48 protein-coding genes, 2 tRNA genes and 1 riboswitch (2 of these 51 only partly in view) are annotated in these 57671 nt (G+C 64.9%); of the genes, 22 read left to right on the top strand and 28 right to left on the bottom strand.

The features are described from left to right. Both ACVW17_RS13615 and ACVW17_RS13610 read right to left on the bottom strand, forming a co-directional pair. Positions 1-946, bottom strand: partial view of a sensor histidine kinase gene (locus ACVW17_RS13615; RefSeq protein ID WP_456797207.1) — the start only. 1346 nt of this gene lie to the left of the window's left edge; the window shows 946 of its 2292 coding nt (coding positions 1-946); the start codon lies at positions 944-946; the stop codon falls past the left edge of the window. A gap of 37 nt (positions 947-983) precedes the next feature. Continuing rightward, positions 984-2315, bottom strand: coding sequence for an Eco57I restriction-modification methylase domain-containing protein (locus ACVW17_RS13610; RefSeq protein WP_456797206.1), 1332 nt, complete (start codon positions 2313-2315; stop codon positions 984-986). Between the two features lie 152 nt (positions 2316-2467). On the opposite strand from ACVW17_RS13610, the gene ACVW17_RS13605 reads away from it, so the two are divergent. From ACVW17_RS13605 to ACVW17_RS13595, 3 genes are all read left to right on the top strand, one after another. Then, positions 2468-3604, top strand: coding sequence for a DNA cytosine methyltransferase (locus ACVW17_RS13605; RefSeq protein WP_456797205.1), 1137 nt, complete (start codon positions 2468-2470; stop codon positions 3602-3604). Between the two features lie 15 nt (positions 3605-3619). Continuing rightward, entirely contained in the window at positions 3620-4198 is a 579-nt protein-coding gene (locus tag ACVW17_RS13600) for a very short patch repair endonuclease (protein WP_456797204.1), read from the top strand. Positions 4199-4398: 200 nt separating this feature from the next. Further along, a complete protein-coding gene (locus tag ACVW17_RS13595) occupies positions 4399-5148 on the top strand; it encodes a hypothetical protein (protein ID WP_456797203.1) in 750 nt (249 codons plus the stop codon). Positions 5149-5362: 214 nt separating this feature from the next. On the opposite strand, the gene ACVW17_RS13590 is transcribed toward ACVW17_RS13595, so the two are convergent. Then, positions 5363-5629, bottom strand: coding sequence for a helix-turn-helix domain-containing protein (locus tag ACVW17_RS13590; RefSeq protein ID WP_456797202.1), 267 nt, complete (start codon positions 5627-5629; stop codon positions 5363-5365). Between the two features lie 117 nt (positions 5630-5746). On the opposite strand from ACVW17_RS13590, the gene ACVW17_RS13585 reads away from it, so the two are divergent. Continuing rightward, positions 5747-5929, top strand: a complete 183-nt coding sequence (locus ACVW17_RS13585) for a hypothetical protein (RefSeq protein ID WP_456797201.1) — start codon at positions 5747-5749, stop codon at positions 5927-5929. Positions 5930-6226: 297 nt separating this feature from the next. Here the strand turns inward: ACVW17_RS13585 and ACVW17_RS13580 are convergent. The 3 genes from ACVW17_RS13580 to ACVW17_RS13570 form a co-directional block, all read right to left on the bottom strand. Beyond that, positions 6227-6303: transfer RNA gene (locus ACVW17_RS13580), tRNA-His, on the bottom strand. Between the two features lie 188 nt (positions 6304-6491). Beyond that, on the bottom strand, positions 6492-6926 hold the full coding sequence (locus ACVW17_RS13575; protein WP_456752361.1) for a phasin: 435 nt from the start codon (positions 6924-6926) through the stop codon (positions 6492-6494). Positions 6927-7214: 288 nt separating this feature from the next. Next, positions 7215-7613, bottom strand: coding sequence for a phasin family protein (locus tag ACVW17_RS13570; RefSeq protein WP_456752360.1), 399 nt, complete (start codon positions 7611-7613; stop codon positions 7215-7217). Positions 7614-7951: 338 nt separating this feature from the next. Here ACVW17_RS13570 and ACVW17_RS13565 point away from each other — a divergent pair, with 338 nt between their 5' ends. Then, positions 7952-11806 (top strand): PAS domain-containing protein, encoded by a 3855-nt coding sequence (locus ACVW17_RS13565; RefSeq protein ID WP_456752359.1) that lies wholly within the window; start codon positions 7952-7954, stop codon positions 11804-11806. Between the two features lie 340 nt (positions 11807-12146). Here the strand turns inward: ACVW17_RS13565 and ACVW17_RS13560 are convergent, their stop codons facing one another. Beyond that, the gene (locus ACVW17_RS13560; protein WP_456752358.1) at positions 12147-13211 is read right to left on the bottom strand and encodes a ketopantoate reductase family protein; all 1065 of its coding nucleotides are present in this window, start codon (positions 13209-13211) and stop codon (positions 12147-12149) included. A gap of 258 nt (positions 13212-13469) precedes the next feature. Between ACVW17_RS13560 and ACVW17_RS13555 the strand changes: the two genes are divergently transcribed. Both ACVW17_RS13555 and ACVW17_RS13550 read left to right on the top strand, forming a co-directional pair. After that, a complete protein-coding gene (locus tag ACVW17_RS13555) occupies positions 13470-14696 on the top strand; it encodes a TetR/AcrR family transcriptional regulator (RefSeq protein WP_456752357.1) in 1227 nt (408 codons plus the stop codon). A gap of 339 nt (positions 14697-15035) precedes the next feature. Further along, positions 15036-16274 carry a branched-chain amino acid ABC transporter substrate-binding protein gene (locus ACVW17_RS13550; RefSeq protein ID WP_456752356.1) on the top strand — a complete coding sequence of 413 codons (1239 nt, stop codon included), beginning with the start codon at positions 15036-15038 and terminating at the stop codon, positions 16272-16274. A 16-nt stretch (positions 16275-16290) separates the two neighbouring features. Here ACVW17_RS13550 and ACVW17_RS13545 read toward each other — a convergent pair whose 3' ends face one another. After that, complete coding sequence (locus tag ACVW17_RS13545; RefSeq protein WP_456752355.1) at positions 16291-16428, bottom strand: hypothetical protein; 138 nt, start codon at positions 16426-16428, stop codon at positions 16291-16293. Positions 16429-16460: 32 nt separating this feature from the next. Between ACVW17_RS13545 and ACVW17_RS13540 the strand changes: the two genes are divergently transcribed. From ACVW17_RS13540 to ACVW17_RS13525, 4 genes are read left to right on the top strand one after another with little or no spacing between them, the layout of a single operon-like run. Then, positions 16461-17408, top strand: a complete 948-nt coding sequence (locus ACVW17_RS13540; RefSeq protein ID WP_456752354.1) for a branched-chain amino acid ABC transporter permease — start codon at positions 16461-16463, stop codon at positions 17406-17408. Continuing rightward, a complete protein-coding gene (locus tag ACVW17_RS13535; protein WP_456752353.1) occupies positions 17405-18697 on the top strand; it encodes a branched-chain amino acid ABC transporter permease in 1293 nt (430 codons plus the stop codon). Before ACVW17_RS13540 ends, ACVW17_RS13535 begins: the two co-directional genes overlap by 4 nt. Then, entirely contained in the window at positions 18694-19443 is a 750-nt protein-coding gene (locus ACVW17_RS13530) for an ABC transporter ATP-binding protein (protein ID WP_456752352.1), read from the top strand. Before ACVW17_RS13535 ends, ACVW17_RS13530 begins: the two co-directional genes overlap by 4 nt. Continuing rightward, positions 19443-20138, top strand: a complete 696-nt coding sequence (locus ACVW17_RS13525; protein WP_456752351.1) for an ABC transporter ATP-binding protein — start codon at positions 19443-19445, stop codon at positions 20136-20138. The genes ACVW17_RS13530 and ACVW17_RS13525 overlap by 1 nt, the downstream gene beginning before the upstream one ends. A 129-nt stretch (positions 20139-20267) precedes the next feature. Here the strand turns inward: ACVW17_RS13525 and uca are convergent, their stop codons facing one another. From uca to ACVW17_RS13475, 10 genes are all read right to left on the bottom strand, one after another. Then, positions 20268-23810 carry an urea carboxylase gene (uca, locus tag ACVW17_RS13520; protein ID WP_456752350.1) on the bottom strand — a complete coding sequence of 1181 codons (3543 nt, stop codon included), beginning with the start codon at positions 23808-23810 and terminating at the stop codon, positions 20268-20270. Positions 23811-23813: 3 nt separating this feature from the next. After that, positions 23814-24449 carry an urea amidolyase associated protein UAAP2 gene (locus tag ACVW17_RS13515; RefSeq protein WP_456752349.1) on the bottom strand — a complete coding sequence of 212 codons (636 nt, stop codon included), beginning with the start codon at positions 24447-24449 and terminating at the stop codon, positions 23814-23816. Continuing rightward, positions 24446-25291, bottom strand: coding sequence for an urea amidolyase associated protein UAAP1 (locus ACVW17_RS13510; protein WP_456752348.1), 846 nt, complete (start codon positions 25289-25291; stop codon positions 24446-24448). The genes ACVW17_RS13515 and ACVW17_RS13510 overlap by 4 nt, the downstream gene beginning before the upstream one ends. After that, complete coding sequence (locus ACVW17_RS13505) at positions 25288-26121, bottom strand: ABC transporter ATP-binding protein (protein ID WP_456797200.1); 834 nt, start codon at positions 26119-26121, stop codon at positions 25288-25290. Before ACVW17_RS13505 ends, ACVW17_RS13510 begins: the two co-directional genes overlap by 4 nt. After that, positions 26118-26936: an ABC transporter permease gene (locus ACVW17_RS13500; protein ID WP_456752346.1), complete on the bottom strand. Its 819-nt coding sequence runs from the start codon at positions 26934-26936 to the stop codon at positions 26118-26120. The genes ACVW17_RS13505 and ACVW17_RS13500 overlap by 4 nt, the downstream gene beginning before the upstream one ends. A gap of 46 nt (positions 26937-26982) precedes the next feature. Then, positions 26983-28056: a putative urea ABC transporter substrate-binding protein gene (locus ACVW17_RS13495; RefSeq protein WP_456752345.1), complete on the bottom strand. Its 1074-nt coding sequence runs from the start codon at positions 28054-28056 to the stop codon at positions 26983-26985. Positions 28057-28134: 78 nt separating this feature from the next. Continuing rightward, a riboswitch (guanidine-I (ykkC/yxkD leader) is annotated at positions 28135-28245 on the bottom strand. Positions 28246-28566: 321 nt separating this feature from the next. Beyond that, a complete protein-coding gene (locus ACVW17_RS13490; RefSeq protein WP_456752344.1) occupies positions 28567-29283 on the bottom strand; it encodes a GntR family transcriptional regulator in 717 nt (238 codons plus the stop codon). Between the two features lie 79 nt (positions 29284-29362). After that, positions 29363-30154: a transporter substrate-binding domain-containing protein gene (locus ACVW17_RS13485; protein ID WP_456752343.1), complete on the bottom strand. Its 792-nt coding sequence runs from the start codon at positions 30152-30154 to the stop codon at positions 29363-29365. Positions 30155-30208: 54 nt separating this feature from the next. Then, positions 30209-30880 (bottom strand): amino acid ABC transporter permease, encoded by a 672-nt coding sequence (locus tag ACVW17_RS13480; protein ID WP_456752342.1) that lies wholly within the window; start codon positions 30878-30880, stop codon positions 30209-30211. Positions 30881-30911: 31 nt separating this feature from the next. Then, on the bottom strand, positions 30912-31694 hold the full coding sequence (locus ACVW17_RS13475) for an amino acid ABC transporter ATP-binding protein (RefSeq protein WP_456756417.1): 783 nt from the start codon (positions 31692-31694) through the stop codon (positions 30912-30914). Between the two features lie 174 nt (positions 31695-31868). Between ACVW17_RS13475 and ACVW17_RS13470 the strand changes: the two genes are divergently transcribed. Continuing rightward, a complete protein-coding gene (locus ACVW17_RS13470) occupies positions 31869-32861 on the top strand; it encodes a hydroxyacid dehydrogenase (protein WP_456752341.1) in 993 nt (330 codons plus the stop codon). Next, on the top strand, positions 32858-34120 hold the full coding sequence (locus ACVW17_RS13465) for a Zn-dependent hydrolase (RefSeq protein ID WP_456752340.1): 1263 nt from the start codon (positions 32858-32860) through the stop codon (positions 34118-34120). The genes ACVW17_RS13470 and ACVW17_RS13465 overlap by 4 nt, the downstream gene beginning before the upstream one ends. Positions 34121-34145: 25 nt before the next feature. Here the strand turns inward: ACVW17_RS13465 and ACVW17_RS13460 are convergent, their stop codons facing one another. Further along, a complete protein-coding gene (locus tag ACVW17_RS13460; protein WP_456752339.1) occupies positions 34146-34922 on the bottom strand; it encodes a LamB/YcsF family protein in 777 nt (258 codons plus the stop codon). Positions 34923-35087: 165 nt separating this feature from the next. On the opposite strand from ACVW17_RS13460, the gene ACVW17_RS13455 reads away from it, so the two are divergent. From ACVW17_RS13455 to ACVW17_RS13445, 3 genes are read left to right on the top strand one after another with little or no spacing between them, the layout of a single operon-like run. After that, positions 35088-35831 (top strand): 5-oxoprolinase subunit B family protein, encoded by a 744-nt coding sequence (locus ACVW17_RS13455; RefSeq protein ID WP_456752338.1) that lies wholly within the window; start codon positions 35088-35090, stop codon positions 35829-35831. Positions 35832-35839: 8 nt separating this feature from the next. Further along, a complete protein-coding gene (locus ACVW17_RS13450) occupies positions 35840-36865 on the top strand; it encodes a 5-oxoprolinase subunit C family protein (protein WP_456756416.1) in 1026 nt (341 codons plus the stop codon). A 35-nt stretch (positions 36866-36900) separates the two neighbouring features. Further along, positions 36901-37830, top strand: a complete 930-nt coding sequence (locus ACVW17_RS13445; RefSeq protein ID WP_456752337.1) for a dihydrodipicolinate synthase family protein — start codon at positions 36901-36903, stop codon at positions 37828-37830. A 14-nt stretch (positions 37831-37844) separates the two neighbouring features. Here the strand turns inward: ACVW17_RS13445 and ACVW17_RS13440 are convergent, their stop codons facing one another. From ACVW17_RS13440 to ACVW17_RS13420, 5 genes are all read right to left on the bottom strand, one after another. Next, positions 37845-38549 (bottom strand): hypothetical protein, encoded by a 705-nt coding sequence (locus ACVW17_RS13440; protein WP_456752336.1) that lies wholly within the window; start codon positions 38547-38549, stop codon positions 37845-37847. 79 nt (positions 38550-38628) lie between these two features. Continuing rightward, positions 38629-39207: an invasion associated locus B family protein gene (locus tag ACVW17_RS13435; RefSeq protein WP_456752335.1), complete on the bottom strand. Its 579-nt coding sequence runs from the start codon at positions 39205-39207 to the stop codon at positions 38629-38631. Continuing rightward, entirely contained in the window at positions 39204-43808 is a 4605-nt protein-coding gene (locus tag ACVW17_RS13430) for a beta strand repeat-containing protein (RefSeq protein WP_456752334.1), read from the bottom strand. The genes ACVW17_RS13435 and ACVW17_RS13430 overlap by 4 nt, the downstream gene beginning before the upstream one ends. Positions 43809-44147: 339 nt before the next feature. Further along, entirely contained in the window at positions 44148-45035 is an 888-nt protein-coding gene (locus ACVW17_RS13425; RefSeq protein WP_456752333.1) for a helix-turn-helix domain-containing protein, read from the bottom strand. Positions 45036-46491: 1456 nt separating this feature from the next. After that, positions 46492-48216 (bottom strand): peptidoglycan-binding protein, encoded by a 1725-nt coding sequence (locus ACVW17_RS13420; RefSeq protein WP_456797199.1) that lies wholly within the window; start codon positions 48214-48216, stop codon positions 46492-46494. Between the two features lie 352 nt (positions 48217-48568). Between ACVW17_RS13420 and ACVW17_RS13415 the strand changes: the two genes are divergently transcribed. Continuing rightward, positions 48569-48994: a hypothetical protein gene (locus tag ACVW17_RS13415; RefSeq protein ID WP_456752331.1), complete on the top strand. Its 426-nt coding sequence runs from the start codon at positions 48569-48571 to the stop codon at positions 48992-48994. Between the two features lie 331 nt (positions 48995-49325). Here ACVW17_RS13415 and ACVW17_RS13410 read toward each other — a convergent pair. Then, a tRNA-Val gene (locus ACVW17_RS13410) sits at positions 49326-49400 on the bottom strand. Positions 49401-49477: 77 nt separating this feature from the next. Further along, positions 49478-49837, bottom strand: coding sequence for a cell cycle two-component system response regulator CpdR (gene cpdR, locus ACVW17_RS13405; RefSeq protein WP_016843340.1), 360 nt, complete (start codon positions 49835-49837; stop codon positions 49478-49480). Positions 49838-50143: 306 nt separating this feature from the next. Between cpdR and ACVW17_RS13400 the strand changes: the two genes are divergently transcribed. The 3 genes from ACVW17_RS13400 (at position 50144) to ACVW17_RS13390 (ending at position 53462) form a co-directional block, all read left to right on the top strand. Further along, complete coding sequence (locus tag ACVW17_RS13400) at positions 50144-51031, top strand: N-formylglutamate amidohydrolase (RefSeq protein ID WP_456752330.1); 888 nt, start codon at positions 50144-50146, stop codon at positions 51029-51031. A gap of 695 nt (positions 51032-51726) precedes the next feature. Next, complete coding sequence (gene hisN / locus ACVW17_RS13395; RefSeq protein ID WP_456752329.1) at positions 51727-52506, top strand: histidinol-phosphatase; 780 nt, start codon at positions 51727-51729, stop codon at positions 52504-52506. A gap of 203 nt (positions 52507-52709) precedes the next feature. Then, positions 52710-53462 (top strand): hypothetical protein, encoded by a 753-nt coding sequence (locus tag ACVW17_RS13390; protein ID WP_456752328.1) that lies wholly within the window; start codon positions 52710-52712, stop codon positions 53460-53462. 5 nt (positions 53463-53467) lie between these two features. Here ACVW17_RS13390 and ACVW17_RS13385 read toward each other — a convergent pair whose 3' ends face one another. Continuing rightward, positions 53468-54361, bottom strand: a complete 894-nt coding sequence (locus ACVW17_RS13385; RefSeq protein ID WP_456752327.1) for a LysR family transcriptional regulator — start codon at positions 54359-54361, stop codon at positions 53468-53470. 110 nt (positions 54362-54471) lie between these two features. On the opposite strand from ACVW17_RS13385, the gene ACVW17_RS13380 reads away from it, so the two are divergent. Next, positions 54472-55224, top strand: a complete 753-nt coding sequence (locus ACVW17_RS13380) for a sulfite exporter TauE/SafE family protein (RefSeq protein WP_456752326.1) — start codon at positions 54472-54474, stop codon at positions 55222-55224. A 56-nt stretch (positions 55225-55280) separates the two neighbouring features. Here ACVW17_RS13380 and ACVW17_RS13375 read toward each other — a convergent pair whose 3' ends face one another. Continuing rightward, positions 55281-55916: a LysE family translocator gene (locus ACVW17_RS13375; protein WP_456752325.1), complete on the bottom strand. Its 636-nt coding sequence runs from the start codon at positions 55914-55916 to the stop codon at positions 55281-55283. Between the two features lie 235 nt (positions 55917-56151). Here ACVW17_RS13375 and ACVW17_RS13370 point away from each other — a divergent pair, with 235 nt between their 5' ends. Then, on the top strand, positions 56152-57671 hold the 5' portion of the coding sequence (locus tag ACVW17_RS13370) for an adenylate/guanylate cyclase domain-containing protein (RefSeq protein WP_456752324.1). 280 nt of this gene lie beyond the right edge of the window; only the first 1520 of its 1800 coding nucleotides appear in the window; the start codon lies at positions 56152-56154; its stop codon lies off the right edge, out of view.

Raw genomic sequence — 57671 nt, 5'->3', positions numbered from 1 at the left:
TTCGTGCCTGAAAGCCCACCGCTGCTGCATCCTTGTCGAGCTTGCGCTTGAGTTGAAACCCCTCGGCATGCGGCAATTCCTTGCGCATGGCCTTGGTCGGCAGCACTGCCAATTTCAAGGTCCGGTCTTCGGCATCGCAGTCGATTTCGATCACCCAGGCAGCGCTTTCGATGGAGCCCGGAATGTCCGGTTCTCTCTGCGAGAACTCGCCGGCAAACTCGATCTTGAAACCAGCTTCGCGCTGTGCATCGCGAACGTTGACGACCGGAAGGATAGTACGCCCTTCGACCAGTCCCTTCGGGAGGGGCGCCATCAGAGCCGCTGGCGGGGTGAGAGTGATGACCTCGCGGAAGAACGTATCGAGTGTCCTTGCGCTCCAGGCGCGACGCAGTTTTTTCAGGATCAGGCGCGTTCCGGCGGGTCTGCCTTTCAGTTCTTGTTGGGGCAGTACGTGAGTCGCGACCGACTTCGATTTGGCGACCTGCTGCAACGTTTCCAGCCTCTCGACACCGTCCCAATCGATCGTAGCTCGAACACCTTTTCCGGCAGGAAAGCCGGTTTCGGGATTGCGTTTCGCACCGTTCCACTTGCGGGATATGATTTCGAGATTCCGCGCAAGCTTGTGCGCTGCCAGGCGGCCGACGCCCTTTTCTCCCGTGAATCTGCGCTTGAACCAAGGAGACCGTCTGTCGCTCGTGTTTTTCGTTCGTCCGGCGATACGCAGGAAGCCTTTCTCGAAATCTTCGACATCCATGCCGATCCCATCGTCCTCGACGATGATGCTGCCCTTCTCCGGATTTTCCAGGTTGGTGCCAAGGATCGTGACCTTCGTCGCATCGGCGTCATACGAGTTCTTCACGAGCTCAACCACGGCCGTCGAGTCGCGCCCGACGAGCAATTCGCCCAACTCGCGAAACAGCTTGGTGTCTACCGTGAACTCTGCCATCGCAAGCCAAACGATTCCGCATCAAAACGATAAATGGCTAAGCCAATTCTATGCAGTCGAGAAAACGCTTGTAACACCTGAAATACCCGCCCTTCACCCTGGGGGCGATCTTCTCGAGAGCGCGAGCCAATCCACCATCTCGCAATTGTTCGTACAGCTCGTGCATCATTCGCTCTTCGTCCGCGAAGATTGCATAGACGCCGTGCGAGGGGATTGAACCGGAGCGATCGAGAGCGAGGCGTGGGATTTTCGCCAGCTCTGGTAGCAACAGTTTAGGCCGGTCCCAGCCGGAAGCAAGGACCTTGTCGATCGGGCTGTACCAAGCTGCTCCATTGATGACGATGGCCCGCCGCGTCAACTTCGCTCTGAAACGACCCAGTCGGGCCGACAGAAGAGGGTATTTTCTGAGGTCCAGCAGGTTTCCGCTGAAATCGTGCATCGCGATGATGCGCTTTCCCTTCCAGCTGATGTTTCCTTCTTGGATTTCGGATGCCTCCACCCACGGGCGCAGGAGTTCGGGCTCGACGTCGTTCTCGTCCGGTCCCAGAACGAACGCCGCCGTATGCCCCAGCGCAGGGCCGACTCGTACCATGAACCCCGCTTCGCGGATCGTGTTCGAGGTCGACCGTCGGGGCTGCCCGACGGGCTTGCAACGGGCAGCTATCAGGATGCTCGGATAAGCATCCACGTCCTTCACGAACGCCTTGGAGGAACACAGCCGATGCTCCGACGAGATGTGGAGCTGAGGCAGCCACTTTCGCCGGAAAGATTCGGCAAAAGCCATGAAGCGCCATCTATCGGAGCAAAGGAAGCCGCATTTTCCGTCGAGAGCGAGCCGGCTGAGTGCGATGTCCAGGAACGGAAGAAATAGATCTCCCCCCGTGAATTCCTTGGCGATGCTCGCGTCGTATTCGGCCTTGAGTCGCGGCGGAATCTTCGACCAGCGTACATACGGAGGATTGCCGACCGCGTGAGTGAAAGAGCCGCCCACGGGCGGCGCAAGAAGGAAATCACCGCAGGTCACCCATCTGCGGGCCAGTGCATTGGCGGTCGTGGAACGAATTTTCAGCTCGATGAGCGCCTGAGCAATCCTGGATCGGGCGCGTTTTGCCTCTCGTGGGTGCAGCTCGAAGGATGTGATACAGGACGCCAAGTTTCCGACTGTCGGTTCGAGCCCGAACTTTTCGCAAGAGGCTACCAACCGACGGGCGGCTTCCACCACGAAGGCGCCATCACCGGCAGCCGGCTCGAGCAGCCGCTTGTTGAACAGCTTGACCCGGGGTACCCAGCCGACTTCATCGAGAATCGATCCGACAACCTCCGGTTTGGTATAGATTCCGCATCTGTCGTGGAGTTTCTGAACCTCCACTTTCCTTGGGACCGCTGATCGTCGCCGGCCGGGACTGTCAGATAACTGTCGATGACTGGCCTCTTGCATGCGTTATCCGGGCGATTCCTCTGGACGGTCTTTCCTGCGGACGTAAATAGTGTATCGCTACAAGCTCTTAACAGGTTAACAAGATGCCGATTGCGGGACTTTTTTCGGGCATAGGGGGATTCGAGCTCGCTTTCTCTCAGGCTGGTTACCAGACGAAGCTGCTTGCGGAGATCGATCCCGCCGCCCAATTGGTGCTCAAGGAGCACTTTCCGCAGGTGGCTCATTTCGGAGATGTCGCGGACATCGAGGCCTTGCCACCGGACACCGAGATCTTGACCGCCGGGTTTCCCTGCCAGAACCTCAGCATGGCAGGCGACAAGACGGGCATCCAAGGCAGTAAATCGACCGTCGTCGAGCGGATGTTCGAGCTGATCGAGAAGTCCCATGTGCCGACGGTCGTCATCGAAAACGTCTACTTCTTGCTCCAGTTGGATCGCGGCAACGGCATGCGTTGGCTGGTTGAGCAATTCGAGCGCCTGAACTACTCCTGGGCCTACAGGGTGCTTGATACCATGGGATTCGGGCTGCCGCAGCGCCGGCGGCGCGTGTATCTGGTAGCAAGCCAGAAGCTCGATCCCAGAGATGTGCTTTTGGCCGACGAGACTGATGCTCCAGTGCCCCCCGAGCGGACGCTTCGGAAGCCTTTGGGCTTCTATTGGACCGAAGGACGGTCGGGCATCGGATTGACCGTCGACGGCATCCCGCCACTGAAGGTCGGATCCTCGGTCGGGATTCCTTCCGCCCCCGCGGTTCTGTTTCCTGACGGGGAGGTCCTGATGCCGAGTCTTTCCGCCTGCGAACGGCTTCAGGGGTTTGCTCGGGGGTGGACGCACGCTTCGACGCAGCATCCGGGAAGAAGGGCGGAGTGGCGATTGATGGGTAATGCCGTATCCGTTCCGGTGGCACATTGGGTCGCTCAAAGGTTGAAATCTCCCGGCAAGCATCGAGAATTCGTGGAAACGCCCATTCGTGAGGGCAAGATGTGGCCGGATGCCGGATGGAATGTGGGGCGGGGGCGCGTCGGCGTGATCGCGAGCGACAGGCCGATCATTGCGCCTCGGCAGTCGATTTCCGATTTCCGGGACGACACCTGGATGCGCTTGTCGGATCGGGCCTTGGATGGGTTCATAAAGCGCGCCGAGGAAGGCGGGCTTTGGCTACCGGCCGGATTTCTTGAAGCCTTACGAAGCGCCAAAAGAAAGATGCCGAAAGCGGCTTGACCTAGGTGGCTAACTATGCAGCCCATGTCATCAAAACAAAGATCGAGGAAATTATCCTCAACCGGAGCCGACGGACTTGAGCCGATATCACCAGCCAGATCTGCTCTGATGTCCAGAATTGGACCAAAGAACTCTCGTCCCGAAATCGTGGTTCGGCAGGTCGCTCATAGGCTGGGCTACAGGTTTCGACTGCACCGGCACGACCTGCCAGGAACGCCTGATATCGTCTTTCCTGTCCTGAAGCGAGTGGTCTTCGTTCACGGATGCTTTTGGCACCGTCATCGGAATTGTTCGCGGACGACGACACCCAAGACGCGCGCAGGTTTCTGGGCTGAGAAGTTTGAAAAAAACGTCGCGCGAGATGCCAGAAACATCAGGCTCCTGCGAAAGGAGGGGTGGCACGTCCTCACGATTTGGGAATGCGACACTTTCGATGTCGATCGAGTGGCCAAGCTCCTTCTCAGATTTCTGCGCCCGCACGGCATGAGCCGCCGACCCGACGCGAAGCGGCGCGCGGCGCCCGCGCTATACCTCTCAGCAAGACGCTATCGCCTCAGTGATGCGAGGCGGATCAGCGATGGTGCGCCAAAATAACGCCGGCCTGAAGAGCTGCAGCAAAATAAAGCCCACGCGGGCAGCCGAGCGTTCAGCCCTGCTTGCTCCTTCAGCGCCTCTCGATAAGTCCGCTCTCGTCCCATTGGTGCCTGGTGAAAGCTTTCTTCACTACCGCGACCGCGACCAATTGATCTCCCAACGAATAGGTGCAAGGCGGCGGACGCTCCGTCGCTGCGCACGTGGAGATCCAGGATGCGTGGATCGCTGTCCTCGGCAAGCCGCCGGTTACGCACACGCTTCACTGCTGCGCCGACGCGAGACAGGCCAATGTCGACAGCGTGGCGACCTGCGAAACCACGGAGTACAATTATTATCATGCGCGCGAGAGCCCACTTTTGGGCAAGGCTCTGCATGCGCTGGCGGGCCCTGTTGGCCAGACCCGGACCAAGGTGATCGTGAAGGATCCTCCGACGGTCGTATGGGCGAAGCAGCCCGTCATCTCGAAGAAGACGTTGGTCGCGCAGACCGCCGCACGGAATCCCGGCTGCGGCGCCGGCATGGACAGCAATGCGATCTACCCCTCCCATCCCGGCGGCTTCTTCGTTGCAAACACGCGGACCACCCTCCATTCAACGAACGGCCCGGAGTCCTACACCGAAACCTTCATCGAGCCTGACGTGATCACGGCTTCGATCACGCAGTCCACCGGTGCCTGCGAGCCATCAGAAGACCGCAAGGGGCCAACTGCAGGAGAACTGTCCGACGTCCGTCGACTAACGGCCTCGGAACGCGCGTTGCGCTGGTCCTCCCACGAGGACCAGCGCAACATCGTTTGTAGGGGAACGCAAAGACCGCGCGTGGTCTTGTTGGTATTTCTGTTGGTATTGGCAGTAGTCGGCGACGGAGATCACCGCAACTTCAACGGTTTCGTATTAAGTAATTGCCAGCCAGGGGCAGGTCGCAGTGAAAGTTGCGAATGGCGCGATTAGGCTTTTTTCTTCTCAACGTTCTACGGTATTCTTTTGGTCAACCGCGAACTTCGGCTGTCCCAGCCGAAGTCAAAATGAGCGCTCAACAACTTTATTGGGACGACAAGGACGAGAACGCAGATGATTTGCAGCAACGTCCTCCGTCGTCATCAAAAATGACCACCTGAGGAATAGCGCGTTCAAGGCGGGGTTGCTTCCTTTAAGTGCACGTCCATTAGTTCGACATGTTGGTGTCAAGGAGCGCCAGAAGTGAGCGCACCACTACTAGTCGCCGACGTCCGATTGTTGTCGTGACGATACGCCCAGCTCCAATCAACTCGTAAAGCTTCGTGCGTGCCAAGCCAGTCACTTCGCATGCATCGTCAATAGAGCAGGTTAGCCGCTGCGCGAATGGCGTCGAGCTCGGTTCTGCGGCAATCGGAGCGGATAGACTGACTCGTGACTGTTGTCCGCCAGTTTTGTCTCGTCGACTGTACCTCACGTGGCCCTCCTATTCGCACAAAGCTCGACGGGACGAGAGTCGACAGTGCGACGGGCAACGTCAATGCGAACACCCGAGGGCGCTCGCGTATGAGAGCGCACGTTAGCGGCGGTTTGAATGTTTCCGGACACCCAGGGCGACGAGGTCATTTTTTGCGAATGCGCCAGCCACAGTAAGGCATCGCGCCGAGGCTATTCTGCCAATATCGGCAGCAAATTTCGCAAGCGTTCGCCGCTGTTCACCAGCGTCTTATTCAACCATTATTCAACGAATGCGGCAGGTGAGCAACTAAGTGCTTGAGTTTGTTGGCGCTCCCTAGGGGAATCGAACCCCTGTTTCAGCCTTGAGAGCGCTTTGCTGGAATCACTCGATCCAGGGAATTGGATAGTGGCGGATCCGAGACAATGCCGGATCCGTTCATTTTCCTTCACACCGAAGACAACCTAAGGCCGGACTAAGCCGCGTCTGAACCGTGCCAGACACTTGAATTTCGGTCTCGCTTAAGCGAGCGCGCTGCACTAGCGCTCTCGTGGTAGCTACCCGGTAGCTACGACAATCCGCAGCCGTCGATGTTATTTCATAAGCATCTGATTTTGCTGGTACAGTTGGGTGGGCTCGAACCACCGACCTCCTGTTCCACAGACAGGCGCTCTAACCAACTGAGCTACAACTGCATCCTGACGCGCGGCCCGCTCAAGCGGGGCGGCGATTTCGGGCGGAAACTAGGTGCAACGCCCGCCTTTGGCAAGCGCTTAACGCGCCGATTTCCGCTCTTATCTCGGGCCGCTTAACGGTCCCCGTCCAGCAAAAAGGCCCGGACCGTCAAGGCCCGGGCCTTTCGCTGAGATCCTGCGGACCGCGATCAGGCGGCGGGCTTGTAGAACTTCGAGGCGCTGGCCTTGATCGGCTCGGCGGTCTCGCTGGCGACCTTCTGGCCGAGCTCGGCCAGTTCCTTGGCCTGCGCAGTGTAGGTCTCGAACTGCTTGCGGGCGTGGGAGGTCCACAGCTCGACCGCTTCGGTCGGCGACTTCACGCTGAACAGCTCCTGGGCGAAGTCGAGCGACGAGGTGGTGTTGGCCTTGAAGAACTCGATCAGCTTGGCCGAGTAGGCGCTGGCGCCCTTGCTCACCGAGGTGAACACGGCTTCGACCGTCGAGTTGTGGGTCTCGGCAGCGTCCTTGAACTTGGCGTAGCTGTCGCGAGCCTGCAGCACGCCCTTTTCGGCGAACGCGCGCATCTGCTCGGGAACCTCGAACGGGATAATGGAGGCGGAGAACGGATCGGACGGGTTGGTCATACGTGTAATCCTTCGCAACGGGTGAGTAGATGTGACCATTGCGAACGTCCCGGAGCCAGCAGGCCGGGAACGTTGAAATGGATCACGCTGCCTTGATTCACGGGATTGCCTTCGTCGGGCGCGCCTAATAAACACCCATATCATGTCAATATTGTGCAACGCAACGTGAGATCGCGTGCGACGCCACATTTTTTACGTGACGGAATATGGGGTTACCGCACCCAACCAGGATTGGGGCCAAAATCAGCCTGAGTTTGGCCCCCGGGCCAGTCCTTCCCAGTTCGTGCCTCAGCTCTTGGGTTTGACCGCATCCATCGCCGCGCGGCTGACCGCCTGGCCCATTTCGCTGGCCTGCTCGGCGAGCGAGCGCATCTGGCCCTGCACATATTCGCTGTGCAGCCGCATCACCTCGGTGAGGTCCTTCGCCTTGAGCAGCGACTGGGCGTAGTCGAGCGACGACTGCACGTTCTTTTCCGCATAGGACAACGCCTTGGCCGACAGGTCCTTGGCGCCGGCGCGCATCGTGGCGTTGCGCTCCTCGATCTTGCCGGCGGTGTCCCTGGCGTTGGTCACGAATTGCTCGAAAGCCTTGCGTGCCTGATCGAAGCTTGCTTCCGCCATCGACCGCATATCCTTGGGGATCTCGAACTTGGGGATCTCGAAATGGTCACGCCCGTTGTCACTCATGGTCGTTCTCCCTCGCTTGGTGATCTGCCCGCCGCTTGGCCTTGCGGGCGCGCGGCAGGAATATCGCGGCACTGCAACCGCAAGTGTGACGCGGTGCCACCAGGCGCCGCAACACGCTGTCGCAGCCACTGCCTCTGCCCCGACAACGCTAAACCGCTGTGGATCGTTCAGCCAAGTTAACGTTATCCCGGCTTTGGCGGGGGCAGTTTGGCCGCGGACATGGACCTGCCGCCCCCCGCTTGCGATACTAACCTTCTGTTAAGGCTGTCGTCCTGCGGCTGCCGGGCCTTCGGCAAAGCTAGGAAGAAAGCCAAACCTATGCGGTCAAATCGTGCGTGATGAGTGACGCGGAATTCCAGATCCAGGCGCTCGGCGATGTCAGGCTGGCGGACCATGCGACGAGCTCCCTGCCGGCATGGCTGTGGTCGGCCGACGGCGCACGGATTCTGTGGGCCAATCCGGCCGGTGCGCAGGTATTCGGTGCCGCTAACGGCACCGAGCTGGCGAAGCGCGTCTTCGGTCCGGCCGATCCGCATCGCCGCCAGGTCGCACGGCTCGGCCCGAGCCTCGGCAGCAACGGCGCGGTGCGGCTGGAGCGGCTGCGCGGCTTCGGCGCGGCGCCCGGCATGCTCGCGACCTGCGGCTGCATCCGCATCGAGCTGCCCGTCGGCAGCCAGGGCATCCTGATCTCGGCGCTCGATGCGACCGGCCGCAGCATGCCGCTTGCCGAGCGCTTGCTGCGCCTGGTGCAGGGATTGCCGCGTCCCGCTGCCGCCTTCACCAGTGACGGACTGTTGATCGCAACCAACGAAGCGGCACGTGCGCTGCCCGGCCTGCACGATCTCGGCGAAGCCGGTCTCGATGCGGCGCGCGACGAGGCGCTGGCGCAGGGCCGCGCTGCGGCGAGCGTTGCGATCGGCCGCGTCGTGCTGCAACGGATCGGCCGCGGCGCCGATCGCGCGCTGATCGCGCTGATCAAGCCGGCGCCGCATGTCGCTGCAAGACCTTCGGCACCGATCGTGCCTCAACCAATTGAGTCCGAGACGGCTGCGCCGACCGCACCTGAAGCGCCGGTATTATCAGCGGTGACGCCGCCGGAGACCGCAGCAACCGAGCCGCCGCCAACGCCGCTCGCCGTCGAACAGCAAGCGGCGCATCTCGAAGCCCCCGTGCAGGCCAGCGACGCGTCGGCCACCTTCACGCTGTTCGACGCACTCAACCCGACGCCGGAAGAAACCGCCGAGCCGATCATCAGCGTGCCTGAATCCGAACACGCAGACGTTGCTCCATCGCTCGCGTCAGAAGTGACGCAGGCAGAAGAAGCTCCCATCGCGGCCGCACCTCTCGACACGACACCCGACGACACTCCGGCGGTCGAGGAGCCGTTGTCGGAGGCGCTGATCGAAGCCCCTGCCGAAGCGCAGGTCGAAGCCGCGACTCTCGACACCACGCCTGACGAAAGCCCAACCGTCGAGGAGCCGCTGTCGGAAGCGCTGATCGAGGCGCCCGCTGAAGCGCAGATCGCAGAGCCTGCAGCGGAGCCTACACCTGTTCTCGAAGAGACCGCGCCTGCGCCGGCCGCGGAAACACCGGCACCGCCGGCTGATCCCGTCCCCTCGCCCTATGCGATCGCAGATCTGCCTGCGCCGCCGCCGGCCACCGACCCCGAGCCCGCGACGTCAGCACCGGCAAAGCCGCCCTCCTGGCTCGACGAGCCGTTGCCGGTGCGGCGGCATCCGCTGCGCTTCATGTGGCAGATGGACCACGAGGCGCGCTTCTCGCTCGGCTCCGACGAATTCACCCGCCTGATCGGCCTGCACACCGCGGCCGGTTTCGGCCGGCTGTGGAGCGACATCGCCGACAGCTTCGGGCTCGATCCCGAGGACCGCGTCATGCAGGCGTTCGCCAGCCACGACACCTGGAGCGGCATCACGCTGCACTGGCCGGTCGACGGCGGCGGCCGGCTGCCGGTCGAACTGTCCGGCCTGCCGGTATTCGACCGCAACCGGAATTTCGCCGGCTATCGCGGCTTTGGTGTGTGTCGCGATCTCGACGGGCTTGCGCGACTCGCCGCGTTGCGACGCTATGAGTTCTTCAGCGGCGCGGTCGCGCCGCAATCGCTGTCGGCCGATGTCGCGCCGGCGCCGCGCACCGCTGCGCCGCCCGGGCCCGCCGCGCCGCATGACGATCCTCCGCCGCATGCGGAGCCGCCGCCCGATACGACCGCAACAGCACCACCCGAGGAATTGACCGAGCCCGTAGCAGAGACTTCACACCAAGCCGATCCGGATCACGCCGTGGACACGCACGAGGACACGCACGAAGTGCGTCACGACCCGCCACCGAATGTGGTGCCGTTCCGCCCGGCCGGCGACGCGCGGCCGCCGTCGCTGACGCCGGTCGAGAACAACGCGTTCAACGAGCTCGCGCGCCAATTGTCGGCCCGGCTCGAAAGCGAGGCCGGCCTCACTGCTGCGACCAACGAGGCCGCCACCGCGGAGCCGGTTGCCGACGAGCCGCACGCGAACGAGTCGCAGCAGGAGCCGGAAGCCGTGCTCCAGCACGAAAAGGCTGCGCAGCAAGAAACCGTCGCGCAACGCGAGACGCCGGCAGAGTCGCCAAAGCCCGGCTGGCTCGCCGCCGCCGAGCCCGCGCCGCGCGCCGACTCCCGACGCGACCGCACGCTGCTCGATCTGTTGCCGGTCGGCATCCTGGTCTACCGGCTCGACCGCCTGCTCTATGCCAACCACGCCTTCCTCGCCCGCATGGGCTATGACAGCCTGCACGCGCTGGAAGCCGCCGGCGGGCTCGACGCGCTCTATGTCGAGCCCGGCGTCTCGCAGGCGAGCAGCACCTCCGGCACCGGCACGCCGGTCACGATCTCGGCCAACCAGAACGCCCAGGCCGAGCAGGTGTCTGCGGAAGCGCGGCTGCACACCATCAGCTGGGACGATGACGCCGCGCTGGCACTGATCTTCTCGCGCACGCTCGACGAGGACACCGTGGTCGCCGCCGCGCTCTCCGATCCCGAACCGGAGGCTGCAGCAGAGCCGCTGCTTGCGCCACCGCCGCCGCAGGCCGGCCACGCCGACGCCGAGGAGCTCGGCGCCATCCTCGACACCGCGGCCGAAGGCATCATCATGTTCGATGCCGAAGGCAACATCCATTCCTGCAACCGCAGTGCGGAAGCGCTGTTCGGCTATGACGGCAGTGAGTTCGTCACGCATAACCTCGCCGATTTGTTCGCGCCGGAGAGCCAGCACGGCATCTTCGACTATCTGGCGAGCGTGAAATCATCCGGCGTCGCCAGCCTGCTCGATCACGGGCGTGAGACGCTCGGCCGCGTCCGCCAGGGCGGCATCATCCCGCTGTCGGTGACGATGGGCCGCACCCGTGCCGACGGACCGAATTTCTTCGCGGTGTTCCGCGACCTCTCGCAAACCAAGAAGAGCGAAAGCGAGGTGCGCGAGGCGCGACGGCTCGCCGAGCGCGCGGCGAACGCCAAGACCGACATGCTGGCGCGGATCAGCCACGAGCTGCGCACACCGCTCAACGCCATCATCGGCTTTGCCGAGGTGATGATCGGCGAGCGCTTCGGCGCGCTCGGCAACGAACGCTATGTCGAATACATGAAGGACATCCGCGCCTCCGGCGAGCGCGTGATCGCGATCGTCAACGATTTGCTCGACCTGTCGCGGATCGAGACCGGCAAGCTCGACCTCGCCTTCACCAGCCAGAACCTCAACGAGATGGTGGAGAGCTGCGTCGCGGTGATGCAGCCGCAGGCCAATCGCGAGCGCATCATCATCCGCACCTCGCTCGCGCATACGCTGCCGCCGGTCGTCGCCGATGCCCGGGCGCTGCGCCAGATCACGCTGAACCTGATCGGCAACTCGATCCATCTCGCCAATGCCGGCGGCCAGGTGATCGTCTCGACCGCGCTGTCGGATTTCGGCGAAGTGATGCTGCGGGTGCGCGACACCGGCCAGAGCCTCAACGACAACGAGGTCGCCGCCGCGCTCGAGCCGTTCCGCGCGCCAACGCCATCCGATCAGGCCGGCTCCGGCGGCGTCAGCCTGTCGCTGACCAAGGCGCTGGTCGAAGCCAATCGCGCCAAATTCCAGATCCGAACCGGCGGCCGCACCGGCACCTTGATCGAGGTGACCTTCGCCCACGCCGCCGCAAGGGCGTGACCCTCGGCGACACGCGAGCGGTCAACAGCTTCCTCGCTTCCGCGTGAGAGACGCACCAGCGGACCTTCCCACCCTCCTCCGCAAGGGAGGAGGGAGCCTCACCGGCGTGCTCGCCTCACGAGAACGGAGCACGATAGCCGAGCCTGCTTGAAGCAAGGATGTCGCGTGCGCGATCGAGGTCGCCATAGGTTGCTAACAGAGGAAGCGATTTGATCGACATGTCCGTGGCTCCAAGCCGCAGCTGCGCGAGCCGAGCCATGCGTTCGAGAACCGCGATCGCGCGCTTTGCCGAGCGCCGATGCATGGCGAGGGCACAAAGCCCCCGCCATCACACGTTGCGCTACTCCGCGCCCGAGCCGCCCTGCACGATCTTCTCGTTCAGCTTCTGATCGACGGTCTCGACCGTGCGGTCGATCTCCGCGCTGGGCGTGCCGAGCTGATGCGAGATCAGCTTCACCAGCAGGTCGACGCGCTCGATGAACGGCGCGCCGGCGGCGACCGCGCGGGCCGCCGAGGACGGCTTGAGCAGGCTTTCCGCCGCCTTGGCATATTTTGCGAACGGCACCTGGTCCGCAGGATCGGCGCCGAGCTTGCGCGCGATGCCGTCGACATGGTCGTAGATCGCCTGCGAGCGGTTGAGATCGCTGTGCACGGCGTCGCGGATCGATTGCGGCTCTGTCGGCGTGATGCAGCGATAATTGCCGGTCAGCAGCATCGACCATTTCGCCAGCGGCACGAACAGCGACGAGAAGACCTTCAGCTTCACCGGCACGTCCTGGCCGTCGAGCGTCACCGCGTCGATGTCGGCTTCGAGCTCGCGCAGCACCTTGTTGTGCTTGTCGTCGGCGAAGGCGGAAGCCTTGAAGTTGGTCGGCAGGCCGACATGGAGCACATTGGCCTTCTCCTCCGGCGGCCGGAAGGCCTGCGGATCAGGCGAGCACAGCGTGACCAGGCCCGGCTCGAAGCGCTCCCACACCTGCGCGTTGGTGTAGGCCTCCTCGAGGTCCATGCCGGCCAGCGCGGGGATCCGCTTCAGATACGGCAGCGGCGGCATGTTCATGATCGACAGGCACGGCAGCTTGGCCGCTGCGATCTTGATCATCAGCACGCGAACCGTGTGGTTGGTGTATTGCGGCTCCTGCATCGCAAGTCCAACCATGTCGTAGCGCGACACGTCGACATCGGCGGGCGTCACGGCGTCGAGCTTGCCGGGCAAGTCGCGCGAGAAGATCGAGCGGTGCTCCTTCTCGTCGCGCAGCTTGATGCGGACCTCGGTGCCTTCGCGATTGATCAGGTCGGCGGTGTTCTTGCGGCACACCAGGGACACGTTGTGCCCGGCCATCAAAAGCTTGGTCCCCAGCAGGGAGCCGTAGGAAGCTCCAAGGATCAGAATGTTGCGCGCCATGCTCTGTTAAGCCCTTCTCTTCAAAATCCTGCCCTGAGGGTGATGCCGGCTGATGCCCGGTCGATCTTGGCCGTCCAGCGCGTCCCCGGTCCGGCGTCCGCCACATCACCCCTCGGACAACACGGTCCGGCTGGTGTATGGTATGCCACCGTCTATCGCAGATCGACAGGCGGCTGCCAAGGGGATTATCTCGGGGATTATCTCGGGGATTATCTCGCCTGCGGACTTTCGTTCCGCGACCAGGAAGGGCATTCGAGCTTGCAAGTCGCCGCCGATCTCACGGACCGGGCTGAAGAAATCCTCGTCTCAGCGTCCCGGCTGTTTGCCCGCCACTCCTATGCCAATGTGACGATGGAGCAGGTTGCGGCGTCGGTCCGGGCGGTGCCGGGCGCGCTGTACCACTATTTTCGCGACAAGGAAGATCTGATCTTCCACTGCTATCTACGGGGCCTCGCAATCTACCGGCACGAGATTGAAGCCGCGGCCGAGCCCGGGATCGACGGGCTCGAGATCGTCAGGCGCTTCGTGCGCGGCCGGCTCAGGCCGGAAGGCCAGCGCATGATCCTGTTCAGCGATATCGATGCGCTGGCTGCGTCCTACAGCAGCGAAGTTCATGCAAGGCGCTGGCAGAACGCTGCACTGCTCGCGGACATTCTCAAGCGCGGCGTCGCCGACGGCTCGATCGCCTGCGACGAACCGCTGCTCGCGGCGGTGGCGCTGATCTCGATCCTGGACTGGGTTCCGTTCTGGCTGTCGGAACGCGATTACTACACGCGGCAACAGGCGATCGATGCGATCGACGACATCATCACCCACGGCGTGTACCGGCGCGAGATCGCCATGCCCGCAATGCCCGAACCGCTCAGCCTTGCACCGTTCCTGGAGTCCCGCGCCGCGTTGAACAAGCGGGCCGCGAAGTTCGACAGGATGCTGTCGATCGCCTCCGACAGCTTCAACCGGCGGGGTGCGTCGGGCACGTCGCTCGAGAGCATCGCGGTCGATGCCGGCATGACCCGCGCCGGCATCTACTATCATTTCAGTGAAAAGGAGAGCCTGCTGCTGGCGTGCCTGCGACGCGGGCTCGCCGGCGAGATCAGCATCCGCGAGCATCTGCAAGCGCACAGCCTTGGCCCATTCGATCACATCGTGCAACGAATCCGCCTGCTGCTGATGCTGCACGACACGCCCTGCGGTCCAAAGGCGACCTACCACAACATCAACTATCTCAACGACGTCGACCGCAAAGCCTATGTCGGCGACGTGCTGGCAACGATCCGGCAGGACCAGAACAGCTATCAGCGCTGGATCGACGAGGGCCGCTTCCGCCGCATCGATACGTATTTCGCAGAACGGATTTTGACCGGAATGGGCCATTGGTATCCGATCTGGTTCAGGACCAGGCGCGACTGGACTCCGATGCAGATCGCCGATCATTTCGCGCGGCTGTTTCTGGCAGGCCTCAAGCCGCGCCGATATCCGGCCTGAACCGCTTCCCCCTTCCCTCTGAAAGGGGGAAGGTCGGGATGGGTCAGCCCCGGGCGATGCTGTATGTTGAGAGAGCCGGTTTAGAGCGAGACAGCGCCGGCGTCAGTTCCAAACAGCGAACCAATACGAACGCCGCCCTCATCCAAAAGTTTACCTGCAATTCAAAACAGCGACCAATTCCCAGCCGATTCCGGCTTCGTATAGCCTATAACATCATGGTACCACCCGCTAAAACTTGACGCAGTATTCAAAGCGAAAGTTGCGAAGGCTCGGCAATTGGGGTTTATGAGACGGCCTCGATCGCTCAGATCAAGAAACACAAGCAAGGGAGAACGCAGGATGCACAGGCTGATCGTTGCCGCCGCGGCAGCGCTGACGGTGTTGGGAGGCGCGGCGTCCGCGCAGGAAAACCTCAAGATCGGCTATATCGATCCGCTCTCCGGCGGCGGCGCCAGCGTTGGCGAAGGCGGCCTGAAGACGTTCCAGTATCTTGCCGACGAATTGAACGCCAAGGGCGGCATCCTCGGCCACAAGGTCGAGATCGTGCCGCTCGACAACAAGACCAATCCGCAGGAAAGCCTGGTGCAGGCGCAGAAGGCGGTCGACGCCGGCGTCCGCTACATCACCCAGGGCAACGGCTCATCGGTCGGTGCCGCGCTGGAAGACTTCGTCACCAAGAACAATTCGCGCAACCCCGGCAAGGAAGTGCTCTACTTCAACTACGCCGCGGTCGATCCGAGCATGACCAACGAGAAGTGCAGCTACTGGCATTTCCGCTGGGATGCGAACTCGGACATCAAGATGGAAGCGCTGACCAACTACATGAAAGGCCAAGCGTCCATCAAGAAGGTCTACCTGATCAACATGGACTATTCGTTCGGCCAGTCGGTGCGATCAACGGCGCGCAAGATGCTGGGCGAAAAGCGGCCCGATATCCAGATCGTCGGCGACGAGTTGCACCCGATGCTCAAGGTCACCGACTTCTCGCCCTACATCGCCAAGATCAAGGCGTCGGGCGCCGACACCGTCGTGACCGGCAATTGGGGCCAGGACTTCGCGCTGCTCTTGAAGGCTGCGGCCGACGCCGGCCTGAAGGTCAACTGGTACACCTATTATGCCGGCGGCGCCGGCGGACCGACCGCGATCAAGCAGACCGGCCTCGAGAACCAGGTGTTCCAGATCAGCGAAGGCGTGCCGAACTCCGGCAACAAGGCGGCGATGGATTTCGAGAAGGACTTCCGCGCCAAGACCGGCATTTCCGTGTGGTATCCGCGCGCCGTCAACGAGATGCGGATGTTCAAGGCGGCCGCCGAGAAGGCCAACTCGATCGATCCGGTGAAGGTCGCGGCGGCGCTCGAAGGCCTGAAGTTCGAGGTGTTCGACGGCGGCGAGGGCTTCATGCGCAAGGACGACCACCAGTTCTTCCAGCCGATCTACATTTCTTCGTTCGGCTCGCTCGCCGACAAGGCCAAGGAGCCGTACGACGAGGAAAACACCGGCTGGGGCTGGCACATCGTCTCCAAGATCGACACCGAGCAGACGATGCTCCCGACCACCTGCAACATGAAGCGGCCCTGATCGGCCGCCTCTCTCTTCATTCCGGGGCGATGCGAAGCATCGAACCACAGATGCGCAATTGCGCATCGGGGAATCTCGAGATTCCGGGTTCGATGCTTTCGCATCGCCCCGGAATGACGGTGAACTCCCTTTCCTTCGACAGGTCTTTGATCACGTGAACCGTTCCCAGTCTCAAACGGGTGCGCCATGGCTGAATTGATCGTCATCTCGACGCTCAACGGCGTCTTGTTCGGGATGCTGCTGTTCCTGCTGTCCAGCGGGCTCACCGTCATCTTCAGCATGATGGGTGTGCTCAACTTCGCGCATGCCAGCTTCTATATGCTCGGCGCGTTCTTCGGTTATCAGCTCACCCGCTGGATCGGATTCTGGCCGGCGCTGGTGATCGCGCCGCTCCTGGTCGGCGCGGTCGGCATGGCGGTCGAGCGCTACGGCCTGCGCAACACCCACAAGCACGGCCATGTCGCCGAGCTGCTGCTGACCTTCGGTTTGGCGTTCGCGATCGAAGAGATCGTCTCGATGATCTGGGGCAAAAGCCCGGTCGATTATCGCGTTCCGGCGGTGCTCGATTTTCCGGCCTTCACGGTGTTCTCGACCAATTATCCCGCCTACAAGATCTTCATGCTGGTGGTCTCGGTCGTGATCTTCATCGCGCTGCTGGTGACGCTGAAGCGGACCCGGGTCGGCCTCATCGTGCAGGCCGCATTGACCCATCCGAGCATGGTCGGCCATCTCGGCCACAATGTCGGCCGCGTCTTCATGCTGGTGTTCGGCGTCGGCAGCGCGCTGGCCGGCCTTGCCGGCGTGATCGCCGGTCCGTCGCTGGTGACGCAGTCCGACATGGCCGCGCTGCTCGGCCCGATCCTGTTCGTCGTCATCGTGTTCGGCGGCCTCGGCTCGCTGCCCGGCGCCTTCATCGCTTCGCTGCTGATCGGGCTGATCCAGACCTTTGCGGTCGCGCTGAACGGTTCGCTCGCCAGCGTGTTCGGCCCGCTCGATCCGAGCCTCGGCTCCACGCCGCTCACCGACATCTGGAACGTGACGATCGCGCAGATCGCGCCGATCCTGCCCTATCTGCTGCTGGTGCTGGTGCTGATCTTCCGCCCGATGGGCCTGTTGGGGACGCGTGAGTCATGACGAACGCTGCCACGCCCGTCTCCGCCGTGACCAAACAGGAATCCGGCGGCGCCCTCGGCTTCTACGGCGTCTGGTTGCTCGCTGCGGTCGCGCTCGTCGTGCTGCCGCTGGTGTTCTCCTCCGGCGGCTCGCTGACCTCGTTCAGCCTGATCGGCATCGCGATCATCTTCGCGCTGTCCTACAACATCCTGCTCGGCCAGACCGGCCTGTTGTCGTTCGGCCACGCCGTGCAATACGGCCTCGGCGGTTTCCTTGCCGTGCACGTCATGAACGCGGTCTCGAGCCATAACTGGCCGATCCCGCTGCCGGTGATCCCGCTGGTCGGCGGCATCGGCGGCATGGCGTTCGCGTTGCTGGTCGGCTGGGTCATGACCAAGCGCGCCGGCACGGTGTTTGCGATGATCTCGCTCGGCATCGGCGAACTGGTCGCCTCGTCGTCGCTGATCCTGCGCAGCGTGTTCGGCGGCGAATCCGGCATCACTACCGATCGCACCGGGCTGATGCCGCTGTTCGGCTGGACCTTCGGGCCGCAGATCCAGGTCTATTATCTGATCGCGTTCTGGGTGATGGTCTCGGCGATCGCGATGTATGCGCTGACCCGCACGCCGCTCGGCCGCATCTGCAACGCGGTGCGCGACAATCCGGAGCGCGTCGAGTTCATCGGCTACGATCCGCATGTGGTGCGCTATCTCGCCTACATGTTCGCCGGCTTCTTCGCCGGCATCGCCGGCGGGCTGACTGCGATCAATTTCGAGATCGCCAACTCCGCCTATCTCGGCGCGACGCAGTCGGGCCTGGTGCTGTTTTCCGCCTTCATCGGCGGCACCGCCTACTTCTTCGGCCCGATCCTGGGTGCCATCCTGGTGACCTATCTGCAACTCGGGCTGACCAGCGTCACCTCGGTCTGGCAGCTCTATTTCGGCATCATCTTCATCGGCATCGTGATGTTCGCGCCGGGCGGCATCGCCGGCATCCTGATGAAGCACCGTCCGCTGATCCGCGCGGGCACGCTCGGCACCGTGATCCCGTCCTATCTGGTCGCGGCAATCCCGACGCTCGCGTTTGCGCTCGGCATCATCCTGACCATCGAAACCGTGGCACGCTTCTCGGGCGGCGACCCGATCAACCTGCTCGGCATTCCCTTCGTCGCCAGCGCACCGACGACCTGGGCGGCCGCGGCGGTTCTCTTGGTCGGCGGCTTCCTGGCCGCAAGCCTCACCTGGCGGCGCGTTGCGGAGGCCTGGGATCGCGCCGCGACGGTGGCCCGTGATCGGGGGTATCTCGCATGACCGCTGCCATTCACGTCAACGCCGTCGAGAAGAGTTTCGGCAATGTCCGCATCATCCGCGACCTCAACCTGAGCGTCGCCAAGGGCGAGCGTCATGCCATCATCGGCCCGAACGGCGCCGGCAAGTCGACGACGTTCAACCTGATCTCCGGCCACATCAAGCCGACCTCGGGCGAGATCCGCCTGAACGGCGAAGTGACCTCGGGCTTGCGGCCATTCGAGATCAACCGGCGCGGGCTGTCGCGCTCGTTCCAGGTCACCAACGTGTTCGCCCGCATGACGGTGTGGGAGAACGTCCGCTGCGCCGTGCTGTGGGCGACCGGGCACCGCTACGCGTTCTGGAAGAACGTTGACGATCTGCCCGAGGTGAAGCAGCGCACCGCGCAGATTCTCGACGACATCCATCTCAGCCATCGCCGCGACGTGCCGGCGGGCCTTTTGACTTATGCCGAGCAGCGCGAGCTCGAGATCGGCATCACCATCGCCGGCGGCGCCAGCGTCATCATGCTGGACGAGCCGACCGCGGGCATGAGCCACGCCGAGACCGAGCGCGCCGTCGCGCTGATCCGCCGCCTCACCGAGGGACGCACGCTCGTCATCGTCGAGCACGACATGAGCGTGGTGTTCGGCCTCGCCGACCGCATCTCGGTCTTGGTCTACGGCCACATCATCGCCTCCGGCACCCCTGAGGAGATCCGCGGCAATCCGAAGGTCAAGGAAGCCTATCTCGGCGAGGAGGTCGACTGATGCTCGAGGTCAGGAATCTTCACGCCTATTACGGCAAGAGCCACATCCTGCAGGGCGTCGATCTCGACATCGCCGCCGGCGAGGTGGTGAGCCTGCTCGGCCGCAACGGCGTCGGCCGCTCCACCACTGTCAAGGCGATCATGGGCGAGGTGCCGCCGCAGGGCACCATCCGCTTCAAGGGCCAGGACATCGTCGGCCTCCCGAGCCACAAGATCGCCCGCCTCGGGCTCGGCTATGTGCCGGAGCACCGCGACATCTTCCCGGGGCTGACGGTGCGCCAGAACCTGATCCTCGGCATCAAGGACCCGCGCCGCCCGGGCAAGTGGCGGCTGCAGGAGATGCTCGACATGTTCCCCAATCTCGCCGCGCGCGCCGACACGCCGGCCGGCGTACTGTCGGGCGGCGAGAAGCAGATGCTGACCACCTGCCGCACATTACTCGGCGACCCCGATCTGATGATGATCGACGAACCGACCGAAGGACTTGCGCCCTTGATCGTGCAGCAGGTCGGCGAACTGATCGCACGGATCGCCAAGGCCGGCGTCGCCATCCTGCTGGTCGAGCAGAAGCTCTCGATCGCGATGAAGATCTCGAACCGCGTCTACATCATGGGCCACGGCCGCGTCGTGTTCGAAGGCACGCCCGAGCAGCTGAAGAACAACGCCGCTATTCGCGAGGAATGGCTGGAAGTGTGAAGCGGGAGCGGCCTCGTCATTGCGAGGAGCGTAGCGACGAAGCAATCCATGCTTCGTCACGGACGGAGCGATGGATTGTTTCGCTCGCAATGACGGGGAGGTATCGCAGCTCACACGGGTCGGCATGATTTACCCCGGCCGGATCAACGCCACCACATCCCCCGCGCGCAGCGTCTGGCCGGGCTTCACCGGCACCGACGCGATGCGGCCCGCGGCGGGCGAGAGCACCGAGATTTCCATTTTCATGGACTCGATGATGGCGAGCACGTCGCCGGCCGCGACCTCGGCGCCCTGCTCGACCAGGACCTTCCAGATGTTGCCGGGCACTTCCGAGAACGCGCCGATCTGGCCATCGGGAATGCCGGTCGCGGCGACGCTGGCGTCGATCGGCTCTACCGGCGCCTCGTCGAGCTTCATCTCGCGCCAGCGCTGGCGCTCGGCGTCGAATGCGGCCTGCTGGGTCGCCTTGAACGCGGCGATCGAGGGCTGCGTCGCGGCCAACTGCTTCGCATAGTCGGCGTAGGAGAACTCGCCCTGCTCGATCCTGATGTCGTATTGCCCGTGCGGGAACGCGGCGCGCGCGTCGAGTAATTCATCGGCATCGACCGGGAAGAAGCGGATCTTGTCGAAGAACCGCAGCAGCCAGGGATGGCCGGGTTCGAACACCCGCGTGGTGCGCCAGGTGTTCCAGACCTGGATGGTGCGGCCGAACAGCTGATAGCCGCCCGGCCCTTCCATGCCGTAGATGCACATATAGGCGCCGCCGATTCCGACCGCGTTCTCCGGCGTCCAGGTCCGCGCCGGATTGTATTTGGTGGTCACCAGCCGATGCCGCGGATCGAGCGGGGTCGCGACCGGCGCGCCGAGATAGACGTCGCCGAGACCGAGCACGAAATAGTCGGCATCGAACACGATGCGGCGGACGTCATCCTCGCTGCCGAGCCCGTTGATGCGCCGGATGAACTCGACATTCGACGGACACCACGGCGCATCCGCGCGCACCAGCTCCTGATATTTGCGCATCGCGAGCTCGGATTCCGGATCGCGCCATGACAGCGGCAGATGCACGGTTCGGCTCGGCACCCGCATCGCATCGACCGGCGGCAGTTCGCGCTCGATCTTGCGCAACAGGTCGAGCAGCTTGCCACGCGACAGCGCGCTGCCGTCATAATGGATCTGCAACGAGCGGATGCCGGGCGTCAGATCGATCAGGCCGCCGAGCCTGGCCTCCTCCAGTGCCTGCGCCAGCACATGCACGCGCAGCCGCAGCGCGACGTCGAGCTCCATCGGTCCGTATTCGACCAGCAGATTGTCGTCGCCGGCGCGGCGATACACCACCGGGATCGGACCGTCATCGTTGCGGCCGACGATCGCCGATCCGAGCTCGGGCGCACGCAGCACCGTGGGACCGGCAACCGGATCGTCACGCGTCACCGGCACAAAGCGCACGGTGTCGCCGGGCCGGAGCTGGCCGACCTTCCAGAGCTCGTCGCGCGCGACGACTGCCGGACAGACGAAGCCGCCGAGGCTCGGTCCGTCCGGCCCGAGGATGATCGGCATGTCGCCGGTGAAATCGATCGAGCCGACCGCATAGGCGTTGTCATGGATGTTCGACGGATGCAGCCCGGCCTCGCCGCCGTCGGCCCGCGCCCAGTGCGGCTTCGGCCCGATCAGCCGGACGCCGGTGCGGGCGCTGTTGAAGTGCACCTCGTAATCAGACGCGAACAGCGTCTCGATGTCGTCCTCGAGGAAGAAGTCCGGCGCGCCATGCGGGCCGTAGACCACGCCGATCTGCCACGCCGACGTGAGTTCTGGCCGCTCGTCTTGCGTGGCCGGCCGCGGCGTCGCAAGGTCAGGCCTCTCCGCGCCGATATGCAAGACATCACCGGCCTTCAGCGAGCCCGTCGCGTGGCCGCCGAAGGCGCCGAGCGCAAACACGGCGCGTGAGCCGAGAATCTGCGGCGCGTCGATGCCGCCACGAACGGCGAGATAGCTGCGCTGACCCGGGCCCTTGATGCTGCCGATCGCAAGCGTCTGCCCCGCGCGGACCGCGATCGGTTCGTCATAGGCCACATCGGCGCCATCCATCGACGCCTTCATCCGCGCGCCCGACAGCGCGACGATCGCATCGGTGTTGAAACGCAGGGTCGGCCCGTTGACCGTCAGCTCCAGCGCAGTCGTGGTTTCCGGATTGCCGACCACGCGATTGGCGAGGCGGAACGAGCGTTCGTCCATCGGGCCGCTCGGCGGCACGCCGACATGCCAGAGATGCAGCCGGCCGGGCAACTCCTGCACCCCGCTCTGCGCACCGGGCGCAACCACATCGATGGTGTGCGGCCGATACGCAAAGGCGCCGAGCACGCTGGTCGCGACCTGCCCGCTGCGGAACACGTCCGATGCCGCGATCGCACGCAGATAGTCGAGATTGGTCTCGATGCCGGCGACGACCGTGTCATCCAGCGCGTGCGTCAGCTTTGCGATCGCGGCCTCGCGGGTCTCGGCTGACACGATGATCTTGGCCAGCATCGGATCGTAGAACGGCGACACCTCGGTGCCGGTCTCGATCCAGCCGTCGATCCGCGCATCGCCCGAGAAAGCGACCCGCGTCAAGCGGCCCGCGCTCGGCCGAAAGCCGGCGCCCGGATTCTCGGCATAGAGCCGCACCTCGATCGCCGCGCCCTTTGGCGTGAGCGTGCCGGCCTGGCCCAGCACATCCTCGCCGGCGGCCTGGCGGATCATCCATTCGACCAGGTCGACACCGGTGACCTGCTCGGTGACGGGATGCTCGACCTGAAGGCGGGTGTTGACCTCGAGAAAGTAGAAATCCTCGCGCTCGACGTCGTAGATGAACTCCACGGTGCCGGCGGATTCGTAAGACACCGCCTTGCCGAGCGACACCGCGGCCGCGTGCAGCCGCCGCCTGATCTCCGCGGACAGCCCCGGCGCGGGGGTCTCCTCAAAGACCTTCTGGTTGCGCCGCTGCAGCGAGCAATCGCGCTCGCCGAGCGCGACCACATCGCCCCTGCCATTGCCGAAGATCTGCACCTCGATATGGCGCGCCTGGGCGACGAAGCGCTCGAGATAGACCCGTGCATCGCCGAAGCTCGCCCGCGCCGTGCGCTGCACGGATTCGAAGCGCTCCCGCAGCGTCGCCATGTCGTGGCAGAGCTGCATGCCGATGCCGCCGCCGCCCGCCGTGCTCTTCAGCATCACCGGAAAGCCGATCCGCTCAGCCTCGCGCACCGCCTCGTCGATGGTCTCCAGCAGCCTTGAGCCCGGCAACAGCGGCACCCCGCTGCGCTCGGCGATCTCGCGTGCCCGGTGCTTGAGGCCGAAGGCGTCAAGATGTTCGGGCCGCGGCCCGATGAAGGTGATGCCGTGCTCGGCCAGCCGCTCGGCAAAGCGGCGGTTCTCCGACAGGAAGCCATAGCCGGGGTGAACCGCCTGCGCGCCGGTGGCAAGGCACGCCGCCATGATGGCATCGACGTTGAGATAGCTCTCGGCCGCCGGCGCCGGGCCGATCCGCACCGCCTCGTCGGCATCGAGCACCGGCCGGGTGAAGCGGTCGGCGTCGGAATAGACCGCGACCGAGCCGATGCCCATATGACGCAATGTTCTGCCGATCCGCCCGGCGATCTCGCCGCGGTTGGCAATCAGGACCTTGCTGAACATGCCTCACGCCTCCGGCTCGAATATCGTGACCTGAACCGGCGTCGGGAAGAAGCCGTTGCAGGGATTGTTGATCTGCGGGCAGTTCGAGATCAGGCACAGCACGTCCATCTCGGCGACCAGCTCGATCGCGTCGCCCGGCTTGGAGACGCCGTCGACCACGGTGAAATTGCCGGCGGGATCGATCGGCACGTTCATGAAGAAGTTCAAATTCGGCACGATGTCGCGCTTCGACAGGCCGTATTTCGCGGCTTCGATCACAAAGTTTTCGCGACAGGCGTGCTGGTACCGGGTCTGGTGCCCGAACCGCACGGTGTTGCTCTCGCAGGAGCAGGCGCCCGCCGAGGTGTCGTGCAGGCCGCAACTGTCTGCCGTCACGCGCAGCATCACGCGGCCTTCATTCGACATGATCCTGGTGCCGAGCCCGACATAGGCCGAGCCTTGCGCGCGCAGCGTATCCTGGCCGCTGTAGCGCTCACCGAAATCATCGGCGCGATAGAACAGCGTATCCACCGCCTGCTGGCCGTGGGTATCGGTGATGCGCAGCGTCTGGCCCTTGCGGATGATCGCCGACCACGGCTTGCGCGCGGGAATTTCGACATCGAGCATGATGCGGCCGGTCGGAACGGATTGCGTGGTCATCGCACGGCTCCTTCGCTGGTCTCGCCGAAATACAGCGCGTTGTTCTCGAAGGCGCGGATCGCCTCGGCCGTCGCCGTCCGGCACAGATCGTCGGCAGCCGGCGCACCCGCGCGGCAGCGCACGATCTCCACACTCGCTTGCGGATAGGCCGTGGCCGGATCAAGCGGATGCGGGCAGTTCGACAACGCGATCAGCAGATTCATTTCGGCGCGCAGATCGACGAAGTCGCCTTTCTCGCGCCGTCCCTCGGACCAGACGAATTTTCCGTCCGCATCGATCGCGACCGGGGCGAAGAAGCTGACGCAGGGATGGACGTCGCGGCGATCGAGCCCGAGCTTCATCGCGGCGAGGACGAAGTTGTCACGCGTGTTGCGGAAATTGCCGTCGCCGTACTTCGCCTGGTTGGTCGCGGCAGTCGAACCGCCGACCACGGCATCATGCGCGGCACTGGTGTCCTCGGTGATGGCGAGCAGTACGCGCCCCATGTCCGACAGCAGCACGCGCCCTTTCTGCAGCCGCGCCGCCCATTGCACTTTGATGGTGTCGGCGTGGTTGAGCCGCTCGGTGGTGTCGGCGGCGTTCCAGGCGAGCAGGCTGACGGTCGATATCCCCTGTGGGTTGACGATGCGCAGCGTATCGCCGCGGTTCAGCCGCGTGGTCCAGTACCAGCCCGCCGGAATCGCCTCGCGGTGGATGATCGCATCTGTGGCGATCGGTGCGGCATCGCGCGCGGTCGGCGCCGGGAGCGCCCGCGGCGCGTGCTCCTGCCCGGCCGATTTCAGCTCGTTGTAGCGTCGCGTATGCGCCGCGACCTCAGCCTTCTGTTCCGCTGTGAGGATCATGGTTGCTCCTTCAAGACGAGAGCGCCGGGCCGTCCCGGCTGGTGCTCCTTGTCTGACCGGGTCGTCCCGGCCGGAGCTGGTTGAACCGACGACCGCAGCTCGGCGCTGCGGCGCGGGAAGATCTCGAGGTCGCGCGACACCGTGGCGCCGTAGCGATCGCGCTCCTCGGGCCGGTTGCGCGACCGCTCCAGCGCGATCACCCGTGTCGCGAGCCCGAATGCTTCGCTGAGATCATGCGTGACCATCATGACGGTCAGATGGGTCTCGTTCCACAGCCGCTTCATCAACAGGTGGATGTCGGCGCGGATGCCCGGGTCGAGCGCGCCGAATGGCTCGTCAAGCAGCAGGATCTTCGGCTCGCGCATGATCGCCTGCGCCAGCGCGAGGCGCTGCTGCATGCCGCCGGACAGTGAAGACGGATATTTGTTTTCCTGACCGGCGAGCCCGACTTCGGCCAAAAGCTTCATCGATTCATCCATGGCGGCGCGCCGTGCGGCGCCGAACAGCCGAACCGCGAACTTGGCATCGCGCAGCTCGCGGCCGAGCATCACGTTCTGCAGCACGGTCAGATGCGGAAACACCGAGTAGCGCTGGAACACCACGCCGCGGTCGGCATCCGGCTCGGCGGGCAACGGCTTGCCGTCGACCAAAATCCGGCCGCGGCTCGGCTGCTCCTCACCGAGCAGCATGCGGAGCAGCGTGGTCTTGCCGCAACCGGACGGGCCGACCAGCGCGATGAACGCGCGCGGCTCGACCTCCATCGTGATGCGCTCGAGCACGATGTGATCGCCATATTCCTTCCAGACGTCGTCGAACCGGATCGCGCTCATTCCGCCCTCATCGAGGCAAACCAGGGAAACGCCTTGCGTTGCAGGACGCGCAGCCCGACATCGATCAGGAACGCCAGCAGCGTGATCCAGACGACGTAGGGAATGATCACGTCCATCGCGAGATAGCGGCGCACCAGGAATATCCGGTAGCCGAGCCCGGAATCGGAGGCGATCGCCTCGGCCGCGATCAGGAACAGCCACGCCGGGCCGAGTTGCAGGCGCAGCACGTCGATCAGCCGCGGCAGGGTTTGCGGCATCGCGACCCGCAGCGCGATCTGCCAGGTCGAGGCGCCGAGCGTCTGCGCCTTGACGATCTGCTCGCGCGGCAGCTCCTGCACCTTCATGGCGAGGTCGCGGATCATGCAGGGCAATGTCCCGATCACAATCAGCGCGATCTTGGAGTTTTCTCCCAACCCCATCACGATGAACAGGATCGGCAACAGCGCCAGCGGCGGCACCATCGAGGTGACCGACACGAACGGCCCAAGCAGGGCATTGGCGCCCGGCAACAGCCCGATCACGATACCGAGCACCAGTGCCGCCACCGTCGAGATCGCCAACGCCGACCCCAGCCGCCCGAGGCTCGCGACCGTGTCGGAGGCCATCAGATAGCTGCCGGTGCGGGGATCGACCTCGAAGGCCATCTGCTTGACCGCCTGCACCATGCTCGGCAGCGCCGGCAGCAGCTTGTCGTTCGGGTTTTGCGCGAGCCGCGCGCTGGAGCCGGCGAAGTAGGCGATTGCGACCAGGAGGAACGGCAGCGCGAGTAGATAGAAGCGCGTCTGCCGTCCCGGCCGTATGTTCACAAGTCGCATCGTCGGCTCCTGCGTGAGGTCGGCGTTGTGCGCGTCAGAGCTTGCCCTAGAGCTTTCCCTTGGCGGCTTCGTCCATGTAGGTCGGGTCGAAGCGCAGCTTGATGTTCGACTTGTCACCCAGCACCGACTTGTCGGCGAGCTCGATGCCGACCGCGTCGGCCGACTTTGCGCCCTTGCCGAGCAGATCCTTCTCGAACAGGAACTTGCGCACCCGATCCATCGTCGTGCCGACCGTCTTGCTGCGGGTGAAGGCTTCGGCGTCGGTGGCCCTGTCGAACAGCTTGGTGGTCGAGAGCTGGCTGTCGAAGCCGGCGAGATCGGTGCCGGAGGCCTTGGCCATCGCTTCCTTGGCGGTCTTGGCGGCGGGATCGTTCGCGGTCATCTTGGACAGCGTCTCGTACCAGATGCCGACCAGCGCCTTGGCGAAATCCGGATTGTCCTTGGCGACCGCGGTGTTCACCACCATCAGGTCCATGATCTCGCCGGGGATCTGCGAGGAATCGAACACCTTCTTGGCGTCCGGCGAGCCGAGGATCTCGGTCACGATCGGATTCCAGGTCACGACCGCATTGACGTCAGGCGTCTTGTAGGCCGCCGCGATATCGGCATCCGAGGTGTTGACGACCTTGACGTCCTTCTCGCTCAGCTTGCTGCTCTCCAGCGCGCGCGCCAGCAGATAATGCGACACCGAGAACTCGACCAGATTGACGGTCTGGCCCTTGATCGCGGCGAGGTCGGATTTGTTCTTCAGGATCACGGCATCATTGCCGTTGGAGAAGTCGCCCATCACGACCGCGGTGGTGTCGACACCGCCGGCTGCGGGAATCGAGAGCGCATCCATGTTGGTGATGGTGACGGCGTCATAGCCGCCGGCGGTGTACTGGTTGATCGATTCGACGTAGTCGTTGAACTGCTTGACTTCGATCGTGATGCCGTATTTGTCGGCCCATTTCTTGACGATGCCGGTGTCGGCCGCATAACCCCACGGCATCCACCCGACATAGATCGACCAGGCGACCTTGAAGCTTTTCTTCGGCGCGGCGTCGGCCGCAGGCGCCGTCGCGAGCACGATCGCGCAGCCGATGACAACAGAGCGAAGGAAGAAAGAGAACTTGTTCATTGCCGATCCCTCTTGCGAAATTTCACAAAAAGGGACTGGCGAAAAGACCATCGCTCCGCCAATCCCTTGGCTAACGAGGTCTCCCGGGCTTTTATCCCGCCGTGCACCTGCGGGGATGTCTCCCCCGCAAGCGGCTGCTCTCGGACCAGCATCTTGCCTGGCAAGATCGGAACCCTAGCGGCCAACTCGACGCCCTTGATGCACGAGCCGTGCCACGGTGGCGGTGTTTGAATCTCATGAGATTTTTCGGCGCGCGCGGTCCAGCCGCGCGGCCGTTCTGCTTAAAAACTGCGCAAGTCTGCTCAGAATTGGCTCTGTCATTTCGTCGTCGACACCAACAGGATCGCGTCATGGCTGACGCCGAGGGAGATGTTCGATGGGCAAGCTTTTGAGCCTTTTGTTCGCAAGCTTCTGGCGCGGACTGCACGGCCGGTTCGGCCTGGTGCCGCACCGCGATGCGCGAGGCCCGAGCGCCTAACCTGAGGCGCCGCTCCGGCTCCGCGTTGGCAATCAGCCGACGGTCCCGAGCTTGCGCATGATGCTGAGCTTGATGTTCTCGATATGCGCCTCGACGGCGGCGCGAACCGCGGCGGCATCCCTGGCGCGCAGCGCGGCGATGATCGCCAGATGCTCGTTGTGAACCGGGACGAAGCGCTCCGGCAGCCGGCTGAGGTTGAACATCTGGGTCTTCAGCCTGAGATCGCGGATCAAGGCCGCCAGCACCGCATTTCCGCTGTTGTCGGCGACCAGCTCGTGGAAGCGGCCGTCGAGCTCGCGGTTCTCCGGCGACTGCGGATCGCCGCGCTCGCGCAGCTGCACGATCCTGGCCTGTAGCTCATCGAGCTCGGCCGGCGGAATGCGTTCGATCGACTGCACCGCCGCCTCGGCCTCGAGCACCCGCCGCACCTGCAGGATCTCGATGAACTCGCGCAACGAGAATTCCTTGACCACCAGGCTGTTGCCGGGCGCACGCGTGACCAGCCCTTCGGTCTCGAGCCGGTAGAGCGCCTCGCGGATCGGCGTGCGCGAGATGTCGAGGAACTCGGCGAGCCGGCGCTCCTGCATCACCGTTCCGGCCGGCAGCTCGCGCTTCACCAAGAGATCGAGGATGCGCTCATACGCCAGCTGGCTCAGGCTCTTTTCGGTCGGGGCGAGCAGAAGGGAGACATCGGGTGCGGCTTGCGACCGGTTGGTCGCCTTGCCCGCTGCATTCGGCCTGCGCGGCATGTCCTGATCTTCCCTCGGATGACTTCTGCGGCGACATTCCGGTTGGCCGGAATGCCGCCTCAATGCGGACGACGATCGATCAATTGATCTCGCTGCGAATCGGCTCCGCGGGGTGCGGATCAAATCCGATCAATTCGGTCGTGAGCTTGGCATAGGTACCGTCGGCGATCATGTCTGCCAAGGCCTTGTTCACAGCCCTGGTCAGGTTGGGCTTGCCCTTCTGAATCGCCAGCCCCTTCTGGATCTGGCTCAGCGTGCCTTCGCCGGTCACCAGCGGCAGCTTCTTGGCCTTGATCGCATAGTTGGCGGCAACGGCATCGGTGATCACGGCATCGAGGTTGTCGTTGACGAGATCCTGCACCGCGTCGACCTCCGCTTTGTAGCTCTTCAGTGTCGCACCGTTCTGCTCGGCGATCTTGCCGAAGGTCGAGGCCGCGACGGCGCCCACATTCTTGCCCTTCAAATCGGCGCCGGTCCGGATCCCGGTGTCCTTGCGGGTGAGGATCGTGGCGCCTGAAGCAAGCCAGCCGTCGGCAAAGGTCACCTGCTTCTGGCGGGCTGGAGTGATGTCCATCGACACGCTGGTCATGTCGAACTGACCGGCGAGAAGGCCGACCAGCGCGGCGTCGAACTGCGTGATGACGGGCGTGTATTCGAGGCCAAGGCGGCGCGCGATCTCCTTGCCGACCCGGATCTCCAAGCCATCGAGCTCGCCGTCCGGCCTGCGCATCGAAAACGGAGCAAAGGTGCCCTGGGTCGCGACCTGCAGCTTGCCGGGCTGCAGCAGTTCGAGGTCGGACGCAACGGCGGGAACGGAGAACGTCAACCCGGCACCGAGCGCTAGATAGGCAAACTGCCGTCGCGAGATCATCAGTCGTGTCCTTTCATGGATGGAGGCGTTCACATTCGTCATGGGACGTTTCGGTCAATAGCGCAGCGCGTAGCTGCGCTCGAGCCATTGTGCGAGTCTCGACAGCAACGTCGTCATGACCAGATAGATGAAGGCGCTGGCGATGTAGAAGTCGAACGGACGGAACGTGCTGGCGATCAGCAATTGCGAGTAGAGCGTCAGCTCGACCACCGTGATGGTGGATAGCAGCGAGGTGTTCTTCAGCGCCGAGATCGCCTCATTGGTGAGGGACGGCAGGATGATGCGGAACACCTGCGGCAGGATGATCCGGTGCATGGCTCCCGCGCGGCTCATGCCGAGCGCGAGTGCCGATTCCATCTGTCCCCTGGGGATCGCGGTGAGGCCGGAGCGGATGGTCTCGGCGACATAGGCGCCGCTGGAAACGCCGAGCGCGAGCGTGCCGGCGACGAACGGCGACAGTTTCAGGCCGAGCTGAGGGAAGCCGAAATAGACGATGAAGACCTGCACCAGGGTGGGCGTGCCGCGGATGAACCAGACGTAGAAATCCGCCGCCCCGCGCACGACCTTCAAGCGCGACTGCTTGCCGAGCGCGGCGATCAGGCCACAGATCCAGCTGACCAGGATGATCAGCACGGTCAGCGCCAGCACGATCCCTGCGGCCTTGCCGAAGCCGGGAAGATAGATCGCGAAATCGACGGCCCAGTCGTGAATCCTGGTCAGGAACATCGGCGTGTCCAATCAAGCGATGCGATAGCGGTCATGCGGCGAAGTCCTGGTGCAGCACGCGCTTGAGGAACTGGCGCAGGCGGTCGCTGCTGGGATTAGCGAGGACGTCGCGCGGCGCGCCCTCTTCGGCGATCACTCCCTGGTCGAAGAACACCACCCGTGACGACACATCGCGCGCGAACGCGATCTCATGGGTCACGAGCAGCATCGTCATGCCCTCGGCCGCGAGCGATCCCATCAGCTCCAGCACCTCGCCGACGAGCTCGGGATCGAGCGCGGAAGTCACCTCGTCGAACAGCATGACCGCCGGCTTCATCGCCAGTGCCCGCACGATCGCAACGCGCTGCTGCTGGCCGCCGGACAGTTTGGACGGATAGGCGTTGCGCTTCTCATAGAGCCCGATCCGGCGCAGCAACGTCTCGGCGTGCTCGGTCGCCTCCTTGCGCGGCACCTTCTTGACCCGGACCGGGGCCTCGATGACGTTTTCCAGCACCGTCATGTGCGGCCACAGATTGTAGCTCTGAAACACCATGCCGATCTGGGCACGCAATTCGCGCAGCTGCTGCGGCGTCGGTTGGCGTCGTGCACCCTCGGCGTAATCGAAGGCGAAACTGCCGAAGTCCATGAAGCCTTCGTCCGGAAGCTCCATCAAATTGACGCAGCGCAGGAACGTGCTCTTGCCGGAGCCGCTGGCACCGATGATCGAGATCACCTCCCCGGCCCTGACGTCCAGCGACACGCCTTTCAGCACCTCGTTCGCATCGAAGCGCTTGCGGATGTCCTTCAGCTTCAGGATCGGCGCAGCGCCCGGCATCGCGGTCACATTAATCCTCCCGACGAACGACATGATCGTCTCGACGCACCGACTTTGCCGCCGGCGTTGGATCCGGACTTTTCAGCTATTGAAACGTCCGGCGCATTTAAGCTAATGGTATACCATTGGAGTGCCAATGGCATTTTTTAGGCTGCCTATGCACAGGAATTAAGCATGGCCGAGACCTCGAAGACCTGCCTGATCGTCCAGCCGATTCATCAGGCCGGGCTGAACGTCCTGACACAGGGCGGCCTCGTGCTGCATCAGCTTGCGCGATCCGACCCGCAATCGCTGATCCGCGCGGCAGCGGATTGCGTCGCCGTCGTGACCCGAAGCGCAGGCTTTCCGGCCGCCGCGATCGAGGCCGCGCCGGCGCTGCGCGTGATCGGCTCGCATGGCGTCGGCGTCGACGCGATCGACGTCGCGCGTGCGACCGCGCGCGGTATCGTCGTCGTCAACGCCCCGAACAGCAATGTGCGCTCGGTGGCCGAACACGCCATTGCGCTGATCTTCGCGCTCGCCAAGTCGATCGTCAGCGCTGACCGCGCCGTGCGTGACAACGATCACGGCTTCAAATATCGCGCGCGGCTGACCGAGCTGGACGGACTGACGCTCGGCATTGTCGGCTTCGGCAATATCGGTCGCCAGACCGCTTCGCTTGCCAAAGCGCTCGGACTGCGGGTGATCGCGCATTCGCTGGAAACCGCGCCGGAGATCTATGCGGCTGCCGCCGTCGCGCCCGTCGCCGCGCTGCGCGACCTGCTGGCGCAATCCGACATCGTCTCGCTGCATCTGCCGCTCACGCCGTCCACCCGCGGGTTGATCGGCGCGGCCGAGTTGGCGGCGATGCGGCCGGGCGCCCTCCTCGTCAATACCGGCCGCGGCGGAGTGATCGATGAAGCCGCACTGCTCGACGCACTCGATGCCAACAGGCTCGGCGGCGCCGGGCTCGATGTCTTTGCGCGCGAGGAGATGCCGAAGGATCATCCGCTGTTGCGGCACGATCGCGTCATCCTGACCCCGCATATCGCAGGCTCGACGGAGGCAAGCCTGGCGCGGACCGCTGAGGATGTCGCGCGCGGCGTTCTTGCGGTGCTGGCGGACGAGCGGCCGCGCTTCCTCGTTAATCCGCTGGTCTGGCCGCAGCGTCGCGGAGCGCGCCCATGACCGCTCAGCGGATGCTGCACGCCGATCGCGCGCTCGCAATTCGCCTGTTCGATCGGTTGGCGGAGCAAAGCCACGACGACCCCGGCGTCACCCGCGACGCCTATGGCGCCGGCGAACAGCGCGCGCACGACCTGGTCAGCCAACACGCCGCCGAGCTCGGGCTGTCCCGTGCCGTCGATGCCGCCGGCAATCTGCTGCTCACGCTTGCGGGCACCGATCCGGACCTGCCGGCCTGGGTGGTCGGCTCTCATCTCGACTCGGTGCCGCACGGCGGCAATTTCGACGGTGCCGCCGGCGTCATCGCCGGCCTTGCCGCGGTCGCAGGACTTAGACGGAGCGGACTGCGGCCGCGACGCAGCGTCATCGTCGTCGCGACGCGCGCCGAGGAGAGCAACTGGTTTCCCGCCTCCTATATCGGCGGCCGCTCGCTGCTCGGCCTGCTGCCTGCCGATGTGCTCGATCTGCCGCGCTCCGACACCGGGCGGGCGCTGCGCGACCACATGCGCGATCTCGGCTTCGCGCCGGAACGGGTCGCAAGGGGCGAGCATCTGCTCAAGCCGGCGCAGATCCACGGCTTCGTCGAGACGCATATCGAGCAGGGCCCGACGCTCGAGGCCGCGAAGCTGCCGCTCGGCCTCGTCACCGGCATCACCGGCAGCTTCCGCTACCGCAAGGCGCGCTGCCTCGGCAGCTACGGCCATTCAGGTGCGGTGCCCCGCCAGCATCGCCACGACGCCGTGTTTGCGGTCTCGGATCTCATTCAGTCGCTCGATCGGCTCTGGGACGATCTCGAGGCCGCGGGCCGCCCTGCCACCATCACGTTCGGCGAGGTCTTCACCGATGCCTCCCAGCACGGCTTCAGCAAGGTGCCGGGCGAACTGAATTTCTGCCTCGACGCGCGCAGCGTCGACCGCGAGCTGGTGGAGCACATCCACGACCGAACGATCGCTTTCGTCGCCGAGATCGAGACCAGGCGCGGCGTCCGTTTCGAGCTCGGCGAGCGCACCGGTAGCCAGCCGGCGGTGATGAGCGCGGACCTGCTGCGACAGCTCGGCCGCCTCGCCGATCGTCTCGAGATCGCCCATCTGACGATGCCGAGCGGCGCGGGGCATGACGCCGCGGTGTTTGCCAATGCGGGCATTCCCAGCGTCATGCTGTTCGTGCGCAATCAGAACGGCAGCCACAATCCGCACGAGGCGATGCGGATCGAGGACTTCCAGGCCGCCGCGACTTTGCTCGCCCACCTCGTGCTGGAGTGAGGAAGCGGTGAGCCGCGGCCAATCCTCACGCGCCGATCACTTCGGCCATCGGCGCCAGCTTGACGCCCGATGCGGCAAGGCGCTCGCGCAGCCGCTGCGCCATCGCCACCGCACCCGGCGTGTCGCCATGGACGCAGACGCTGTCGATCCGGGTTGGCAGGCGCGTGCCGGACAGACAGGTGATGGCACGGTCCTCGATCATGCGGATGACCCGTTCCGCCGCGACCTCGGCATCATGGATCACCGCGCCCGCGAGGCGGCGCGATACCAGATTGCCGTTGTCGGCGTAGGCGCGATCGGCATAGATCTCGCGCACCAGCGGCAGGCCGAACTTCTCCCCTGCCCGCTCGGTCTCCTGGCCCGGCATCACGACGAAGATCAAATTGCGATCGACGGTGTGGATCGCCCGCGCCACCGCCTCCGCAAGGTCGCGGTCCTCGGCGGCGATATTGCCGAGCGCGCCATGCGTCTTGACGTGACGGATCGGGTGGCCGACATCGGCGGCCAGCGCCATCATCGCGCCGATCTGGTAAAGCATGATCTTCTCGATATCGGCCGGGCGCTCACCCTGGATCGGGCGGCGGCCGAACCCCCAGAGATCGAGAAAGCCGGGATGCGCGCCGGCCTGAACGCCGTTGGCCTTCGCCTCCGTCAGCGTGCGATGCATCACGAGGGGATCGCCGGCGTGAAAGCCGCAGGCGATGTTGGCCGACGTCACGGTGCGCAGCATCTCGGCATCGTCGCCGAGCGTGTAGACACCGAAGCCCTCGCCCATGTCGCAGTTCATGTCGATCAGCGCCATCGTCTTCCCTCTCTTGATAGTACAGGTCCGATATACACATCGCGCCCACGGCATACCACGAGGAATTTTGGCGCAGGGATTGCAGAGGGTGTCTCGCGGGAGAGGCTCTCGCGCGATCACGTCCGCGCGTCGCCGGACGATCGCAACAGAAGATGAGCGCACCTGATGAATGAAGCACTCTACGCGCAGCCGCGCTTTCGCAGGTCTGGCGATGCCGCGCTGACCATCGAACTCGGCGACGGCATCGATGCAAAGGTGAACGCCCGAGTCGTCGATCTCGACCAGGCGCTGACCGCACGCGCGCTACCCGGTGTGGTGGAGATCGTGCCGACCTACCGCACCGTGCTGGTCTGCTTCGACCCGATCGTGGTGACGCGGCGCGAGATCGAAGCCGAAGTGATGGCGCTCTGGCCGCCGGCGCCGACCGGCCGGCTGCGCCATCGCTGGACCGTTCCCGTCACCTATGGCGGCGAACACGGAATGGATCTCGACTGGCTCGCGCAACGTCTCGACACCACGACGGACGAGATCGTCGCGCGGCACGGCGCGGCGGAATACCGCGTCTACATGATCGGCTTCATGCCGGGGCTGACCTATCTCGGCGGGCTCGATCCCGTGCTCCACATCGATCGGCGTCCCTCGCCCCGGCTGACCACACCGCCCGGCAGCGTCTCGGTCGGAGGCCAGCAGGCCGCGATCTCGCCGCCGATCGCAGCACCAAGCGGCTGGCACATGCTGGGGCGCACGCCGGTGCGCTCCTACGATCCCCGCCGCGAGCGGGCGCCGTTCCTGTTCAGTGCCGGCGACCTGATCCGGTTTCGGCCGATCGCGGCCGCCGAATTCGCCGCGCTCGAGCGCGCCGCGGACGCCGGCGAGATCATCGCCGACAAAGAGGAGCTGCGCACGTGAGCGGCACGGTGTCGGCGCATCTTGAAGTCATCGCGCCCGGTCTCGCCACCACCATCCAGGACCTCGGCCGTCACGGCTGGCAGCGGTTCGGCATCTCCGCGTCGGGCGCGATGGATACGGTCGCGCTGGCGATCGCCAACGCGCTGGTCGGCAATCCTGCGAATACCGCGGCGCTCGAGATCACGCTGACCGGGCCGGTGCTGGCCTGCACCGGCGGCGACATCCGCTTCGCGCTGGCCGGTGCCGACTTCGCCATGACGATCGACGGCCGAGAGGTCGCCGCGCACGAGACCCACGACTTGAAAGCAGGTCAGCGCCTGTCGATCGGCTCGTCGCGCGACGGCGCGCGCGCCATCCTCGCAGTCAGCGGCGGCTTCGCGATCAAGCCGATGCTCGGCAGCGTCGCGACGCACGCGCGCAGCCAGCTCGGCGGACTCAACGGCGGGCCGCTGCGCAACGGCGATCTGCTGCCGCTGGCAACGCCGGATCTGCCGGACCGGCCGCATCTGATGCTGTCTCCCGCGCATCGGATCCAGCATGACGGCCCGATTCGCGTGCTGCTCGGTCCGCAGGACGATGCGTTCAGCGCCGAGGGCATCACGACGTTCCTGACGTCGGACTATGAGGTGACCGCGCTGTCCGATCGCATGGGCTACCGGCTCGACGGGCCGCCGGTGGCCCATGCCGGCGCCGTCGGCATCGTGTCCGACGGCATCGTGTTCGGCAGCATCCAGGTTCCGGGCAACGGCCAGCCGATCATCCTGCTCGCCGACCGCCAGACCACCGGCGGCTATCCGAAGATCGCAACCGTCATCTCGGCGGACTTTCCGCGGCTGGCCCAGCTGCGCCCCGGCCAACGCATTCGCTTCCAGGCGATCGAGGAAGACGCGGCGATCGCGCTCGCGCGCGAATTGCGGCGGCGGCTCGATCGCATCGCCGATGCGCTGATCGAGATCCATCGCAACATCGTGCCGACCTCCGAGCAGCTGCTGGCCGGCAACCTGATCAGCGGCATGATCTCCGCGCTCGACTGACACCGACCACACCAACCACGACAGGAACACCAGTCATGACCTTGTTCAACGAAACCGCGAACGGTGTCTATGTGATCGCGGTGACGCCGTTCACCGACACCGGCGCGCTCGATCTCGACAGCGCCGATCGCATGGTCGATTTCTATCTCGATAAGGGCGCGACCGGCCTCACACTGCTCGGCATGATGGGCGAGGCGCCAAAACTCACCGCGGCGGAATCCCGCACGCTGGTGCGTCGCGTGCTGGCGCGCACGGCCGGACGCGTCCCGGTCGTGGTCGGCGTTTCCGCGCCGGGCTTCGCCGCGATGACCGAACTCAGCCGCGCGGTGATGGACGACGGCGCCGCCGGCGTCATGGTCGCCCCGCCATCGTCGCTGCGCACCGACGACCAGATCGTCGGCTATTACGACATGGTCGCGGAAGCGATCGCCGGCGCGCCGCTGGTGTTGCAGGATTTCCCGCTGTCGACGCAGGTCCAGTTCACGCCGAAGGTGATTCTGGCGATCGCCGGGCGACTGTCCAACATGGTGATGCTCAAGCACGAGGATTGGCCGGGCCTTGCCAAGCTGTCGGCGCTGCGTGCGGCGAGCGACGCCGGCCGCGCCCGGCGGATCTCGATCCTGGTCGGCAATGGCGGGGTGTTCCTGCCCGAGGAGCTCAGCCGCGGCGCCGACGGCGCGATGACCGGCTTCGCTTATCCGGAGATGATGGTCGATGTCTGGCGCGCCCATGCCGCCGGCAACATCGAGCGCGCCCACGATCTGTTCGACGCCTATCTGCCGCTGGCGCGTTACGAGCAGCAGCCCGGCCCGGGCCTTGCGATCCGCAAATATGTGCTGGCCAGGCGCGGCGTGATCGCTTCAGCCACCTTGCGCAAGCCCGGCGCCGCACTCGCACCTGCCGACATTGCCGATGTCGAGCGCTTGATCGCGCGTCAAACGCGGCGCCTCGCGGAGCTTGGTTGAGCCGGGCGTAAGCATTATCCCGCGAGGCGCAGCGCGGTCACCGCGACGCAGGCATTGCCGAACGGAAGCAGCACGACCTGCGCGCCGTTCGGCAGCGCGATCGTCGCGAGTTCGCCGAGCGCGCCGGTCTGGCCGTTGAGCTTGGCGAGCTCGGCCGCAACCGTCGGGCAGCTTTCCGCCCGCGGCGTGACCCGCACCAGATTGCCTTCGCAGGACGATCCGACCGGAGCGGCAAACACGATGCCGGCGGCCTGCTGAACGGCGGTCCCCTGCGGGGCCTGGTTTCCCTGCGGGGCTTGGTTTCCCTGCGGGGCCTGGTTCGGTGCGAGCGCGACCAGCGACTGCACCGAATGCGAATTGCCGGCCTTGGCGTCCCACTGCGACTGCGCGGTGTAGTTGGAGTTCATCGCAAGTCCACGGCCGAGCGTCCCGAACAGGTTGGCGCAGGTCACGATGTTGGCCTGCCGCGCCTGATCGTCGAACACGGTCGGTTGCTGCCCAGCCTGCTGCGGCGGAACGGCCGCGGCCGCCGGCGTCTGCGCCTCCTGCGGACGTTTGTGCGGCTGCGGCTTCGCGGCGACGGCGGGCTTCTTGGCCGGTGCCGGCGCGGCCGGCTGCAATGGGATCGGCGGGGTCTGCTGCGCATAGACCACGACGCCGGCGGCACCGAGCGCAGCCACCACGACCGCCACAAAGATCAAACCAAGGGTGCGCCGCATCGACCATCCGTCCTTTTCATTTCGCGTGTCAGTCTCGAGCCGGATCCCGGAATTCCACATCCGCATCTCCGACCTCGCTTCATTTCAATTTCGCCAGCACGCCGGACAGTCCGTCGAGCGGCGCCTCCAGCATGACCGGCCCGGTCTGCGGGAGCTGATAGGACACCAGGCACGGCGTCGCCGCGCGGATATGCCGCCGCAGCACGTTGCCGATCGCGATCGTGGCGAAGCAGAAATTGGTGTCGCAGCGATCGGTCTGCGCGACGATGCGATCCGGACTGTCGCCCATCGCGAGCTCGATCTGCGCGCCGACGCCGGCGGCCGCGGGAATCCGCATCGCCATCAGCGGCTTGCCGTCGGCGGTCGCGACCAACGACCAGTTGAAGGCAAGCGCGCCCTGCGCGTTGACGATCGACTGCGTGACGTTGCAGACCCGGCGCTTCGATCTGAGGCTCTCGTCGCAGATCAGGGTCCAGTTCTTGAACGGCTGGATCATCCGCCTGAACTCGCCGAGCGTCTCGCCTTCCGGCACCACGACATCAGACGGTTTCACGGAATAGGCAGGCGGCGGCGCGGGCTGCGCACCCGCGCTCGTCGCCGCCGCGAGCCAGACCAACCAGGCCAGACACGCCGGCCGCCTCGTCGCCGTCAGCGTCAATTGAGCGTCAGGCTCACGCCGGCACTGACGCCCCAGTCGCTGCCGGCGGTGGTCGCCGCCAGGTTGCTGCGCAGCCGGCTGTTCTCGCTTGTGTAGCCGATGCCGAAGGCGAGCGCGCCCTGGCTGCGCCAGACGCCGCCGCCGGCCGATGCGCTGATCTTGCCGGGCCGGTCGTCATAGCGCAGCGATGCGGCGGCCATGCCGATCGCGGCGGCACGCCAGGCGTCCTGCCGCACTTCGCCGATCTGGCCGTTGAGCTGCTGGAACGCGCTGTTGAGCTGGTTGACGTTGACCGCATCGGTGCCGGCGACGCCCGCCGCGACGTTGCTGATGGTCACCGGCCCGCCATTGCCGCTGTTCAACGTCACCTTGTTGGTGGTGTTGCCGGAGGCGTCGGTGTCGTAGCGGATCGAGCTCGACGCAACCGCCTGCAGCTGGCTGACGTTGACCGCGTCGGTCGCGGCCGAGCCGGCGGCGACATTGGTGACGCGGCGCTCGGCCCCGGACGAGCCGACCGACACCTCGCCGGTCGCGACCCCCGCCACGCTCTTGCCGACCACGGGCGTATAGGCCGCATCGCTCAGATTGGCCGTGGTGGTGGAATTGGCGCCGAGCGCCAGCGAGTTGGCCGCCGTCGCCTTGGCGCCGGCGCCGATCGCCACCGAATTATCGGCCGACGCGGCGGAGCCGTTGCCCATCGAGATCGCATTGGCGCCGCTTGCGACCGATTGCGGTCCGATCGCGACGCTCTCCGATCCGGTCGCGATCGAATCCGCGGCGGTCGAATTGGCGTGGAAGTATTTCACGCCGCCACCGCCCGTCGAGATGTTGTTGACCGTGGTGTAGAGCGCGGCGAGCGAGGTGTTGGTGGCCCAGAGCTGCGAGCCGTTGATCGCATCGGTCGAGGTCGAGCTGATCTGGCCCGCGGCCACGTTGGTGATGGTACGCTCCGCACCGGCGCTGCCGACGCTGACGGTCGAGGTCGGCGCGGTACCGGCGAAGTCGTAGGTGGTCCCGGCAATCGTGGTGCTCTTGGTCGCGACCACCGTCGAGGTGGTCGAATTGGCACCGAGCGCGACGTCGCCGGCTTGCGCGGTCGCCTTGGCGTTCGGGCCGAGCGCGACGCTGGTCGGGTTGGTGGTCTGGGATCCCGCGCCGATCGACACCGACTGGATGCCGTTGGCCGCCGCGCTGGTGCCGAACGCGATCGAATCGGCAAAGTTGGAGACCGAATTCTGGCCGATCGCGATGCCGCCGGGCGCGGTCTGCGCCACGGTCGCGCCATTGCCCATGCCGATGCCGTTGTCGCCGTTGACCACGGTCTGTGGTCCAACCGCGACCGAGTTGTTGCCGACCGCAAGCGAATCCGCGAGCGTCGAGTTGGCGTGGAAGTATTTCGTCGTCGTGGTCGCAAACGATTGCAGCGCGCCGGTCAGCTGCCGCACGGTGACGGCGTCGCTCGATTCGGTGCCGTCGGCGACATTGGTGATCTGCCGGTAGCTCGTCGCATTGCCGACCGACACCGCGCCGAGCAGCGTGAGATCGGTGGTGTTGTAGGGGATGATGGTGCCGCCGATGGTGCCCGATGCCGGCGCCAGCGCGCGGTTGGAGATCGAGCCCGAGCCGAGCGCGACGCCGTCGGCGACCGTCGCCTGGGTGTTGAAGCCCAGCGCGGTGGAATTCGCCGCGGTTGCCGACGCGGCAACGCCGGCCGCCATCGAGTTCGCGCCGGTCGCGCCGTTGTTGTTGTAGTTGGCCTGCTGGGTACCGCCGTCGTTGTAGCTATAGTAATGCGTCAGGCCGTTATTGACGATGGTCGAGAGGCTGTCGATTGCCGAGGTGGCGGCAAACAGCTGCGAGCCGTTGATCGCGTCGGTCGAGCCGTTGCTGATCCGTCCCGCCGCGACGTTGGTGATGGTACGCTCGTTGCCGACCGAGCCGACGCTGACCGTCGAGGTCGGGGTGGTGCCGGCGAAGCCGTAGGTGTTGCCGCCGATGACAATGCTGGCGGTTTGAACCGCCGCGCTGGTCTGGCTGCCGGAGCCGAGCGCGACCGCGTTTGCGTTCGTCGCGCTGGCATTGGCGCCGAGCGCGAGTGCATTGGCGGCACCGGCACTCGAATTGACACCGAGAGAGGTCGCCTGAACGTCGGATGCCGCCGCATTCTGGCCGATCGCGGTGCTTGATGTGGCCGAGGCCTGCGCATTGGGTCCGACCGCGGTGCTGTATTGCCCCGTCGCCTTGGCGATGTAGCCCAAAGCCACGGAGTCGAGCGCCGACGCACTCGAGGCGAAGCCGACGGCGACGGCATTGTCGGCCCCGGTGGACGAGGAGTTGCCGACGGCGATCGCATTCGTGCCGGTCGCGCTCGCCAGCGGACCGACCGCAACCGAGTCGGTTCCGACCGCGGAGGAATCGGCCAGCGTCGAATTGGCGTGGAAATACTTGATTCCGCTGGTGCTGATGTTGTTGACTGTGGTGGCGAGGCTGTCGACCGCCTGGTTGGTGGCGAACAGCTGCGAGCCGTTGATCGCGTCGGTCGAGGAGTTGCTGAGCCGCCCCGCCGCGACATTGGTGATGGTGCGCTCGGCACCAACAGCGCCAACGCTGACGGTCGAGACCGCTGTCGTGCCCGCGAAGCTGTAGGTGGTGCCGTTGATCACCGTGCTCGGCGTGTTGACAGCGGTCGCGGTGACGCTGCCGGAGCCGAGCGCGACATCGCCGGAGCTTGCCGCCGCCGTGGCGCCGTTGCCCAGTGCGACGTTGCCCACTAAGCCGGCGGCGCCTGCGGTCGAGCCATTGCCAAGCGCGACCGAGCCCTGCCCGATCGCCTTGTTGTTGTTGCCGATCGCAACCGCGCCGTTGGCCTGGTTGGCGGCGGTGGCGGTGGCCGTGCCGTCGCTGTTGGCGATGTTGTTGGCGCCGCCGGTGAAGGCGCCGGTGCCGCTGGCATAGCTGGGATCGCCGATCGCCACGGCACCGTTGCCAAAGGCAGTGTTGTTCGCACCGATCGAGACGGCCTGACCGCCGGCGGCCGCCGCATTGGTGCCCACGGCGACAGCATTGGCGGAACTGGCCGCGGCATTGGTGCCGAGCGCAATCGCGCTGACGGCGCTGGCAGCTGCCTGCCCGCCGATGGCGATGGCGTTATTCCCGGAAGCATTGGCGCCGGCGGTCGAATTGCCGCCGAGCGCGATCGATCCGACGCCTGAGGCGATCACCCGCGTCGCCACCGTGGTCCCGCCGGAGCCAATTGCAGTTGCATAAGTGCCCGTCGCTTGGGCCTGGGTGCCGAGGGCGGAGGCATTTCCGCCTGATGCGGACGCCCCAACGCCGACAGCGGCAGCAGACACACCGGTGGAGCTCGCATTATTGCCGACCGCGATGCCGCCCGTCGCCGTGCCGCCGACGATTGCACCCGATCCGATCGAAACCGCGCCCCCCGCGGCCAGCGCCTGCGCCTGGTTACCCAAAGCAACGGCGAAATTCCCGGATGCGGTGGCGAGATTGCCTCCGGCAAATGCGCTCGTTCCCGATCCCGCGGCGGAAGAGCCGATGGCAATCGCGTTTACGCCCGACGCATTCGCGGTGTAGCCCAACGCGTTCGCGCCTTGGCCGGAGGCCGCCGCGCCGTTTCCGAGCGCAGTGGCCTGATTACCCGCTGCCGTGGCGGAGGTGCCGAGGGCGCTGGCGCCGGTGCCGGTCGCAGAAGCGCTCGAACCGACGCCGGTCGACCATGCCCCCGTCGCGGTGGAGCCGGTACCGAGCGCGACGGCCTCAAAGGTGAAGCCGCTCGGTGCGGTCCCGCTGGCATTGGCATTCACACCGATCGCGATCGGCGACCCACCGCCGGTTCCGGCGTTGGCCTTGGAGCCGACCCCGATGGCCGTGCCCGAACCATTTGGAGACGAGGCGGCAGAAGACAATCCAATGGCGATCGAGGCACCGCCCGAGGCGTTGGCCGATGAGCCGATGGCGACGGCACTCGCCCCGTTTGCAGTGGTGTTGACGCCGAAGGCGCTCGATCCGTCGCCGGTGGCGTGCGCGTTTCCGCCTACGGCAAGGGCATTGGTACCGGTCGCGTTGGCAAACACACCCATGCCGATCGCATTGAGGCCGTTCACCGAGTTGGCATAGCCCACGATGATCGAGCCATCGCCGGTTGCGGTGTTGGCATCGCCGATCGCCAGGGAGTTCTGGCCATTCGCGGTGGTGCTGGTGCCGATGGCGGTTGAACTGGATCCGGCGGCGTGGGCGCCGCAACCCAGCGCAGTGCTGCCCGCGGTTGCAGCAGTGGGGTTGGTGCAGTTCGCGGGATTGCTCAAGACCCCGTTGCCGATGGCGACCTGCGCGAACGCCGCCTGCGGGCTCATGAGCCCCACGACAACAAACATCGCGCCGACCGCCCCACCGGCTCCGAGCGGGCCAAGTCCCAGCCGAGCGCGCTTCACGCCAAGGATTCGGTGTGCCTGCCGCAACACCGCCAGCAACCGGCGCCGCAGCGAACGGCTGTCCGCATCGCCCGACGCGATCCAGCAATGGACGAAGCCGCTGCGGCGCTGCGTCTTCAGAGATGTGGTTGAGTTGCGTGCGACAGCCATGGTGCGCCCCTTTCGCGACATCTGGTCCAGACGCCGGAGGCGACGCGCCATGGACCGTGCCGACGCGCGGGCCCCATGGCCGCGCACGCGGAGAGATGAAGACGATCGCGCGACACGCGCTCGGCTTCCAGTCCTGGCCAACGATGTGTCGAACTCAACGAGCGCATCTTGCCACCCCGCGCTCGCTCGACTGCCCCATCAATGTGCCCCGAGTCGTCATAACCGAAAATGATAGACACATATTTGGCAACGTCACTCAGCAGGCCGTCCAAATAACGCGCAGATCGTCTCACAAGTTGAATGATTGGCCGATGCACCGTGAGGTATTTTATCGCGCCTTCAACCGGCAGTTGATCGACGGCGCGTGCGTTCGCGCATTTCGCGCGGGCTGACGCCGAACTCGCGGCGAAACGCGCGCGTGAAATCCGACGCCAGCTTGAAGCCGTTGCGATAGGCGATCTCCTGCACCTGCCTGTCGTTGAACGCGACGAGTTCGGCATGAGCGGCGCGCAGCCGCTTGCGCAGGATGTAGCCGGCGACGCCGCCGACGCTCTCGAATGCACGGTAGAGGGCGGAGCGCGAAATGCGCAATTGCTGCGCGATGCGATCCGGCGTGAGGTCAAACTCGCCGAGATGCGTCTCTATATAGAGTCGCGCACGCTCGAACAGCACCGACTCGATCGCGCCGTGCGAAGACTCGAGCCGATCCGAGGACAGCTGGACGCAGGCGGCGATCATCTGTGCGGTCGCCCGCCCCGCCTGCCGCAACTCGTCCGGCGACATCAGCATGATGCGCGTCTCCAGCCTGTCGAGATAGTCGGCAAGCAGCGCGGTCAGGTTGCCTTCGAGAAGAATATTGCAGAGCTCGTCGAACTGATCGGCCACCTCGGCGAACGACCTGCGCGGCAAGCCCAGCACCAGGCCCTCATAGTCCGTGATGCTGCCGCTGAAATCATCATCGAGCGAAATCAGGAACATGGCATCCGGCCCGGCGTGAATTCGTCGCCCGGCGCTCGCGAAGCGCGCTTCACCGGAGCGTACCCGGTAGAGCCACCAGATATCGACCGGCGCGCCCTGCGACGGTTTGATGACACGCGCGAACGATTGCGCGGCGAATCGTCCCGACGTGAAGACGATTTCGGCCATGTTGCAGGTCAGGTACTCCACCAGGAACCCTTGCGCGGGGCTATAGCCTTCGGGTGGCGCGACCTCGACCAGCGAGGCCATGCGCGTCTTCCAGACCTCGAACTGCTCCGATGGCGGATAAGGGCGTGTCGAGAACAGCCGCGGCGGTGCCGCAGCTATGTCCCTGATGTTCCGCGGCTCGCGCGGCATTGGAACATGTTCGAGGAGTTGCGATGCGCGTGGCGGCGTGTCGTCGTCTTGTCGCATGTACTTCCGTTCCCCGTTTTCGCAGACGACAGACATCGGCTCAACGGAGGGGCATTCCAAAGGTTGCGTCGCCTGCACCGAAAGGCCGGCGAATTCGGGAGATAAAGAAGCGGCATCCGGGAAAGCGAAGATCAGCCTGCTTACGCCGGCCGCTCCCGATAGGGCTGATGCAGGTTGCTGAGGCGGTCGTGCTCACACATGCTTTTTTCATCATCGTGGCGTCATGGCCGTATCCGACCCGACTGATCTAGAGAACACTTTGCGCGATAGCCAGAGGAGCGGCAACGCGCGCCGCGAAGAATTGCACGATTGCCTTCATGCGATGCGATCGCGCAACGCATCGTCCAAGAGACTTCAGAAAATGTTAGCGATCTCGGCGCTGTGGGACAGCGGATATAACGGCAGGAAGCGGAGGTAAGCACGGTACATGACATATCGAGACCTCTGCGACGATCGCCGCGACCAGGCATGGGGACGTCTGCCTATTCCTGCGCCAATCCACCGCATGCGGCGTGACTGCAAACCCTGTGGCATGCGGCCGTACACACTGTCGCTGCTTGCGGCATTTACATATGAGTGTCGAGGTGGCGGAAGTCACAACGGCTCATCGAATTTTTTGGTTCACTGAATTTTTGCCGGGAGTGTTGCGCGCCAGATAGCACTGTCCCATCGCGCGGCTGTGCCGGCGCCTCGCGATCGTTGACACGAGCAGCGTGAGGAAGCCACCGGCGGATGCGCTCCCTCCCCCCTCTTGTCCGCCGGAGCCTCTTGGCGAAGGCGGATGCGGGGGAGGGTTGGGGAGAGGGTGCCACACGGCGAACTCTCTCAATACTTCGCGCAGCACACGATCGGCGTCGAGAAAGCGATGCTCGTCTCGATCATCTCGCCCGAGGCGCGCCCCTCGCCCCGCCCTCTCCGCAACGCGGGGCGATCGCACATGTCTACGGCTCCGTCCCATCGGACGGCGTTAGGCGCACTGCACGTTTTCTGGATAATAGAATAATGCCGCTGATTTGCCCGACGTGTCAAGTCGACATATCGAATGCCGGCACGCCGACGGCTCCTTTGCATGGGGTTGTTTTGCAGGTTTTGATGCGCCCCTGCCGAGGCAGGCCAGATGCCATAGCCCTGCCTTAAAAGGGGAGGGCCGCCTCACTCGTCAGAGCGAGCGGGCGGGGACCTGCTCTCTCCGCCGACTGTGCAGTCCGCGGCCACCCATCCCGACCTTCCCCCTTGCGGGGGAAGGAGAAGTGGGAGGTTTTCGAAGCGCTGCCGATCGGATGGATAGAGCCTACTTCCGATCGGAACCCTGCGCCGGCGTCTGTGGGCTCGTGCTTGAGCCTGACGACGGTGGAGCGTTGTTTTGGTTCGGCTGATTGGACGACGAGGTCTGGCCGGTGCTCGGCTGGTTGCCGCCGCTGCCCTGCCCGACGGTGGACTGGTTCTGCGGCGCGGCCTGTCCCGTCGTATTCTGCTGCGGGGCCTGCTGCTGAGCCGACGGCTGGTTTCCGGCCTGGCCAGACGTCGACTGGTTCTGTGGCGCGTTCGCCTGACCCGTGGTCTGCCCTGTCGTGTTTTGCTGGGCAGGCTGCTGCGTGCCGGTCTGGTCGGTCGACTGGTTTTGCGGCACGTCGTTGGTCTGGCCGGTCGTCTGTCCCGTCGTGTTTTGCTGGGTGCGGCTCTGACCGACTGTTGACGATCCCCGCCCCGCGGCCTCGCCGATCCTGTCGGACAGGCCCAGTGCGGCCACCGTGCGGGTGTCGACGCTGCCGCTCGTCGTTAGGCCTTCTCGGCGCTGGAACGTGATCAGCGCCTCGCGGGTCCGCGAGCCGAGCACGCCGTCGGCCTCACCAACCAACAGGCCGCGGTCGATCAGCACTTGCTGCACCTCACGGATCTGTTGCGGGCTCAGGTCCATCATCGCAACGCTGCCGCCACTGCGGCCGCGATGGCTGAAGCGCGTCCGCGGTCCGACCGGGACCACGTCGACGACCCGACGATCGCGATCGAGAAATACGACCTCGTCCTCGACGATGAAGAAGCTGTCGTCGCGATAGTACGGGAATGCATCGATCAGCGCCGGGAAGGCGGCGACCGAAATTGCGTTGAACCTCCGCGGCACCGCCACGCCCGGATTGACCGCGAAATTGATCGCGTTGACATTGATGCGTGGCGCATTGCGCGCAGAGAGCACCGAGCGCTGGATCGTGCTCTGCTGCTCGGCGGTCACGGTGCGCCCGGCCTCGGTCTGGACCGCGGCGTTCGACTGGGTCTGGGCCGTTGTGTTGGCCTGCCCAGTGGTCTGTCCGGATTTGGCGCCGGAGTTGACCTGGCCCTGCGTGGTGCCCGGTTGCTGGGTGGCCGCACCGGTCGTCTGGCCGGCTCGCGTGTTCGGGCTCGTGGTCGTGCTCTGGCCGGTTGTCGTGCTCGCACCTCTGCGCTGACCGGTCGTGGTGCCCTGATTGCGATTGGCGGCGTTGGCCCGGTCCTGCTGCTGCTGGCTTTGCCGCGTGGTGGCGCTGCCGCTTTCACGGGATTCCGATCGGCCGACCTGCTCGCGCTGGCTTCGGCTTTGCCCGATGGTCTGCTCCTGGCGGCCCTGATTGCGCTGGCTCTGCCGATCGCCTCGCTGCTCGACGCGGCCGCTGTCGCGGGCCTGCCCGGTGGTCTCGCCGCGCATGCTCTCGCCGCGCTCGGCTGCGCCGCGGCCCATCCGACTTTCAGCACGGCCGCTTTCCCCTGGCTCCTTTGGGCTCGCGCCCTGCCCTCGGCCGACGGTCATGCCCTCGCTTCGCGACGCCCCGGGACCTTCATGCATTGCACCGCCGGAACGCCCGCCCGACGGACCTGCAGACGGTGCGCGCTCGCTACCGCCGGCGCCGACGCTGCCGCCGCCACCGATGTTGCCTCCGCCACCGCCGCCCTCGCGCAGGCCCTGCGCCGATGCGAGACCGACGCCAGCCAACAGCACGGCTGTCGTCAGCAGAAACTTGCTCTTGATGATCTTGCTGTGCATTGCTGATTCCTCCTGAGATTTGGCGGCTGTTCAGTTCGCGAAAGCTGCTGCCAATGTCTGGCGCTCACTCCGCCACGGCCGCTGCCCCGCGAAGCCAACGAAATCTGCGGCACCGCGCGCGCGATTCATCGGTGAACTGCCTTGCAGGAAAACAACGTCGCCGCCCTCGCCGTTCCTCGACCATCCGCGGCGCGACATTTCGCGCCGGGGGAACTGCGACAGGATCCCTTCTGAGCCGGCTGGCCGGTGTCCGATTCCGCTTGAGGAACCTTTCTGCAGGCGCGCTGCCGGCAGCAACCAACGCCGCTCCACTCCGTTGACCGGCTGGGCAATCACTATCGAGGAGGATCTGATGAGGAAGACAGCCCTTGTTCTTGCGACAGCCGGTGCACTCGGAGTGAGCGCGATTGCAGCGCCCGCACCCGCCGAAGCGCGCGGCGGGTTCGGTCCGGCGCTCGCAGGCGGATTGATCGCCGGCGCCGTGGTCGGCGGCCTCGCCTCATCCGCCTATGGCTACGGCTACCCGGGCTATGGCTACGGTTATGGCTACGCACCGGCCTACTATGCGCCCGGTTACGACGCATACGCCTATGATTACGACGACTACGGCTACGCGCCGTATCGTTGGGGCGGCGGATACACCACGACATATTATAGCGGCTACGGGCCGGCCTATTACGGCTACCGCTATCGTCACGTGGTGCGGCCGGCATACGCCTCATACGCCTACTATCGCGGCGGCTACCCGCGTTGGCATCATCGCTGGCATCATTGGTGAGATCGGTCAGGCCGAGCGCGCGGTCGTGTGATGATCGGAAGCCGAGCCCTGCCGCTTCATTCCGAAGTATGGCGTGCCGAGCCGATGCTCGCAGCCAGAGGCCCGCCTTCGCCTGGTGGCTTCGGCGCGACAGTCCGTCTTCGCCTTCACTGCGTTCAAGCTACGCCGGACACGCTTCGCACAGAAGGTCTCCGGCGTGGCTGCGCCACGCGAAGCCCGTCCATAGATGATATGAAGCGTGGCTTGCCGAGCCGAAGCTCGCGGCCAAAAGGCCCGCCTTCGCCCGTCGGGCTTCGGCGTGGCATCCTTCTCTCGCTGCGCGAGCGAAGGATGGTGGGTGCGACAGGGATCGAACCTGTGACCCCTACCATGTCAAGGTAGTGCTCTCCCGCTGAGCTACGCACCCAAAGCCATTTGGATCGGGTCCCTATAACGGACGGCGGCGGGGCAGGCAAGGACGCAAAGTGAAGGTTTTTTGGCGAATCAGGCCGCCAGCAACTTATTCACTTCGCTAACCAATTCCCTGAGGTGCACGGGCTTGGCCAGCACCTTGGCGTTTTTCGGCGCCTCCGAATCGGAATTGAGGGCCACGGCGGCGAAGCCGGTGATGAACATGATCTTGATGTCGGGATCGAGTTCCGAAGCACGGCGGGCAAGCTCGATGCCGTCCATCTCTGGCATCACGATGTCGGTGAGCAGCATTTCAAACGGCTCCTCGCGCAGCCGCTGGTAGGCCGACATGCCGTTGTCGTGCGGCGAGACCTTGAAACCCGCATTTTCAAGCGCCTTGACCAGGAAGCGGCGCATATCGGTATCGTCTTCGGCGAGGAGAATTTTCGGCATGGCAGGAATCGTCGAATCCGGCTGGAGGATCAGTCCGAACAGTAAGCCCGACAGACGGTAAATTTCGGGTGAAATTTGCGTCAAGCCTGAAGCGTCGGGCCAACGACTATTTGTGGACCGAACCACCCATGGAATCAACCGGCTTGCGGCATTTGCTGCCTTTCAGACGCGTTCCAGCGGATACCGCACTCTTTTCACTTGGCAGAATGATCGCGATTACCGACAATGCCCGCCCATAAATCTCCGCTTTTCCGGCAGAATCAATTCTTGCGGGGCGAGGCGGACGCAAGGGACGGCGCCAAGGGAATGAGCGAATTTGCTGGCGAGTTGTCGCCCCCGTTCGAGATCGTTGAGCCGCAGGCCTGGCGCGCGCCGATCATCTTCAATTCTCCGCATTCAGGCTCGGTCTATCCGGCCGAGTTCCTGGAGGCGTCGCGAATCGACGTGACGTCGCTGCGCCGCTCCGAAGACAGTTTCATGGACGAGCTGATCGCGGGCTTGAGCGATCGCGGCTTTCCGATCGTCCGGGTCAACTTCCCGCGCTCCTATGTCGACGTGAACCGCGAGCCCTACGAGCTCGACCCGCGGATGTTCACCGGGCGGCTTCCGAGCTTTGCCAACACGCGCTCGATGCGGGTGGCCGGCGGGCTGGGCACCATCCCGCGGGTGGTCGGCGACGGCCAGGAGATCTATCGCGAGCGGCTCGAGGTCGACGAGGCGCTGCGGCGGATCGAGCTGCTCTACAAGCCCTATCACCGCGCATTGCGCCGGCTGATCAACAAGGCGCACCAGGCGTTCGGCGCCGTGATCCTGGTCGACTGCCACTCGATGCCGTCGGTCGGCGTCTCGCGCGACGAGCCGCGCCGGCCCGACGTCGTGATCGGCGACCGCTACGGCACGAGCTGTGCGCCGCTGCTGCCCGATCTGGTCGAGGAGGTCATGGGTTCGCTCGGTCATTCGATCGGCCGCAACAAGCCCTATGCCGGCGGCTTCATCACCGAGCATTACGGCAACCCGGCGAGTGGCCTGCACACCGTGCAGATCGAGCTCAACCGCGCGGTCTATATGGATGAGCGCCGCCGCGAACGCGGACCGCGCTTCGCCCAGGTGGCGGACGATTTTGCAACGCTGGCGGACGCGCTCGCGAAAATCCCGTTCGGAGATCTCGGCCCGTTCCAGGCGGCGGCGGAGTGAAGGATCGTTCGTCGAGCCGCTGTGCCGATGAAGTCATGAACTGCGAATTCAGAATGGCGATGCGATAAGCGCCGAATTGGATTCCCAATTCACTTGCGAAAACGTTGGCCGAAGAAAAAAGGGCCGCTTGAATGAACAAGCGGCCCAAGTCTAGGGAGGAAACGCCCAAGGAGGGCAGCGATAGCGCGAGGCGCTACCGCACCGCAACAATATGCGACCGCGCTGCACAAAACGCAAGAACTTTCGAAACATTTCCTGGGAAATGTTGGAAGCTCTGGCAGATCTGCAACAGGTCAGCGGGAGCGGCTTTCCGCATGTAGGATCAATATCTTACAGGGGAACGCCCGGGCGGCCAGCGTTCGGCGCATAGCTTGTATACCAGAACTCGCAACTTCGTGATCCGTCCTGAGGCCGGCCAGACTTTCGAATCCGAAGCCAAATCGAAAGCGCGAAGCCAAGCCAGAACCAAGTCAGAAACCAGGTCATCAGGCTGGGATAACACTCCGTTAATCGTGCGCGCCGCATTGGATTGAGCTAGAGCGTTTTCGAGCGAAGTGGCTACCGGTTCGCGTAAAGAAAGCGCGTCAAAACAAGAATCCAGAGCCCCGTTCCGATTCCATCGGAACGGAAAAGGCTCTAGGCAAGAGCAGGATTCGAACTTCTATCGCCTCGTTTGCGCATTTCAGGGACATGCCGTGACGGTCATCGACTTTACCGCCTTCATCGGCCGCCTCGCGACGGCATCGGGCGAAACCATCCTGCCGTTCTTCCGCACCTCGCTCTCGGTCGACAACAAGAGCTCGAACGATTTCGATCCGGTCACCGAGGCCGATCGCGCCGCGGAAGCGGTGATGCGGCGGCTGATCAAGGCGAACTTCCCCCAGCACGGCATCGTCGGCGAGGAATTCGGCAATGAGCGAGAGGATGCCGACTATGTCTGGGTGCTCGATCCGATCGACGGCACCAAATCCTTCATCGCCGGCTTTCCGATCTGGGGCACGCTGATCGCCCTGCTGCACAAAGGTACGCCGGTATTCGGCATGATGCATCAGCCCTATATCGGCGAGCGCTTCTCGGGCGACAACGGCTCGGCGAATTACTCCGGGCCGTCGGGCGAACGACGACTTGCGGTGCGGCGCTGCGCCTCGCTGAAGGAGGCGACCGCCTTCACCACGAGTCCCCTTCTGATGAATCCGGAGGACCGCACCCGCTTCGGCCGGATCGAGAATGCGGTCCGCCTGTCTCGCTACGGCGGCGACTGCTACTCCTATTGCATGCTCGCAGCCGGCCATCTCGACCTCGTAGTCGAGACCGAGCTGAAGCCGTACGACATCGCCGGACTGATCCCGATCGTCACCGGTGCCGGCGGCATCGTCACCACCTGGGACGGCAAGCCGGCGCAAGGCGGCGGCCGCATCATCGCCGCCGGCGACCCCCGCGTGCACGAGGCCGCGATGAAGCTGCTGAACGCCTGATTCTCGAGTTGCCGAGCTATTGGCATGCCCGACCTCGTCATCGAGAACTGGTGCGGCATGATCTCGCCCGCAGCGGTTTTGGACAGCCACACACAACTTTCCCGCGAATCGTGCATGTCGATTTAACCGATGTGTCAGGAATGCAGCCTAGCTTCGCTCTCGCGGCCGGGAGGTGGCCGTAGCACGTCCGTTTGGAGTTCATGATGCCGCTGCTGACCGATCGGCTGGATCCCGCGGCGCTCGCCGCGGAGCTTGACCAGAAGGGCTTCGTCTGCATCGAGAATGCGATCGATCCGGCCTGGATCGAGCGGGCGCAGGGCTACGTCCACGGCCTGGTCGAGCAAAAGGGCAAGCGCTATTTCGCGCTGAACTGGCTGTCGCGCAACGAAGGCACGCCGCCACAGGAATTGACCGGCGATCCACAGATGCGCCGGCTCCTCACGAGGCTCGCGCAAATCGGCTGCCCGAGGGCGAAGCTGGACGAGGAGATCTATACCGGCCTGCGCGTCGTCGCCGGTCGCACCGGCGACGAGCGATCGTTGCTCTACCACTACGACAAGCATGTCATCACGGCGCTGGCACCAATCCTGATCCCGGACGGGCCGAAGCGGCGCGCCGGCGAGCTGATCGTGTTTCCGAACCGGCGTGGCTATCGCCGGTTCACCTTCCTCAACATCGTCGAAAAGGCGATCACACAGAGCAACTGGTACCGCAACCGCGTCACGCGCGCCCTGGCGGAGGGCGACCTGCCGAACATCAAATATCTGAAGCCCGGCAACCTCTATCTGTTCTGGGGCTACCGGACCTATCATGCCAATTTCCCGGTCGCCAGCGACGCGGTTCGCGCGACGATGCTGCTCCATTACGGCGATCCGCATCCGGGCAGCCTGATCCTGAAGGCCAACACGGTGCGGCAAAACCGCGACGAGCGCCGCATCGCGCAGGAAGCCTCGTAAGACTCTCAGCGTTGCGCTTCGGCCCGCAGATAGTCCACGAGCTGCTTGGCGGCGCGCGGCAGCGCCTTGAAGCTGCGGGCGCAGATCGTCAGCCGGCGGTTGGCCCAGCCGTCGCGGATCCTGATCGTCGTGATCGGCATCGCAGCCGCACAGCGCCGCGCGGCGGTTTCCGGGATCACCGCGATGCCGACATCGGCGGCGACCATCTGGCAGATGGCGTCGAAGCCGCGCAGGCGGGCGCGGAAACGCAGCCGCGCGCCGAGCTTGGCCGCATGCCGGGAAATATGCACCTGCAGCGCGGACGTTGCCGTCAGGCCGACGAAATCGCGGCCGACCACTTCCTGGAAGTCGATCTGGCGACGGCTGCCGAGATCGCTGCGCCGCGACGCCACCAGCATCAGGCGGTCCTCGCTGAACAGGAAGCGCTCGACGCTGTCGGGCAGCGCGTGTTCGGCGGCGAAACCGAGATCGGCGGCGCCGCTCGCGATCGCGGTCGCGATATCGGTGCTCTCGCGCTCCTCGACATCGACACTGATATCGGGATGCTCGTGCAGGAAGGCCGCGAGCGCCCGCGGCAGATGTTCCGACAGACCCGAGGTATTGGCGAGCAGCAGCACGTTGGCGCGGACGCCGCTGGCATAGGCGGCGAGGTCGCTCTGCAACGCCTCGACATTGTGGATCACGATGCGGGCATGGCCGAGCAGGCTCTCGCCCGCAGCGGTCAGTTCGACGCCGCGGCGGCCGCGCTTGAGCAGTGCGACGCCGAGCGCCTCCTCGAGGCCCTTGATCCGCTCGCTGGCCGAGGCCAGCGCCATGTTGGCACGCACCGCGCCCTGGGTGATACTGCGCGCATCGGACACCGCGATGAACAATTGCAAATCGATCAGGTCGAACCGCATGACATGTTCCGCCCCATTATCTTCTTCCGCCCCGCGCCTTCGGACCGTCCGAAGGCTAACTCCGTAACCTCCAGATTGTGCCGATCGCGTCGATCGGTCAATGTGCCGTCATGGTCGACCATCTCCTGATCTTCATTGCCTTCGCCTTCCTGCTGGCCGGCTTCGTCAAGGGCACGCTCGGCCTCGGCCTGCCGACGGTCGCGATGGGGCTGCTCGCAACCACCATGGCGCCGGGCCAGGCGATTGCGATCGTGATCGTGCCGGCGATCGTCACCAATATCTGGCAGACCTTCGTCGGCCCCTATTTGCGCGACATCCTCAGGCGGCTGTGGCCGCTGATGCTCGGCACCGTCGTCGGAATCTGGATCAATGCCGGGCTGTTGACCGGGCCATACGCGGCCTACGGCACCGTGGTGCTCGGCGTGCTGCTGGTGATCTACGCGATCGTTGGCTTGAGCAGGTTCAACTTCAAGGTCAGGCGGCGCGACGAGAAGTGGATCGGCGGCATCGTCGGCGTCGTCACCGGACTGATCTCGGCCGCGACCGGCGTGCAGGTCATCCCCTCGATGCCGTTCATGCAGGCGATCGGCATGGAGCGCGACGAGCTGGTGCAGGCGCTCGGCGTCTTCTTCACCACCGCAACGCTCGCACTCGCCTTCAACCTGACGGCCTCGGGCCTCTTGACGGCGGCCACCGCGCTGCCGGGCGCGGTCGCGATGGCGGCATCGTTCATCGGCATGTTCATCGGCCAGGCGGTCCGCACGCGGATGCAGCCTGATGTGTTCCGCCGCTGGTTCCTGATTTCGATGATCCTGCTCGGCCTCTATCTCGCCGGCAGCGCGCTGCTCAAGATCCACGGATAAGCGTGATCCGGAAACGTCTGAAGCCGTTTTCCGAGCAGGCCGTGCACAAGTGATAGCTAGCGCGCCTCCAGCATGGCGACGCGGACGCCGAGATAGATGAAGAGCGCGCCGAGCGAGCGGTTGATCCAGGCGACCACGCCGCCCGATTGCCGGATGCGGCCGGCGGCCCTCGCCGCAAAGGCCGCAAGACCAAGGCACCACACCGTGCCGCCGGTGATAAAGATCAGCCCGAGCACCAGGAAGGCGAGCGTCTTGTGGGCGGAGTCCGCCGCCACGAATTGCGGCAGGAACGCCAGGAAGAACAGCGCAACCTTGGGGTTGAGGATGTTGGTCAGCGCCCCCTGCCAGAACACGCGCGAGATCGAGGTCTCGCCGCCCTGCCCCGTGATCTCAGCGATCGGCTTGGCGCGCGACAGCAGCATCTGCAAGCCGGTCAGCACCAGATAGGCCGCCCCGATCAGCTTGACCGCCAGGAACGCGGTCGACGACGCCATCAGCAGCGCGGAGAGCCCGATCGCCGCGCCGAACACGTGGACCAGGCAGCCGCAACTGATGCCGATCGCGGCAGCCGCGCCGCCCCGCCATCCGAGCTGGATCGTGCGCCCGATGATATAGGCGGTATCCGGACCCGGCGTGACGTTGAGCAGCAGCCCGGACAGGACGAAGAGCCAGAGTTCGTGAATTCCCAGCATGCCTGCGTTAACCTATCTAAGTAGGGGTCCGGAAAGGGCGATCGGCCGGCTTGCGCCATCGCGGCGACACACGAATTCCGTAGAGAAACGGTGGTACGATCCGTTGGTCGCATGCCAATTCCTGCTACTATGCATTATAGCTGCCCGTAAACCGAGCTTCCGCCGGACCCGGCCTGTCTTGTAAGTATCGGATTCGGTCACCTCGGCTAAGTGGCCATTCCAGGGCACAGGAGACATGGAAAGACGGCTCGCTGCCATTCTTTGCGCCGACATCGCCGGCTATTCCCGCATGATGGGTGCCGACGAGGCGGGGACGCATGCCTCGTTCAAGGCGCATCGCAGTGCGATCTACCCGATTATCCTCAACCATGGCGGCAGGATCGTCAAAAACACTGGCGACGGCTTCCTGCTGGAATTTCCGAGCATCATCGGCGCGATCGAGGCTGCCGTCGCGATGCAGACGCTGATGGCCGAGCGCAACGAGCACCTGCCGGCCGACCGCGCCATGCACTTCCGGATGGGCGTCCACATGGGCGACGTCATGGCCGACGAGGACGAGGTGTTCGGCGACGACGTCAATATCGCCGTCCGTCTCGAGACGGTGGCAAAGCCCGGCGGGATCGCGGTGTCCGACAAGGCCCGCACCGAATCGGGGCGACGGCTGGCCGTCACCCTGGTGGACGCCGGCCCGCACCGCTTCAAGAACATCGCCGAACCGATCCATGTCTGGACCTGGGCGCCGGCCGGATCCGATCATCAGGAAAAGACCCCGGACGACGGCCCGCATCTGCCGGGGCAATACCGGACCGCGATCGTCGGCGTGCTGCCGTTCGACAATCTCAGCGGCGGTGCCGACGAATATTTCTCGGACGGTCTGACCGAGGATCTGATCCACGCGCTGTCGCTGCAATCCTTCTACCGCGTGCTGAGCCGCAATTCGACCTTCGCCTACAAGGGCAAGAACGTCTCGACCCGCCTGATCGCGCGTGAGATCGACGCCACCTATCTGATCCAGGGCTCGGTGCGCCGCGCCGGCAACAAGATCCGCGTCTCCGCCGAACTGATCGCGCCCGAGAAGGGCGAGCAGTTGTGGACCGGCCGCTACGACCGCGACATGGGCGACCTGTTCGCGATGCAGGACGAGATCACCGCCAATCTCTCTGCCGCTGTTGCCCAGGAAATCTACCGCGCCGAGGCCTCGGCACCGGCGCGCTCGCCGAATGCCGAAATCACGGCTTGGGATCGCTTCCTGAAGGGTCTGTCGCACTACTATCACCAGACCAAGGACGATTGCGAAACCGCGATCGCGCTTTTCAAGGAAGCAATCCAGCTCGATCCCGCACTGTCGATCGCGCGCGCCTATCTGGCGCTGATCCAGATCCAGAGCATCCAGTTCGGCTGGATTCCGAGCACGCGCGAATTATGGGCCTCGTCGGTCAGCCTGGCCGAGAGCAGCGTGCGGCTCGACCCGCGCTCCTCGTTCGCGTTTTCGCTGCTGGCCTATCTGCACGCGATGCAGGGCCACTACGAAGCCGCGATGGACGCCATCAAGCGGGCGATCGAGCTCAACCCCTACGATATGGGTGCGCGCGGCGTGCTCGGAATTTGCCACATGGTGATCGGCGACCACCGCAAGGCGGTCGATCTGTTCTCGACGGCGGTCCAGCGCGGCAACAGCGACCCGCGCTACCAGTGGGCGGCGCTGAACGCATTCAGCCATTATCTGCTCGGGCAATATGACGCATCGCTGTCATG

This window comes from Bradyrhizobium sp. USDA 4473 (genome assembly GCF_054063335.1).
Note: the sequence above shows the minus strand (reverse complement) of the source record. Positions and strands in the feature narration are given on the sequence as shown.

Bases quoted from the DNA above. Each gene is read 5' to 3' on its own strand.
- ACVW17_RS13605 (WP_456797205.1), top strand. From the start codon at position 2,468: ATGCCGATTGCGGGACTTTTTTCGGGCATAGGGGGATTCGAGCTCGCT.
- ACVW17_RS13600 (WP_456797204.1), top strand. From the start codon at position 3,620: ATGCAGCCCATGTCATCAAAACAAAGATCGAGGAAATTATCCTCAACC.
- ACVW17_RS13585 (WP_456797201.1), top strand. From the start codon at position 5,747: ATGTTTCCGGACACCCAGGGCGACGAGGTCATTTTTTGCGAATGCGCC.
- ACVW17_RS13575 (WP_456752361.1), bottom strand. From the start codon at position 6,926: ATGACCAACCCGTCCGATCCGTTCTCCGCCTCCATTATCCCGTTCGAG.
- ACVW17_RS13570 (WP_456752360.1), bottom strand. From the start codon at position 7,613: ATGAGTGACAACGGGCGTGACCATTTCGAGATCCCCAAGTTCGAGATC.
- ACVW17_RS13565 (WP_456752359.1), top strand. From the start codon at position 7,952: ATGAGTGACGCGGAATTCCAGATCCAGGCGCTCGGCGATGTCAGGCTG.
- ACVW17_RS13560 (WP_456752358.1), bottom strand. From the start codon at position 13,211: ATGGCGCGCAACATTCTGATCCTTGGAGCTTCCTACGGCTCCCTGCTG.
- ACVW17_RS13550 (WP_456752356.1), top strand. From the start codon at position 15,036: ATGCACAGGCTGATCGTTGCCGCCGCGGCAGCGCTGACGGTGTTGGGA.
- ACVW17_RS13540 (WP_456752354.1), top strand. From the start codon at position 16,461: ATGGCTGAATTGATCGTCATCTCGACGCTCAACGGCGTCTTGTTCGGG.
- ACVW17_RS13535 (WP_456752353.1), top strand. From the start codon at position 17,405: ATGACGAACGCTGCCACGCCCGTCTCCGCCGTGACCAAACAGGAATCC.
- ACVW17_RS13530 (WP_456752352.1), top strand. From the start codon at position 18,694: ATGACCGCTGCCATTCACGTCAACGCCGTCGAGAAGAGTTTCGGCAAT.
- ACVW17_RS13525 (WP_456752351.1), top strand. From the start codon at position 19,443: ATGCTCGAGGTCAGGAATCTTCACGCCTATTACGGCAAGAGCCACATC.
- uca (WP_456752350.1), bottom strand. From the start codon at position 23,810: ATGTTCAGCAAGGTCCTGATTGCCAACCGCGGCGAGATCGCCGGGCGG.
- ACVW17_RS13515 (WP_456752349.1), bottom strand. From the start codon at position 24,449: ATGACCACGCAATCCGTTCCGACCGGCCGCATCATGCTCGATGTCGAA.
- ACVW17_RS13510 (WP_456752348.1), bottom strand. From the start codon at position 25,291: ATGATCCTCACAGCGGAACAGAAGGCTGAGGTCGCGGCGCATACGCGA.
- ACVW17_RS13505 (WP_456797200.1), bottom strand. From the start codon at position 26,121: ATGAGCGCGATCCGGTTCGACGACGTCTGGAAGGAATATGGCGATCAC.
- ACVW17_RS13500 (WP_456752346.1), bottom strand. From the start codon at position 26,936: ATGCGACTTGTGAACATACGGCCGGGACGGCAGACGCGCTTCTATCTA.
- ACVW17_RS13495 (WP_456752345.1), bottom strand. From the start codon at position 28,056: ATGAACAAGTTCTCTTTCTTCCTTCGCTCTGTTGTCATCGGCTGCGCG.
- ACVW17_RS13490 (WP_456752344.1), bottom strand. From the start codon at position 29,283: ATGCCGCGCAGGCCGAATGCAGCGGGCAAGGCGACCAACCGGTCGCAA.
- ACVW17_RS13485 (WP_456752343.1), bottom strand. From the start codon at position 30,154: ATGATCTCGCGACGGCAGTTTGCCTATCTAGCGCTCGGTGCCGGGTTG.
- ACVW17_RS13480 (WP_456752342.1), bottom strand. From the start codon at position 30,880: ATGTTCCTGACCAGGATTCACGACTGGGCCGTCGATTTCGCGATCTAT.
- ACVW17_RS13475 (WP_456756417.1), bottom strand. From the start codon at position 31,694: ATGCCGGGCGCTGCGCCGATCCTGAAGCTGAAGGACATCCGCAAGCGC.
- ACVW17_RS13470 (WP_456752341.1), top strand. From the start codon at position 31,869: ATGGCCGAGACCTCGAAGACCTGCCTGATCGTCCAGCCGATTCATCAG.
- ACVW17_RS13465 (WP_456752340.1), top strand. From the start codon at position 32,858: ATGACCGCTCAGCGGATGCTGCACGCCGATCGCGCGCTCGCAATTCGC.
- ACVW17_RS13460 (WP_456752339.1), bottom strand. From the start codon at position 34,922: ATGGCGCTGATCGACATGAACTGCGACATGGGCGAGGGCTTCGGTGTC.
- ACVW17_RS13455 (WP_456752338.1), top strand. From the start codon at position 35,088: ATGAATGAAGCACTCTACGCGCAGCCGCGCTTTCGCAGGTCTGGCGAT.
- ACVW17_RS13445 (WP_456752337.1), top strand. From the start codon at position 36,901: ATGACCTTGTTCAACGAAACCGCGAACGGTGTCTATGTGATCGCGGTG.
- ACVW17_RS13440 (WP_456752336.1), bottom strand. From the start codon at position 38,549: ATGCGGCGCACCCTTGGTTTGATCTTTGTGGCGGTCGTGGTGGCTGCG.
- ACVW17_RS13430 (WP_456752334.1), bottom strand. From the start codon at position 43,808: ATGGCTGTCGCACGCAACTCAACCACATCTCTGAAGACGCAGCGCCGC.
- ACVW17_RS13425 (WP_456752333.1), bottom strand. From the start codon at position 45,035: ATGGCCTCGCTGGTCGAGGTCGCGCCACCCGAAGGCTATAGCCCCGCG.
- ACVW17_RS13420 (WP_456797199.1), bottom strand. From the start codon at position 48,216: ATGCACAGCAAGATCATCAAGAGCAAGTTTCTGCTGACGACAGCCGTG.
- ACVW17_RS13415 (WP_456752331.1), top strand. From the start codon at position 48,569: ATGAGGAAGACAGCCCTTGTTCTTGCGACAGCCGGTGCACTCGGAGTG.
- cpdR (WP_016843340.1), bottom strand. From the start codon at position 49,837: ATGCCGAAAATTCTCCTCGCCGAAGACGATACCGATATGCGCCGCTTC.
- ACVW17_RS13400 (WP_456752330.1), top strand. From the start codon at position 50,144: ATGAGCGAATTTGCTGGCGAGTTGTCGCCCCCGTTCGAGATCGTTGAG.
- ACVW17_RS13390 (WP_456752328.1), top strand. From the start codon at position 52,710: ATGCCGCTGCTGACCGATCGGCTGGATCCCGCGGCGCTCGCCGCGGAG.
- ACVW17_RS13385 (WP_456752327.1), bottom strand. From the start codon at position 54,361: ATGCGGTTCGACCTGATCGATTTGCAATTGTTCATCGCGGTGTCCGAT.
- ACVW17_RS13380 (WP_456752326.1), top strand. From the start codon at position 54,472: ATGGTCGACCATCTCCTGATCTTCATTGCCTTCGCCTTCCTGCTGGCC.
- ACVW17_RS13375 (WP_456752325.1), bottom strand. From the start codon at position 55,916: ATGCTGGGAATTCACGAACTCTGGCTCTTCGTCCTGTCCGGGCTGCTG.